The 57,179-nt window shown below is 66.4% G+C and carries 49 protein-coding genes (2 of these 49 cut by a window edge); 19 read left to right on the top strand and 30 right to left on the bottom strand.

Annotation, left to right across the window (positions count from 1 at the left end; translation table 11 throughout):
* The 7 genes from LRX77_RS04815 to LRX77_RS04785 form a co-directional block, all read right to left on the bottom strand.
* A protein-coding gene (locus LRX77_RS04815) for a metal ABC transporter permease (protein WP_231831796.1) crosses the window boundary here: on the bottom strand, positions 1 to 578 show its 5' portion. Its footprint begins 289 nt before the window's first position; 578 of the gene's 867 nt are visible here — the first part of the coding sequence; it begins with the start codon at positions 576 to 578; the stop codon falls past the left edge of the window.
* The gene (locus LRX77_RS04810) at positions 575 to 1,420 is read right to left on the bottom strand and encodes a metal ABC transporter ATP-binding protein (protein ID WP_231831795.1); all 846 of its coding nucleotides are present in this window, start codon (positions 1,418 to 1,420) and stop codon (positions 575 to 577) included. The genes LRX77_RS04815 and LRX77_RS04810 overlap by 4 nt, the downstream gene beginning before the upstream one ends.
* A gap of 124 nt (positions 1,421 to 1,544) precedes the next feature.
* Positions 1,545 to 2,534, bottom strand: a complete 990-nt coding sequence (locus LRX77_RS04805; RefSeq protein WP_231831794.1) for a metal ABC transporter substrate-binding protein — start codon at positions 2,532 to 2,534, stop codon at positions 1,545 to 1,547.
* 113 nt (positions 2,535 to 2,647) lie between these two features.
* Positions 2,648 to 3,901 carry a YdgA family protein gene (locus tag LRX77_RS04800; protein ID WP_231831793.1) on the bottom strand — a complete coding sequence of 418 codons (1,254 nt, stop codon included), beginning with the start codon at positions 3,899 to 3,901 and terminating at the stop codon, positions 2,648 to 2,650.
* Positions 3,882 to 4,631 carry a TIGR03943 family putative permease subunit gene (locus LRX77_RS04795; RefSeq protein ID WP_231831792.1) on the bottom strand — a complete coding sequence of 250 codons (750 nt, stop codon included), beginning with the start codon at positions 4,629 to 4,631 and terminating at the stop codon, positions 3,882 to 3,884. The genes LRX77_RS04800 and LRX77_RS04795 overlap by 20 nt, the downstream gene beginning before the upstream one ends.
* 25 nt (positions 4,632 to 4,656) lie before the next feature.
* Positions 4,657 to 5,847, bottom strand: a complete 1,191-nt coding sequence (locus tag LRX77_RS04790) for a permease (RefSeq protein ID WP_231831791.1) — start codon at positions 5,845 to 5,847, stop codon at positions 4,657 to 4,659.
* Between the two features lie 81 nt (positions 5,848 to 5,928).
* Entirely contained in the window at positions 5,929 to 6,570 is a 642-nt protein-coding gene (locus tag LRX77_RS04785) for an ECF transporter S component (protein ID WP_231831790.1), read from the bottom strand.
* A 192-nt stretch (positions 6,571 to 6,762) separates the two neighbouring features.
* Here LRX77_RS04785 and ykgO point away from each other — a divergent pair, with 192 nt between their 5' ends.
* Together ykgO and LRX77_RS04775 are read left to right on the top strand one after the other, a co-directional pair.
* Positions 6,763 to 6,885 (top strand): type B 50S ribosomal protein L36, encoded by a 123-nt coding sequence (gene ykgO / locus LRX77_RS04780; RefSeq protein ID WP_028245785.1) that lies wholly within the window; start codon positions 6,763 to 6,765, stop codon positions 6,883 to 6,885.
* 146 nt (positions 6,886 to 7,031) lie between these two features.
* On the top strand, positions 7,032 to 7,838 hold the full coding sequence (locus LRX77_RS04775; protein ID WP_231831789.1) for a hypothetical protein: 807 nt from the start codon (positions 7,032 to 7,034) through the stop codon (positions 7,836 to 7,838).
* A 46-nt stretch (positions 7,839 to 7,884) separates the two neighbouring features.
* On the opposite strand, the gene LRX77_RS04770 is transcribed toward LRX77_RS04775, so the two are convergent.
* From LRX77_RS04770 to LRX77_RS04735, 8 genes are all read right to left on the bottom strand, one after another.
* Positions 7,885 to 8,742, bottom strand: coding sequence for an amino acid ABC transporter permease (locus tag LRX77_RS04770; RefSeq protein ID WP_231831788.1), 858 nt, complete (start codon positions 8,740 to 8,742; stop codon positions 7,885 to 7,887).
* Entirely contained in the window at positions 8,739 to 9,440 is a 702-nt protein-coding gene (locus LRX77_RS04765; RefSeq protein WP_231831787.1) for an amino acid ABC transporter permease, read from the bottom strand. The genes LRX77_RS04770 and LRX77_RS04765 overlap by 4 nt, the downstream gene beginning before the upstream one ends.
* A 91-nt stretch (positions 9,441 to 9,531) precedes the next feature.
* A complete protein-coding gene (locus tag LRX77_RS04760) occupies positions 9,532 to 10,371 on the bottom strand; it encodes a glutamate ABC transporter substrate-binding protein (RefSeq protein WP_231831786.1) in 840 nt (279 codons plus the stop codon).
* Positions 10,372 to 10,433: 62 nt separating this feature from the next.
* Complete coding sequence (locus LRX77_RS04755; protein ID WP_442961606.1) at positions 10,434 to 11,192, bottom strand: amino acid ABC transporter ATP-binding protein; 759 nt, start codon at positions 11,190 to 11,192, stop codon at positions 10,434 to 10,436.
* Between the two features lie 159 nt (positions 11,193 to 11,351).
* The gene (locus LRX77_RS04750; RefSeq protein ID WP_231831785.1) at positions 11,352 to 12,806 is read right to left on the bottom strand and encodes a dihydrolipoamide acetyltransferase family protein; all 1,455 of its coding nucleotides are present in this window, start codon (positions 12,804 to 12,806) and stop codon (positions 11,352 to 11,354) included.
* Between the two features lie 58 nt (positions 12,807 to 12,864).
* On the bottom strand, positions 12,865 to 13,869 hold the full coding sequence (locus tag LRX77_RS04745) for an alpha-ketoacid dehydrogenase subunit beta (RefSeq protein WP_231831784.1): 1,005 nt from the start codon (positions 13,867 to 13,869) through the stop codon (positions 12,865 to 12,867).
* On the bottom strand, positions 13,866 to 15,059 hold the full coding sequence (locus LRX77_RS04740) for a thiamine pyrophosphate-dependent enzyme (protein ID WP_231831783.1): 1,194 nt from the start codon (positions 15,057 to 15,059) through the stop codon (positions 13,866 to 13,868). Before LRX77_RS04740 ends, LRX77_RS04745 begins: the two co-directional genes overlap by 4 nt.
* A 29-nt stretch (positions 15,060 to 15,088) precedes the next feature.
* Positions 15,089 to 16,189: a histidinol-phosphate transaminase gene (locus LRX77_RS04735; protein ID WP_231831782.1), complete on the bottom strand. Its 1,101-nt coding sequence runs from the start codon at positions 16,187 to 16,189 to the stop codon at positions 15,089 to 15,091.
* Positions 16,190 to 16,363: 174 nt separating this feature from the next.
* Between LRX77_RS04735 and LRX77_RS04730 the strand changes: the two genes are divergently transcribed.
* Positions 16,364 to 17,578, top strand: coding sequence for an MFS transporter (locus tag LRX77_RS04730; RefSeq protein ID WP_231831781.1), 1,215 nt, complete (start codon positions 16,364 to 16,366; stop codon positions 17,576 to 17,578).
* Positions 17,579 to 17,624: 46 nt separating this feature from the next.
* On the opposite strand, the gene LRX77_RS04725 is transcribed toward LRX77_RS04730, so the two are convergent.
* The 4 genes from LRX77_RS04725 to LRX77_RS04710 all read right to left on the bottom strand — a co-directional run bounded on the left by LRX77_RS04725 (position 17,625) and on the right by LRX77_RS04710 (position 21,446).
* Positions 17,625 to 18,074 (bottom strand): Lrp/AsnC family transcriptional regulator, encoded by a 450-nt coding sequence (locus LRX77_RS04725; protein WP_231831780.1) that lies wholly within the window; start codon positions 18,072 to 18,074, stop codon positions 17,625 to 17,627.
* 26 nt (positions 18,075 to 18,100) lie between these two features.
* Positions 18,101 to 19,273, bottom strand: coding sequence for a pyridoxal phosphate-dependent aminotransferase (locus tag LRX77_RS04720; protein WP_231831779.1), 1,173 nt, complete (start codon positions 19,271 to 19,273; stop codon positions 18,101 to 18,103).
* 200 nt (positions 19,274 to 19,473) lie between these two features.
* Positions 19,474 to 19,941: an Lrp/AsnC family transcriptional regulator gene (locus tag LRX77_RS04715; RefSeq protein WP_231831778.1), complete on the bottom strand. Its 468-nt coding sequence runs from the start codon at positions 19,939 to 19,941 to the stop codon at positions 19,474 to 19,476.
* A 122-nt stretch (positions 19,942 to 20,063) separates the two neighbouring features.
* The gene (locus tag LRX77_RS04710; protein ID WP_231831777.1) at positions 20,064 to 21,446 is read right to left on the bottom strand and encodes an NAD-dependent succinate-semialdehyde dehydrogenase; all 1,383 of its coding nucleotides are present in this window, start codon (positions 21,444 to 21,446) and stop codon (positions 20,064 to 20,066) included.
* Between the two features lie 259 nt (positions 21,447 to 21,705).
* Between LRX77_RS04710 and LRX77_RS04705 the strand changes: the two genes are divergently transcribed.
* Together LRX77_RS04705 and LRX77_RS04700 are read left to right on the top strand one after the other, a co-directional pair.
* On the top strand, positions 21,706 to 23,079 hold the full coding sequence (locus tag LRX77_RS04705) for an aspartate aminotransferase family protein (RefSeq protein ID WP_231831776.1): 1,374 nt from the start codon (positions 21,706 to 21,708) through the stop codon (positions 23,077 to 23,079).
* Between the two features lie 208 nt (positions 23,080 to 23,287).
* Positions 23,288 to 24,388 (top strand): NAD(P)-dependent alcohol dehydrogenase, encoded by a 1,101-nt coding sequence (locus LRX77_RS04700; protein ID WP_231831775.1) that lies wholly within the window; start codon positions 23,288 to 23,290, stop codon positions 24,386 to 24,388.
* Positions 24,389 to 24,597: 209 nt separating this feature from the next.
* Here the strand turns inward: LRX77_RS04700 and LRX77_RS04695 are convergent, their stop codons facing one another.
* From LRX77_RS04695 to LRX77_RS04685, 3 genes are read right to left on the bottom strand one after another with little or no spacing between them, the layout of a single operon-like run.
* Positions 24,598 to 26,175 carry an APC family permease gene (locus LRX77_RS04695; protein ID WP_231831774.1) on the bottom strand — a complete coding sequence of 526 codons (1,578 nt, stop codon included), beginning with the start codon at positions 26,173 to 26,175 and terminating at the stop codon, positions 24,598 to 24,600.
* Positions 26,175 to 27,080 (bottom strand): universal stress protein, encoded by a 906-nt coding sequence (locus tag LRX77_RS04690; protein WP_231831773.1) that lies wholly within the window; start codon positions 27,078 to 27,080, stop codon positions 26,175 to 26,177. The genes LRX77_RS04695 and LRX77_RS04690 overlap by 1 nt, the downstream gene beginning before the upstream one ends.
* 38 nt (positions 27,081 to 27,118) lie before the next feature.
* Positions 27,119 to 28,492, bottom strand: a complete 1,374-nt coding sequence (locus LRX77_RS04685) for a flavin monoamine oxidase family protein (RefSeq protein WP_231831772.1) — start codon at positions 28,490 to 28,492, stop codon at positions 27,119 to 27,121.
* A gap of 340 nt (positions 28,493 to 28,832) precedes the next feature.
* On the opposite strand from LRX77_RS04685, the gene purB reads away from it, so the two are divergent.
* A complete protein-coding gene (gene purB / locus LRX77_RS04680; RefSeq protein ID WP_231831771.1) occupies positions 28,833 to 30,212 on the top strand; it encodes an adenylosuccinate lyase in 1,380 nt (459 codons plus the stop codon).
* Position 30,213: 1 nt separating this feature from the next.
* Here purB and LRX77_RS04675 read toward each other — a convergent pair whose 3' ends face one another.
* Positions 30,214 to 30,876 (bottom strand): GntR family transcriptional regulator, encoded by a 663-nt coding sequence (locus tag LRX77_RS04675; protein WP_231831770.1) that lies wholly within the window; start codon positions 30,874 to 30,876, stop codon positions 30,214 to 30,216.
* 198 nt (positions 30,877 to 31,074) lie between these two features.
* Here LRX77_RS04675 and LRX77_RS04670 point away from each other — a divergent pair, with 198 nt between their 5' ends.
* From LRX77_RS04670 to LRX77_RS04650, 5 genes are all read left to right on the top strand, one after another.
* Positions 31,075 to 32,388, top strand: coding sequence for an NRAMP family divalent metal transporter (locus tag LRX77_RS04670; RefSeq protein WP_231831769.1), 1,314 nt, complete (start codon positions 31,075 to 31,077; stop codon positions 32,386 to 32,388).
* Between the two features lie 156 nt (positions 32,389 to 32,544).
* Positions 32,545 to 33,321: a LamB/YcsF family protein gene (locus LRX77_RS04665; RefSeq protein ID WP_231831768.1), complete on the top strand. Its 777-nt coding sequence runs from the start codon at positions 32,545 to 32,547 to the stop codon at positions 33,319 to 33,321.
* The gene (locus LRX77_RS04660; protein WP_231831767.1) at positions 33,318 to 34,115 is read left to right on the top strand and encodes a putative hydro-lyase; all 798 of its coding nucleotides are present in this window, start codon (positions 33,318 to 33,320) and stop codon (positions 34,113 to 34,115) included. Before LRX77_RS04665 ends, LRX77_RS04660 begins: the two co-directional genes overlap by 4 nt.
* A gap of 1 nt (position 34,116) precedes the next feature.
* Positions 34,117 to 35,787, top strand: coding sequence for a carboxyltransferase domain-containing protein (locus LRX77_RS04655; RefSeq protein ID WP_231831766.1), 1,671 nt, complete (start codon positions 34,117 to 34,119; stop codon positions 35,785 to 35,787).
* A gap of 2 nt (positions 35,788 to 35,789) precedes the next feature.
* Complete coding sequence (locus tag LRX77_RS04650; RefSeq protein ID WP_231831765.1) at positions 35,790 to 37,583, top strand: ATP-binding protein; 1,794 nt, start codon at positions 35,790 to 35,792, stop codon at positions 37,581 to 37,583.
* 239 nt (positions 37,584 to 37,822) lie between these two features.
* Here the strand turns inward: LRX77_RS04650 and LRX77_RS04645 are convergent, their stop codons facing one another.
* The 3 genes from LRX77_RS04645 to LRX77_RS04635 all read right to left on the bottom strand — a co-directional run bounded on the left by LRX77_RS04645 (position 37,823) and on the right by LRX77_RS04635 (position 41,692).
* Positions 37,823 to 38,962 carry a tyramine oxidase subunit B gene (locus tag LRX77_RS04645; RefSeq protein ID WP_231831764.1) on the bottom strand — a complete coding sequence of 380 codons (1,140 nt, stop codon included), beginning with the start codon at positions 38,960 to 38,962 and terminating at the stop codon, positions 37,823 to 37,825.
* A 281-nt stretch (positions 38,963 to 39,243) separates the two neighbouring features.
* A complete protein-coding gene (locus LRX77_RS04640) occupies positions 39,244 to 40,479 on the bottom strand; it encodes an allantoate amidohydrolase (RefSeq protein WP_231831763.1) in 1,236 nt (411 codons plus the stop codon).
* A 49-nt stretch (positions 40,480 to 40,528) separates the two neighbouring features.
* Entirely contained in the window at positions 40,529 to 41,692 is a 1,164-nt protein-coding gene (locus tag LRX77_RS04635) for an FAD-dependent oxidoreductase (RefSeq protein WP_231831762.1), read from the bottom strand.
* 134 nt (positions 41,693 to 41,826) lie between these two features.
* On the opposite strand from LRX77_RS04635, the gene LRX77_RS04630 reads away from it, so the two are divergent.
* Positions 41,827 to 42,747 (top strand): LysR family transcriptional regulator, encoded by a 921-nt coding sequence (locus LRX77_RS04630; protein WP_231831761.1) that lies wholly within the window; start codon positions 41,827 to 41,829, stop codon positions 42,745 to 42,747.
* Positions 42,748 to 42,777: 30 nt separating this feature from the next.
* Here LRX77_RS04630 and LRX77_RS04625 read toward each other — a convergent pair whose 3' ends face one another.
* A complete protein-coding gene (locus tag LRX77_RS04625; RefSeq protein ID WP_231831760.1) occupies positions 42,778 to 44,469 on the bottom strand; it encodes a helix-turn-helix domain-containing protein in 1,692 nt (563 codons plus the stop codon).
* A gap of 257 nt (positions 44,470 to 44,726) precedes the next feature.
* On the opposite strand from LRX77_RS04625, the gene LRX77_RS04620 reads away from it, so the two are divergent.
* The 4 genes from LRX77_RS04620 (at position 44,727) to LRX77_RS04605 (ending at position 50,027) form a co-directional block, all read left to right on the top strand.
* A complete protein-coding gene (locus tag LRX77_RS04620) occupies positions 44,727 to 44,960 on the top strand; it encodes a hypothetical protein (RefSeq protein ID WP_231831759.1) in 234 nt (77 codons plus the stop codon).
* Positions 44,957 to 46,429: a sodium:solute symporter family protein gene (locus tag LRX77_RS04615; protein ID WP_231831758.1), complete on the top strand. Its 1,473-nt coding sequence runs from the start codon at positions 44,957 to 44,959 to the stop codon at positions 46,427 to 46,429. The genes LRX77_RS04620 and LRX77_RS04615 overlap by 4 nt, the downstream gene beginning before the upstream one ends.
* Positions 46,430 to 46,434: 5 nt before the next feature.
* Positions 46,435 to 47,916: an amidase gene (locus LRX77_RS04610; RefSeq protein WP_231831757.1), complete on the top strand. Its 1,482-nt coding sequence runs from the start codon at positions 46,435 to 46,437 to the stop codon at positions 47,914 to 47,916.
* 110 nt (positions 47,917 to 48,026) lie between these two features.
* Positions 48,027 to 50,027 carry an amidase gene (locus LRX77_RS04605; RefSeq protein ID WP_269453694.1) on the top strand — a complete coding sequence of 667 codons (2,001 nt, stop codon included), beginning with the start codon at positions 48,027 to 48,029 and terminating at the stop codon, positions 50,025 to 50,027.
* Here the strand turns inward: LRX77_RS04605 and LRX77_RS04600 are convergent.
* On the bottom strand, positions 49,979 to 51,718 hold the full coding sequence (locus LRX77_RS04600; RefSeq protein WP_231831756.1) for a PucR family transcriptional regulator: 1,740 nt from the start codon (positions 51,716 to 51,718) through the stop codon (positions 49,979 to 49,981). The two genes, LRX77_RS04605 and LRX77_RS04600, sit on opposite strands and share 49 nt — an antisense overlap.
* Positions 51,719 to 52,008: 290 nt before the next feature.
* Between LRX77_RS04600 and LRX77_RS04595 the strand changes: the two genes are divergently transcribed.
* From LRX77_RS04595 to LRX77_RS04585, 3 genes are all read left to right on the top strand, one after another.
* Positions 52,009 to 53,355, top strand: coding sequence for an aminotransferase class III-fold pyridoxal phosphate-dependent enzyme (locus tag LRX77_RS04595; RefSeq protein ID WP_231831755.1), 1,347 nt, complete (start codon positions 52,009 to 52,011; stop codon positions 53,353 to 53,355).
* A 143-nt stretch (positions 53,356 to 53,498) separates the two neighbouring features.
* Positions 53,499 to 53,903 (top strand): tautomerase family protein, encoded by a 405-nt coding sequence (locus LRX77_RS04590; protein ID WP_231831754.1) that lies wholly within the window; start codon positions 53,499 to 53,501, stop codon positions 53,901 to 53,903.
* A 234-nt stretch (positions 53,904 to 54,137) separates the two neighbouring features.
* A complete protein-coding gene (locus LRX77_RS04585; protein ID WP_231831753.1) occupies positions 54,138 to 55,406 on the top strand; it encodes an MFS transporter in 1,269 nt (422 codons plus the stop codon).
* A gap of 19 nt (positions 55,407 to 55,425) precedes the next feature.
* Here the strand turns inward: LRX77_RS04585 and LRX77_RS04580 are convergent, their stop codons facing one another.
* Positions 55,426 to 56,349, bottom strand: a complete 924-nt coding sequence (locus tag LRX77_RS04580; protein WP_231831752.1) for a universal stress protein — start codon at positions 56,347 to 56,349, stop codon at positions 55,426 to 55,428.
* A gap of 2 nt (positions 56,350 to 56,351) precedes the next feature.
* Positions 56,352 to 57,179, bottom strand: the 3' end of a protein-coding gene (locus LRX77_RS04575) for an amidase family protein (protein ID WP_231831751.1). It continues 1,134 nt past the right edge of the window; the window shows 828 of its 1,962 coding nt (coding positions 1,135–1,962); its start codon lies beyond the right edge, outside the window; its stop codon occupies positions 56,352 to 56,354.

Raw genomic sequence — 57,179 nt, 5'->3', positions numbered from 1 at the left:
TGCGACCCGGCGACGACCGCCACGGCCAGCGACATGTTCAGCACGAGGTCTGTGACGATCGGTCGAAAGCCCGCGGCACGAGCGCCGGCCGGGTCGAACGCCCGATACAGCTGCCCGCGTCGAGTCACGAGCATGGCGATCACCGCGACCGAGGCGACGACGGCGATCGACCAGATCTGCGCCGGACGAATCGCGAACATCTGGCCGAAGAGCAGCAGCTCGAGCTGCCCGGGAAAGCCGCTCGCCGAGACCGCGATCACGCCGATGCTGAACGCCGTGGTCAGCACCACGGCGACCGGCGCATCCGCCTGCCTGATGCGGGTCGCCGTCAGCGTGAGCACGGCGGCTGCGAGCGCCCCGGCGACGATCGCGCCGGCGAGCGCCCCGTCACGGCCGAAGGCGAGCGCCCCGATCGCCAACCCCGGAAACACCGCGTGCACCAGGCCGTCTGAGACGAACTCGAGGTCGCGCAGAGCGACGAACGGACCGATCGCCGCGGCCAGCACGGCCAGCACGACGAACGCGAACAGCGCGCGCATCATGAAGTCGTACTGCAGAAACGGGGCGATCAGGCTCATCGGTGGTCTCCGAGCGCCGAGGCGTGCGAATCGGGCCCGGTGTCATGCGTGCCCGACTCGGGATGGTGCGGTCGCCAGCTCGAGGCGAAGGCCTCGGCGATATCGCTGCCGCCGCTGTACGCCTCTTCGATGACTGCGGGGGTGAGCACCTCGTCGATCGGGCCGAAGGCGATCTGCCGCCCGGCGAGCACCGCGACGTGCGAGCACACCACCCGGGCGAGGCCGATGTCGTGCGTCGAGAGCACGACCGAGAGCCCGTCTGCGAGCAGTGTCTCGAGAATGCGCTCGAGTGCGGATCGGTTGGTCTCGTCGAGGCCGTTGAACGGCTCGTCGAGCAGCAGGATGCGCGGGTCGCCCGCCAGAGCACGCGCCAGCAGCACGCGCTGCTGCTGGCCACCGCTCAGCTGGCCGAAGCGGCGACTCGCCAGCCCGGTGAGCCCGACCCGGTCGAGGCTGCGGTCGATGGCCGCACGGTCGTCGGCGCTCGCACGACGCAGCCAGCCGAATCGACGACCGGTCTGTCTGCGGTAGCGCCCCATCGACACCACCTGTCGCACCGTCACCGGAAACGTCGCGTCGATGTCGGTGGCCTGGGGCAGATAGCCGACGTCGTCTCGGGCATCTGCCGGGCGTCGCCCGAGCACGGTGATCGAGCCGTGCTGCACGCGCAGCAGGCCGAGAACGCCCTTCAGCAACGTCGACTTGCCCGACCCGTTCGGGCCGATCAGCGCGAGCGCCTGCCCCTCGCAGAGCGTGCCGTCAACGCCGGTGAGTGCTGGGGTGATGCCGTCATACCCGAGATCGACTTGGGAGAAGTGCAGGGTCGGCTTGGGCTCGTGCATGGTGTTCACTGTATCTGCACTCGGTTCTGGTCTGCAGCGAGGACGGGCGCGGCACGTCGCCGTGATGGTGCCGCTCCGGGCACCAGAGCCGGGCTCAGCCCTGAGTCAGAGATCCTGATGCCGGTCAGAGCCCCTCAGGCGCCTTGGGGTCGAGCCCCCATGACTGCCCGATGAGCGTGACGTTGTGCACGGTCGCCTTCAGGTACGTCTCGCCCTCTGAGCCTGCTTCACCGAGCGAGTCGCCGTAGAGCGCGTCGTCACCCGAGTAGAGCTTGACACCCGACTCGTCGGCGATGCGCTGCACGATCTTCGGGTCGACCGAGGCCTCGGCGAAGACGGCCTTGACCCCGGTGCCCTTGATCTTGGTCACCAAAGCCTGCAGCTCGGCCTCACTGGGCTCGGCATGGTCGTCGAGGCTGTTCAGCACCGAGTCGTCCTGGGTGATGTCGAAGGCCTTCACGAAGTAGGCGAAGGCGTCGTGCGTCGACACGAACTTACGGGCATCGGGTTGCACCGGGGCGAAGGTGTCTGTGATCCACTTGTCGACGTCGTCGAGCTTCGACTCGTAGGCCGAGGCGTTGCTCTTGTAGGCGTCAGCGTGGTCAGGGTCGGCCTTCGCCAGCCCGTCAGCGATGTTCTGCACCTGGATCTTCGCGTTCGCCGGGTCGGTCCAGATGTGCGGGTCGTTGACGAGCTCGGCATGGCTGTGTCCCTCTTCGGCCTCTTCCTTCTCGTCATCTGTTGCGGGAATCGGGGTGACGCCCGTGCTGGTGTCGATGACCTTGTCTGCCGGTGCCGCGTCGGTGACGACTTGGTCGAGACCGAAGCCGTTGACGATGACCGCCCCGGAGTCGGCGATCGCGGCCGAGGTGGCCGCGGTGAGCTCGAGGTCGTGAGGGCTCTGGTTCGGAGCGACGATCTCGGTGACCTGGGCACCGGTGTCACCGACGACCTGTTTGGTGAAGTCCGCAAGCTGCGTGGTCGAGACCGTGACTTTGAGGTCGCTCTTCGTCTGTGCCGCCGACGTGCTGCTGCTCTGGCTGCTGCAGCCGGCGAGCAGCAGGACGCTCGCGGCGGCGACACCGATGACTGATGCGGTGCGGGTGTGCTTCATCGAGACTTCTCTCTAAAAATGCTGATGTGAATGCGCGGTGTCGTGAACCGCACGCCTACTCTAAGCGCTAATGTGAATCGATGTCAATTAGAGACGTGCGGCGATGTCCGAGTTCAGTACAGCCCCGCGAGCACTCGCTGATACCCCTGACACCAGCTCGGGCGAAGCCCCGGCAGAGTGCCGATCGACACCGGCTGGTCGGCGGCGAAGACCTCGGTCTGCGCCCCGGTCACGTTCGGCATCATCACATAGCCGTCGTCCGAGGCGTCGGCGGGTGCCGTCGTGACGGCGATGAATCTTCCCGAGGGCGATGCGCACACGCCCGAGACCGACCCGCGCCCCTCTGACGTGGCAATGCGACGCGCGCCGTCTCGCGTCAGCGAATACACCGTGTCGATGGTCTGGTCACCGGCGCTCTTCTCATACACCGCCACCGCACCGAACGGTGCAGGCGCGAGCTGCACGAGCCGTGAACCGCCGTCGACGTCCTTCGGCAACGACGTGTCCAGGCGCTGGCGCCCGCCGTTGACCGGGTCGACCAGGGCGAACGTTCCGTTCTGATCCGACACGAGCAGCCGCTGCTGCGCCGCCGAGCCGAGCACCTCGGTATAGCTGCCGAGCGGCAGCGGGGCCCGTTCGGCGTCGTCGTACTGCTGATCGGTGCGCACGGCAGACAACGCGACCCGCAGCATGGTGTTGTCCCACTGCCGCACGACCGCGAACCGACCGTCTTCGGTGAGCACGACCTGGTTGCCCTGCACCAGTTCGCCGTCGGGCGTGTGCACCGGAGCACCCGACACCGACCCCTCGCCCCCGACCAGGCTCCAGGCGATGACCTGGCCGCCCGGCTGGCTGTAATCGAGCGGGTTGATCGTCGCCGAGACTGTGTCGCCGGCGAGCGCCAGACCGATGACGGTCGCTTCGATCGGCAGCACAAGTTCACGGGCGTCCTTCGACGTCGCATCGGCGGCCTGGCGATCGAGCAGCTCCAGCTTCGTGGCAGCCGTTCTGCGATCGGCCACAGCGACCACGATCCAGCGGTCGTCCACCACAAAGGTCTGAATGCGCGGCGCCGTGAACACCGTCTGCATACCGGCATCTGCCATGTCGGAGCGCACGATGCGGTCGTCACCACGCAGCGCACCGTCGTCTTGGTAGCCTCCGCCGCGCCGCAGCGAGAGCACCGGGGTCTCGTCGGCGACGGCCGCCGCATTGGCGTCGGTCAGCACGGTGGTCTCGCGCTGCCCGTACCATTGGGCACCGACGAACACCACGACGAGCAGCACGATCGTGGCGATGACTCCCGCCCGCCAGGGCCACCGGGCACGACGCGGCTCAGCAGAGCGGTCAGTTGAGATACGGGTCACCGGGCTCCTCGATGCTGTGCAGGTCGGTCGGCGCGAAGACGACGGCGTACGGGCTCGACCGGCTCGCGTTCACCGCGAAGCCGCCGCTGCCTTCGACCCACGACTGCGCCGGGTAGGTCGTCTGCCAGCCGGGGCGGTAGACGGGAATCGACACCGGCTGCGCGTCGAGCGTGCAGCAGGTGACCATGAACCGGGTCACGAGCATGACGTTGTCGGGATCCTGCCGATCTGGCGTCACGAACCCCGAGAACGTCGCGCTGTGCCCGTCATAGAACGAGAGATCGCCGCGCAGCTGCATCGTCGACGCCCAGTCAGACATCGTGAACGACTCAGGTCCGGCACCGACCGTCGCAATGTCTCCGGTCATCGTCTGCGCCAGCGTGGTGCCGCCCGAAGCCTCGCCACGCGTCACCGCCTGCGAGGCGCTGAGCGTCGTGGGCTGCGCGGCGGCGAGCATGGCCACGACGGCGAGGGTACCGATGCCGCTGACCATCGGCCAGCGTCGGATGCGTCGCGTGGGATGCCGCGCGCCGTCGTCATGCCGGTGGCCGTCATAGTCGTCGTCGTGGTCGTGGCCGAGATCGGGCAGCACCACCGAGACCACGCCCAGCAGCAGCGCGACCGCGGCCATGACCACGGCGAACCAGATGTATCGCGGATTCACATAGAGGTCGAGATGGTGCTGCGCCGCCAGCCACAGGATGAAGGCAGAGAGAACCACGGCGATCACGACACCGTGCCAACGCCGAAAGTGCTCAGGCCAGTGCATTCATCCCCGATCCGAGTACCAGCACGAACAGCGCCACGATCGACGTCAGCCAGACCAGCGTGCGGGTCGAGAAGGTCGTGCGCAGCAGTGCCAGCATTTTGATGTCGATGATCGCGCCGAACACGAGGAACCCGACCAGTGCCCCCGGCAGAAACGTCGAGCCCAGCGCGAGAATGAAGAACGCGTCGACATTCGAGCAGATCGAGACGACGAACGCCAGCAGCATCAGGGCGACGACGCCCCAGACCGGATCGGCGCCAAGATCGACCAGCACATGTCGTGGCACGAAGACCTGTATGGCTCCGGCGACGAACGCGCCGCCGACCAGAGCGACCAGCATGGCCTGCGTTTCGCTGCGGAAGACCCCGCCGCTGCGTCGCAGCCGCCCGACGAATCCGCCTCCCGCATGCTCATGCACGTCGAATCGACAGGCTGCGTCGAAGGCCGGGGTCAGCAGACGACGCTGCTCGGGATAGAGGCTGAACAGCCAGCCGATCAGATTGGCCAGCACCAAGGCGCCGATGACACGGCCGACAAGCACGCCGTTCTGCCAGCCGAACGCCTGATAGGTCGTGATGATCGTCACCGGGTTCACGATCGGGGCAGCCACCAGAAACGTCAATGCATCGCCAATGCTCATGCCGCGGCTCAGAAACCCTCGGGTCACTGGAACGTTGCCGCACTCGCACACCGGCAGCAGGATGCCGAACAGCGAGATGATGATTCGGCGGGTGAAGCCGCTGCGCGGCAGGTGATCGAGCAACAGCCCCTGCGGCAGCCAGAAGCGCAGGGCGATGGCGATGATGATGCCGAGCACCACGAAGGGCGTCGATTCGACGAGCACGCTGAGCGACAGCGTGATCCAGTCGCTCAGGGCATCGCCCCACGTGACATCCTGCAGCGGGCTCGCAATGCGAACGACGACGAACACGACCAAGGCGAGCAGCCCGATCAGCGACCAGAGCATCCGCCCCCGGCGAGGGCGCGCACCCTCGTGGCCCGACGGCGACGACTCGCCCACCGATTCGGTCGCCGGGCGCTCGGCAGCGGCGCGAAGCAGCTCTGCGCGCTCGGCGGCCGTCTGCAGATCGACCTCGATCGGAGGCTCTCGAAGAGCCGTGCGGTCACGGCGCAGAGCGGCACGAGAGCTGCTCGCACTATCGGATGCGGCTGACACGGCGCTCATTATCTCACGGGATCCTGTGCACAGCCCGCCGAGCCCAGCACCGGTCGAGGCGCGGACGGCCTGCGCCCGGCGTCACGGCTGACGCGTGCGCGCCGACCGGATCGGCGCGACCAGACCGGCGCGACGCAGAGCTCCAGCGAGCCAGACACCGATCTCAGCCCAGAGCAGCTGCCCGATCAGCAACGAGAGCCCGGTGCCGACCTGCACCCAGAGCGGAGTGCGGGCCAGGTGCCAGACGAACCAGTGAATGCTGAACAGGAACACCGCGTTGATCAGCGCCGCGACCATGCAGCTGAGCAGGCCGAAGCGCCGGTACCGGCCGAGGAGCATGGCCAGTTCGACCGCGAACGCGACCACGAGCGCCGCGACCATGTTGCGCGGGTTGAAGCCACCGAACGGTGTCACCACCACTGCGGCGACGAAGCCGGCCACGAGCGCCGCGCCGGGCCGGCGAATGAGGCTGGCGGCCAAGACGCCCACGAACAGGGCGGTGCCGGTCATCGGGGCGGCGATCATGGGCGAGACCGCATAGAGCGCAACCGCCGCGACCTTCGTCGCCGCGGTGATGACGGCTCCGAATGCCCCGATCACCGCGGCGACGAGCAGTTCACGCGTCGACCAGTGCCAGACGCTGCGCACAAAGCCTGGATCGGCCTCCGTGGCACCGGCGACGTGCTGCGTTTGAGAAGCGAGAGAAGCTCTATTGCGAATCATATTCATTAGTATAGGGGCGGAGTCAAATCGCGACGGCCGGTTGCCGGGCACACCGTACATCCGGTGCGTGAGACACATCGTGCGTCCAGTGCGTTAATGGGCTATGCTTGAGCGTCGGGTTGCATACCCACACAGCTTTGACGTATTTGCCGCCTCGGTAAATGTCGTACAACCGAGAAGAGAGGAGTGACCATGAAGGTTCGCGCATCGCTCAAGTCACTGAAGAACAAGCCGGGCTCGAAGATCGTTCGCCGCCGCGGCCACACCTACGTGATCAACAAGAAGAACCCGCGCTGGAACGGCCGCCAGGGCTGATCCTCACGAGGCTCGTTGACCGGTCTTGCCGGTAATAGACTGAAACCCCCGATCTTGATGATCGGGGGTTTCAGTGTCTCCCCCCCCTGTCAACGCCGGTGGGTGCGGGAGCAGAGTGCATCACACCGTCGATTGGAGCCGTTCACATGTCATCCGTTCCACCCAACATGCCGCCCCGTGTTCCGTCATCTTCGAACGCTGGCGGTCAGGCCCGCCCCGAGGCCGTGCTCGAACAGCAGCTCAAGAGCGATCCCAAACGCTTCGGCGACGTCGTCGAGCTGAGTTCGAAGTGGAGTCTCGTGGTCGGCATCGGTGTCGTCGCAGGCCTGGTGCTGCTGGTGCGCAACATCATCTCGGCGTTCATCTCGCTCGGCAACGCCAAGAACAAGGCGGCCAGCGCCACCTTCTTCGACCTCTTCGCCTCGACCACCGGACGCGACGGCACCTTCTCACCGGGCCTGTGGCTCTTGGTCTGGGGGCCGCTGATTCTCTTCGCCATCGCGATCATCGCTGCACTGATCGACAAGGCCACTTCTGCCGGCCGCCTGCAGCGCGCCCAGCAGGCCTTCGTGCAGAGCGGGTTCGTCGCCGACCCGATCGTGATTCCGGTGCAGCTGACCCGCACCAACGATGCAGCAGTCACTCCCCTGCTGCTCGTCGGCCACACCGCCTCGCCGCAGCACGCGCAGGCCTGGGCCGCAGCCTTCTCCGACCGGCTGCAGACTTCGCCCGACGAATTCGCGGCCTTCTCGAAAGCGGCGTTCTCGGCGCTCGGATCCAGTGTGAAGAGCGGAGACTGCGAGAAGGCCGTCGCTGCCGACACGCTCGTGCCAGATGCGCCGGCGGGCACATTCTTCAAGATCAGCCGAGACAACGGCCTGAAGATCGGCCGTTACGTTGCGATCTGGGCCCCGAAGCCCAGCGCGCTGCGGGCCGTGCACATCGCCGCCTGACGTCATCGTGGCACGGTCGCGGCGTACCGCGACCGTGCCACGATGCTCAGACGATCTGGCCGGCAGCCGCTTCCACCTTCTCAGGCGAGCCGGCGGTGCGACGCTCCAGACGCTTCGCGATGATCTCGGCCAGACGCCCGAGAGAATAGTTGACCGCGACGAACAGCGCAGCCACCACGATCAGCGTGGGAATCAGGTTGCCGTTCGCCGTACCGACCAGGCGCGCCTGCCGCAGCAGCTCGGGATATGTCACGATGTAGCCGAGCGCCGTGTCTTTCATGATCACGACCAGCTGTGCGACCAGTGCCGGCATCATCACCACCAGAGCCTGCGGGAGCTCGATCAGCCGCAGCGCCTGTCGGGGAGTCATGCCGATGGCGAGGCCGGCTTCACGCTGCCCTTTCGGCAGGTTCTCGACGCTGGCGCGAACCACCTCGGCGATGACTGAGCCGTTGTAGAGGGTGAGCCCCACGACGACGGCGAAGAAGGGGGAGCTGCCGGCGTCGACGATCTTGCCGAACGAGAGAAAGTACCAGAAGAAGATCATCAGGATCAGTACCGGCACTGATCGGAAGAACTCGACGACGATGCCCGATGCGATGCGCAGCGGAGCGAATCTGGCGAGTCTGCCGACGCCGAACAGCAGACCGAAGGCGATCGAGCAGAGGATGGCCGCACCGGCAGCCTTCACCGTGCTCAGCAGACCGGGAAGAAGATAGGCCGTCCACGTGGGAGCAGACACCAGGGGCGACCACTTGTCTGCAGTGAGCTGGCCCTTCTGCTGCAGGGCGATGAGCACGTAGACGAGAACGCCCAGGATCACGACCCAGCTGATGACATTGATGATTCGAGCACGGCGGCGGCCCTTCGGCCCCGGCACGTCGAAGAGGACGTTCTCACTCATCTGGCGACTCCCAACCGCTTTGACAGGAATGTGGAGATCAGACCGATCGGCAGCACGATGATCACCCAGCCGATGGCGACGATGGTGAAGACCGCGAAGATCATGTTGCCGTTCTGATCGATGCCCGTGATCATGAATGACGCAGCCTGCACCACCCCGGCGGCCTGCACCACGGTGGTGTTCTTCGCCAGTGCGATGAGCGTGTTGCCCAACGGCACAATCGAGCCGCGAATGGCCTGGGGCAGGATCACCAGACGCATCGTCTGCCCGAAGGTGAGCCCGATGGCTCGAGCGGCCTCTGCCTGGCCGACGGGAACGGTGTTGAACCCGGCACGCAGCGACTCGGCCATGAAGCAGGCGGTGTAGGCGGTCAGGCCGAGAACGGCGAGGCGAAAGCCGTTCTGGGCGAGAAAGTCGGGTGAGTCTTTGGCGGCCAGTTCGATGCCGAGCTGACCCCACAGCCCCAGAGAACAGGCGAGGATGATCACGGTCAACGGGATGTTTCGCACGATGTTGATATACGTCGCGGCGCCCCTGCTGAGACTCGGCACCGGAGAGACGCGCATCGACACGAGGATCAGCCCGAACAGGAACGAGAGCACACCGGCCCACAGGGTCAGCTGCACGTTCACCCAGAACGCACCGACCACATCGTACTTTCCCAGGAGGTAGCCGATGTCAGAGAACAGATTCCCCATCTTCACTCATTCCCTTCTAGTAGCGGGGGCTGCCGCAGGCGCACTCTGCGCATGCCGGCGGCAGCCCGCCTGATGAGTCATGACCGTCTGGTCAGATGTTCTTGTCGCAGCCGCGCGGTGTGGGCGGGTTCTTCGTGGGATCAGGCGTGTAGCTGTCGCCGAAGTTCGACTTCACGAAGTTCTCCCACGTGCCATCCGAGATGATGTCGCTGATCGCCGTGTTGATCGCCTCGCACTTGTCTGAGCCCTGGGGGATGCCAACGCCGTAGGGCTCCTCGGAGAACGGCTTTCCGACCAGCTGGAACTTGCCCTTGTACTGATCCTGCGCGGCGAAACCGGCCAGAATGACATCGTCGGTCGACACCGCGTCGACATTGCCTGACGACAGCAGCTCGATGCACTCGGAGTAGGTCTGCGCCGGGTACAGCTGGGCATCCTGCGCGTACTGGTCGCGAAGACGCTCGGTCGAGTTCGACCCCTCGACCGCGCACAGCACCTTGCCGTTGAGGTCGCCGGGGCCATTGATGTTCTTCGGATTCTCGCTGGTGACCAGGATGTCCTGGCCGGCGTTCAGGTACGGGCCTGCCCAGTCGATGACCTGATCGCGCTTCTCGTTGATCGTGTAGGTCGCGAGGATCATGTCGACCGTGCCGTTCTGCAGCAGAGTCTCACGCTGCGATGACACCGACTCGACGAATTTGACCTCTTTGCCCATCCGCTTTGCGATCTCTCGTGCCATGTCGGCGTCGAACCCGGTGATCTCACCGTTCTCGTTCAGGCCCATGCCCGGCTGGTCGTACTTCACACCGACGGTGATGGTGTCTTCGCTGCCCGAGCCACTGCCGCCTGACGAACAGGCGGTGGTCGTGAGAGCCAGCCCCACGGCTGCGGCGAGAGCACCGGCCACGCTCAGTTTCCGTCTCATGTTCATGGTTTTCCTCTCGTTGGGGTCGGTGGTCACCGACCTGATCTAACAGGCTGATTGGCCCCGCCTCAGTGGGTCAGGATCTTCGACAGAAAGCTCTTCGCACGCTCCGACTTGGGGTTCGTGAAGAACTCCTCGGGAGTGGCCTGTTCGACGATCTCACCGTCGGCCATGAAGACCACTCGGTCGGCGGCGCGCCGGGCGAACCCCATTTCGTGCGTGACCACGATCATGGTGCTGCCGTGTTTGGCGAGATCGGTCATCACATCGAGCACTTCATTGATCATCTCTGGGTCCAGAGCGCTCGTCGGCTCGTCGAAGAGCAGCACCTTCGGATCCATCGCCAGGGCACGAGCGATCGCAACGCGCTGCTGCTGACCGCCAGAGAGCTGTGCCGGGCGTTTACCGGCCTGGTTGGCCACCCCGACGCGCTGCAGAAGGTCCATGCCCAGCTTCTTGGCGGCCGAGGTCTTCACTCCCTTGACCTTGATGGGGCCCATGGTCACGTTGTCCAGAATCGTCTTGTGCCCGAACAGGTTGAACGACTGAAACACCATGCCCACTTCTGCACGCAGCGCCGCAAGCTGCTTGCCCTCTTCGGGCAGCGTCTTGCCGTCGATCAGAATCGTGCCGTCGTCAATGGCCTCAAGCCGATTGATCGTGCGGCAGAGAGTCGACTTTCCCGATCCTGAGGGGCCGATGACCACAACGACCTCACCTTGGTTCACGGTCAGGTTGATGTCTTTCAGCACATGCAGATCGCCATAGTGCTTGTTCACAGCCGTGAGCTGCACCAATGGGCGGGGGCCTTCGGTGTTGGTCGTCATCTCGTTACTCCTCTCAGGCGAAGCAGCAGCGAGGGCCAGAAGAGCCTCACTCATCGCACTTTCAAATCTTACGGAACAGATGTTTCGTGCAGATTAATCATCGAGTCTGCGGTCATCATCCGCAAACCCGTATATACGATGTGTATATTCCGACGCAGGTCAGATATCGAGCAGCAGCGCGGGCTCTTCGAGTACCGAGGCGACGTCGGCGGTGAAGCGGCTGGCGACATCCCCGTCGACGCAGCGGTGGTCGAACGAGGCCGACACCGTGGTCACGAAACGCGGCCGCACCTCGCCGTCGACGACCCACGGCTTCTGCCGGATCGCTCCCATCGCGGTGATCGCGACCTCGCCCGGATTCAGGATCGGGGTGCCCGCGTCGACGCCGAAGACGCCGATGTTCGTGATGGTGATCGTGCCGTGCTGCATCGCCTCGGGAGGCGTTCGTCCGGCGCGCGCCGTCGCCGTCAGGTCGCCGAGCGCCTGGGCCAGTTCGCGCAGGCTCAGCGACTGGGCCTCTTTGATGTTCGGCACCAGCAGCCCGCGCGGGGTCGCCGCGGCGATGCCCAGGTTCACGTAGTGGTGAATGGTGATGCGCTCGTCGTCGAAGCTCGAGTTCACCTCGGGGTTGCGCTGAGCGGCCCAGATCACGGCCTTGGCCATGATCAGCAGCGGCGAGACCTTGACACCGGCGAATGCCGGCGAGTTCTTCAGCCGACGCACGTACTCCATGGTGCGCGTCGCATCGACGTCGACGAACACGGTCACGTGCGGCGCCGTGAACGCAGACGACACCATCGCCTTGGCGATCGACCGACGCACGCCGTGCACCTTGACCACCTCGTCGCGGTCGCCGGCCGGCACGACCTGCTCGCGCCCGGCCGGCCATTCCGGCGTCTCGATGTTGCGGAACACGCTCATCTGCTGCGCGTGCGCGACGACGTCCTGTCGAGTGATCTCGCCGCCGTGCCCGGTGCCGGTGATCTCTGAGAGCTTGACGTCCAGGTCTTTGGCGAGCTTGCGGATCGGCGGTCGGGCCATGGCGGGCAGGCTCGGACTGCCCGTTCGCGGATGCGGTGCCTGTGCCCCGGCGGCCGACGAACGGGAGACTGCGGCACCGTTGTGCGGCGAGCCGCCCGTGTGCGCGTCGGTCTGGGTGTGCTGCGAGGTGCTGTGGGCCGCGTGGCGCCGCGTGCGCCGCGACTTCGGTCGCTTGCTCGCGCCGTAGCCGACCAGGTTCGCCCCGCCCTCTTCGGCGTCGGCCGAACGGCTGGCCGAGGGAGCCGCGGGTGCGGCCGCCGGCTGCGGTGCGGACGCGGCAGCGGGTGCCTGCACTGGCTCGGTCGCCTGTGGCGCGGGTGTCGACGGCGCTGCAGCCGCGACCGCGACGGTGACCAGCGGTTCGCCGACCTCGACGATGTCTCCGACGTCGGCGTGCAGCTGTTCGACCGTGCCGGCGAACGGCACCGGCAGCTCGACGACCGACTTCGCCGTCTCGATCTCGACCACGGTCTGATTCATCGTGACGGAGTCACCGGGCTTGACCAGCCAGCTGACGATCTCGGCCTCGGTGAGGCCCTCGCCCACGTCGGGGAGTGTGAAGGTCTCACTCATGCGTCATTCCTCAATTCTGCTCTGCTGCCGGTCGATGTCGTCTCGCTGCGCACGCCGATCAGTACTCCAGCACGCGATCGACGGCGTCGAGCACGCGATCGGCGTCGGGCACCTGGTAGTGCTCGAGCTTCGCCGGCGGGAACGGCACGTCGAAACCGGTGACTCGGGCGACCGGCGCCTCGAGCGAGTAGAACGCCCGCTCGCCGAGCTGTGCGGCGATCTCGCTGGCCACCGACACCGACCCCTGCGCCTCGGCCACGACCACGGCGTGTCCGGTGCGCTCGATCGACTCCACCAGCGGGCCGTAGTCGATCGGCGAGACGGAGCGCACGTCGATCACCTCAAGGCCGATGCCCTCTTTCGCGGCGATCTCCGCGGCGTCCAGCAGCACGGGCAGCATCGCACCGTATCCGATCACGGTCGCCCGGTCGCCCGAGCGCACGATGCGCGAGCGATGCAGCTCACCGGGGGCGGCGTCCAGCGAGACCGGCCCCTTCTGCCAGTAGCGGCGCTTGGGCTCGAAGAAGAGCACCGGGTCGTCGCTGGCGATCGCCTGCTGAATCATCCAGTAGGCGTCGTTCGCGTTCGACGGTGCGACCACGCGCAGTCCCGGGGTGTGCGCGAAGTACGCCTCGGGGCTCTCCTGATGATGCTCGATCGCACCGACCCCGCCGCCGTACGGCACGCGGATCACTACGGGCATCGACATGGTGCCCTCATGGCGGTTCGTCTGCTTCGCCAGCTGGCTGGTGATCTGGTCGAAGGCGGGGAAGATGAACCCGTCGAACTGGATCTCGACCACCGGCCGATAGCCGCGCATGGCCAGCCCGATCGCCGTGCCCACGATGCCGGCCTCAGAGAGCGGCGAGTCGTAGACGCGGCTCACGCCGAACTCCTGCTGCAGTCCGCTGGTGACAGTGAACACGCCGCCGAGCGCGGCGACGTCCTCGCCGTAGAGCAGCACGCGGTCGTCATTCGCGAGCGCCTCGCGCAGCCCGGCGTTGATCGCCTTGGCCATCGGCAGTTCACGCACACGCTTCTGCGTCACGGTCTGGGCGCTCATGCCTGTTCCTCCTCGTCGGCGAAGCCCGCCTCGTAATCGGCCAGCCAGGCGGCCTGCGCCTGCATCACCGGGTGCGGTTCGCTGTAGACGTGGGCGAACATGCTCGCCGGTTCGGGGTCGGGCAGGTGCAGCACGCCTTCGCGCACGCGCGCGGCCTCGTCGTCTGCCTGCTGCGCGACCTCGTCGAAGAACGACTGCGGCACGTCGCGTTCGCTGCGCAGCCATGTCTCGTAGCGGGTGATGGGGTCGCGGTCGGCCCAGCATGCCTCGAGCTCTCGGGTGCGATATTTCGTGGGGTCGTCGGATGTCGTGTGCGGCCCGCGACGGAAGGTCACCGCCTCGATGAACCCGGGCCCCCTGCCGGCGCGCGCGTCGTCGAGCAGGCTGCGAGCGACGGCGTAGCTCGCGAGCACGTCGTTGCCGTCGATGCGCACCGCGTTGAGACCGAAGCCCGCCGCACGGTCGGCGAGAGGCCGTACGGCCTGGATGCCCACCGGCACCGAGATGGCCCACTGGTTGTTCTGACAGAGAAAGACCTCTGGCACGTGCAGGCTCTCGGCGAAGATCATGGCCTCTGAGACATCGCCCTCGCTGGTCGCACCGTCGCCGAAGCAGGTGAGCACCGCCGTGTCCCGGTCGAGGTCGCCGGTGCCGACCAGTCCGTCGAGCGCCACGCCCTGTGCGAAGCCCGTGCCATGCAGCGACTGCGTGCCGATCACGAGCGTGTACAGGTGAAAGTGCGTGCTCTGCCAGTCCCAACCGCCGTGGGTGTTGCCGCGCAGCATGTCGAGCAGATCGACGAAGTCGACGCCGCGGATCATGCCGATCACGTGCTCTCGGTACGACGGCATGACCCAGTCCTGCGGGCGAGTCGCGCGACCGGCGCCGACTTGGGCGGCCTCCTGCCCGACCGACGGCACCCACAGTGCGAGCTGGCCCTGGCGCTGCAGTGCGGTGCCCTCGGCATCAAGGCGGCGCATGATCGCCATGTCGCGGTAGAACTGCTGCAGCTCGCCGAGCGCCAGCCCCTCGACGAGCGCCTGATAGGGCTCGTTGCGGTCGTTGTGCTGCCGGGCCCCCGAAGGGTCGAGCAGCTGCACTCCGGTCGTTGAATCGAATGGTGCGTCTGACGTCGCAGTGTGCTCGGCCTCAGCCGGGCGAAGCGTCGAAGCGGGCGAAGTCGAAGTCATGCTCCCCAATCTAGGCGTGCGCTTCTGTGTTAATTCTCCAGACCACGCACAATTTCGGCGGTGGCGCTTAGGAGGGGTTCTATAGACTGCCGTTCTCCGACCGTCACGCGGATGCCCTCGGGAAAGACTCGCGCGATGATGCCGTGCCTTTCGAGAATCTCGGCGGCGCGCTCGGTCTGATCGCCGGTCGGCAGCCAGACGAAGTTGCCCTGCGACTCGTGCACGTGCCAGCCCTGGTCGATGAGCCCGGCTTCGATCTGGTTGCGCCGGCTGACCAGGATGTCAAGCCGTTCGTCGAGCTCTTCACGGGCGTCGAGCGCAGCCTTCGCCGCTTCGATCGTGGCGGTCGTGAGCTCGAAGGGCAGCCCCGAGGCCCGCACCGCGGCGATCACCACGGGGTCGCCCACGACGTAGCCGACGCGCAGCCCGGCCAGCCCATACGCCTTGGACAGCGTGCGCAGGGTGACCACGTTGCGGTGGTCGGCGATGATCGCCAGCCCGTTGACGGCATCCTCAGCACGCACGAACTCGGTGTATGCCTCATCGACGACGATCAGCACGTCGCGCGGGGCAGACGCCACGAAACGTTCGACGTCATCATGCGTCAGCGTGGTGCCGGTCGGGTTGTTCGGGCTGCACAGCAGCACAGCGCGTGTGCGCTCGGTGATCGCGTCGAGCATCGCGTCGAGATCGTGACGGCCGTCGTCGGTGAGCGGCACCTGCACCGAGGTGGCGCCATTGAGGGTCACCACCGCGGGGTAGCCCTCGAACGACCGCCAGGCATAGACGATCTCGTCGCCGGGCACGGCCACCGCGGTGATCAGCTGACGCAGCACCGAGATCGAGCCTGGCCCCACCGCGATCTGGTCGTCGGCGACGTGGTTCAGCGCGGCCAGCCGGCGCACCAGATCAGCGGCTGACGAGTCGGGATAGCGGTTGATCGACTCTGCGGCGCCTTCGATCGCCGCCACCACAGAGGGCAGCGGGGGAAAAGGCACCTCGTTCGAGCTGAGCTTGAAGCCGCCGGCCGGAGCAGGGCGCCCCTGGCGGTACGCGGCTGCGCTGGCGATCTCGGGTCGAATCTTCACTGGAGCCGTCTCGACGGACGGCTGTTGTCGCGGGTCATCCATTCCCTCAGTGTATGCCGTCTGCACGCGATTCGCCGGGCTCACACGCCCTCGAGGCTCTCGGATCTGTGCGACAATCGAGACCGTCATGCCGTTCTGCGCTGCGCACGCCTCGGCTTGAGCTCCCCTTCCACCTGAGTGATCTGTGATTCACGCTGTCGTGTCTGCGAGGTTTTGATGGCTTCTCTCGGCGAGGTCGCGCGCATCGACGGCCTGGCGCGTCTGATGGGCTCGCAGCTGATCGCCCGCATGCCGCAGGGCATGCTGAGCATCGCCCTGCTCATTCACGTCGAGCACGTCTTGGGGCGGTATACGGATGCCGGACTCACCGTGGCCGCGTTCTCAGTCGGTGCAGCGGTGTCCGGCCCGCTGATGGGGCGCTGGCTGATCGTGCTGGGCGCCCGTCGCCTGCTGGGCGCCACGCTGCTGCTCAACGCCGCGGCCATGACGGCCATCGCCTTCGGGCCGCATCTGCTGTGGGTGTTCATGGCGTTGGCAGTCGTGCTCGGCTTCTGCACCCCGCCGATTCTGCCGATCACGCGCAGCCTCTATCCGGTGCTCGTGCCGACGCGCCTCAGCGCCCAGGTCTATTCGCTCGACTCGATCACGCAGGAGCTGATCTGGGTGGTGGGCCCGGTACTGGTCACCGCAGTGGCACCGCTGGCCGGCAGCAGCGTCGCACTGCTGCTGGTCGCCGTACTCGGCTTCGCCGGCGGCGTGCTGCTGCTGACGGCCCCGGCGATTCGGCTCGCGACGTTTCCCCTCAGCGGCAAGAGACTCGGCGGCGTGCTGCTCAAGTGGCCGGTGCTCATCGCAATCGTGGCGTGCGCACTGCAGAACGCCAGCTACGGCGCGGTCGAGGCGGCGTCGGTCGCCATGTTCGACGGGCAGCAGTTCACCGTGGGCGTCGTCATCGCGGTGTTCGCGGTGGGCTCGATCGTCGGGGGCGTCATGATGTCGCGCGCGCCCATGCGACCGTGGTCGATGGCCACCCGGCAGATCACGCTGGCGGTGGGCACACTGGCCGCGGCGCTGTCGCCGAACCCGTGGTGGGTCGGGGCTGCACTCTTCGTGGCCGGACTCGGCACCGCGCCCTCGCTTGCGGTGATGTACAACGTCGTCTCGTCGAGCCTGCGCAGCGGCGATGCCGCCGAGGCCTTCGGCTGGATGTCGAGCGGGCTGCTCGCCGGCATCGCACTGGGCAGCGCCGGTTCAGGCGTGCTGGTCGATCACATCGGGGCGCAGTCGGCGATGCTCTTCGGCGCCGGACTCGCCGTGCTGGCCGTGCTGCTGCCGGCGCTCGGAGCATCGAAGCTGCCAGATCTCACGGTGCGCTCCGGGCCGCTGCTCGACACCAGTGCCGTGCCGGTGATTCGCATCGGCGAGCGCTGATCGCACGCCGGCCTCGCCAGACGAGCAGGAGCGATCGCCGCCGACGTCAGATCGCGGGGAGATGCTCGGGTTCGCCCTCGAAGTACGTGCGCAGCACCACCATGGTGCGCGTGCTGACGTTCGCCGCACTGCGAATCTGCTGCAGCAGCTCTTCGAGCACGCTCGGAGCCGCTACGCGAACCAGCAGCAGATAGCTCGCATCCCCAGCGATCGAGTAGCAGGCCTCGATGCCCGAGACGCCGCGCAGACGTTCCGGGGCGTCGTCGGGGGCGGCCGGGTCGAAGGGCGTGATCTCGATGAACGCCGTCAGCGGACGCCCCACGGCCTCATGGTCGATCACGGCACGGTAGCCGCGAATCGTGCCGTCGCGCTCGAGACGCTGCACGCGCGACTGCACGGCTGAGGTGGAGAGCCCGGAGACCTCGGCGAGGCGGGCGAGCGTCGAGCGCCCGTCGGTCGACAGTGCGGTGACGATGACCTGGTCGATGCTGTCCATGGCATCGAGTCTACGGCTCGCGCCCGTCAGCGCAGTCGGCCGGCGAACCGCACCAGTCGCCGCATGCCCTCGACGATCTCGTCGAGGTCGCCCGCATACGAGATGCGCACGAACCCCTGACCGCACGCGCCGAACGCCTCACCCGGCACGACGGCGACGTGCTCCTGCTGCAGCAGGCGACTGCTGAACTCGGCCGAGTCGAGCCCGCTGTCACGCACGTCGACGAAGACGTAGAAGGCACCGTCGGGTGCGACCGCGCGGAGGTTCGGGGCGCTCTGCAGCGCAGAGAGCACCGCGTCACGGCGCACGGCATAGGCGTCGCGCATGCGGGCGATGTCGGCGTCAAGCCCGTTCAGCGCTGCCACGCCGGCGAACTGTGCAGGAGTGTTGTTCGATGAGTGAATGAGCTCGGCGATCTTCGCCGTCTCTTCGACCAGAGCGCTCGGGCCGAGCAGGTAGCCGATGCGCCAGCCGGTCATCGCATAGGTCTTCGACAGACTGTCGACGATGACCGTCTGATCGCGCATGCCCCGGCACGCGGCGATCGACGGAGCGATCGGGGCGTCGCCGTAGACGAAGGCGTGGTAGACCTCGTCCGAGATCACCCACAGACCGTGCCGCTGACAGACCTGGGCGATGCGCTCCAGCTCATCTGCCGAGGTCACCGCACCGGTGGGGTTGCCGGGTGAGTTCACGATCACGACTTTGCTGCGTGGCGTGACGGCTCGCTCGATGTCGTCGGCCTTGAGCCGCATGCCGTTCTCTGGCCGAAGCGGCACGGTCACCGGGCGGCCTTCGCAGAGCATCACCTGGGCGTCGTACGAGGTGAAGTGCGGCGAGGGAATGATCACTTCGTCACCGGGGTTCAACAGCGCCCGCAGCGCGAGATACAGGCCGAAAGTCGCCCCCGGCACGGCCTGCGCCTCAGTCTCGGCGTCGTAGTCGAGACCCTTTGCACGGTGCGTGTAGGCGACCGCGGCGGCGCGGAACTCGGGCACGCCGAGCACGTTGGTGTAGTGGGTGTCCCCTCTGGCGATCGCCTCGCATGCGGCCTTCGCCGCCCGATCAGGCACCGACTCGGCCGGCTCGCCGACGGCGAAGGTGATGACGTCGGGAATCAGCTCGCAGTCGTCGAAGACGTCACGAATTCCCGAGCGCGGCGTGCTCTGCGCGATGAGTGAGAGATCTCCCGGAGCCATGTGCGTCCTCCTCAACCTGCGAATGAATAAACAACCACACTCACATTACGGTGGATTTCCGGTCAATACAACTATCCACCGGATAACTTCCTGCACATTGCAAGTTCAGCCAGAATTGCAGGCATCCCTCTCCGGTGTTCCCCCCTGGGCGACCTTCGCAGGCCGAGCCGGGAACGATCAGGAATCGATGCCCGGCCGGCTCACCGCGTGCCCCACTTGTAGCTCTGTTTGACCAGTTTCAAGTACATGAAGGTCTCGGTCGCCCGAACGCCCGGCACTTTGCGGATGCGCTGATTCAGCAGCGTGAAGAACTCCTCGTCATCAGCCGTGACCGTCTCTACGAGCAGGTCGAATCTGCCGGTCGTCAACAGCACGTAGTCGACTTCGTCAATGCCGGCCAGCCCCGCCGCAACCGCTTCGAGATCGCCCTCGGCGTGAATGCCGATCATCGCCTGCCGCGCGAACCCCAGCTGCAGCGGGTCAGTGACCGCCGTGATCTGAATGACACCGCCCTCGACAAGCCGCTGCACGCGCTGCCTCACGGCCGCCTCGCTCAGGCCGATCTGCCGCCCGATCTCGCTGTAGGAACGCCTGCCGTCCTCCTGCAGATGCTCGATGATCCTCTTGGCCGTGTCGTCCAGGCGCAACGCGCCGCCCTCGTCACTCATTCTGACTCTTCTCTCTTGCCTGTCGCGACGCCAGCCCCATGCTCGACGACGGATCTCGTCGCACCGGTCGCCAGATCGGTCAGTTCGCCGCACGAGCTGACCGGCCTGCTCTGGCGAATGACTCAGCCGAGCAGATCGGTGTCTCCTGAGCGGATCAGCTTCTTGTTGACGAACTCCTGGATGCCCAGTGCACCGAGCTCACGGCCGCTGCCGGAGTTCTTCACCCCGCCGAACGGCAGTTCGGCTGAGTCAGCATCGACCTCGTTAATGTAGACCATGCCTGCTTCGAGCCGGTCAGCGATGCGCACCGCCTGCGCCCGATCGGTGGTGAAGACGTACGACCCCAGGCCGAATGGCGTGTCGTTGGCGATGCGAACGGCCTCGTCTTCATCGGCGACACGATAGACCTGTGCCACCGGGCCGAAGAACTCTTCTCGGTAGGCGTCGTTGTCCGGCGTGATGTCGGTCAGCACGGTCGGCTCGAAATACGCTCCGTGGTGCTCTGCACCGCCGAGTGCCACGGTGGCGCCCTGCTCGACCGCCCGCCACACCTGCTCGCTGAGGCGTTCTGCCGCGAGCTCCGAGCTGAGAGGGCCGAGTGCGATGTCTGGGGCGGCATCCGTGTTCTGCGCGTGAACCGCAGCGAGCGCCTCGGTGAAACGGCGCAGGAACTCGTCGTAGAGACCATCGACGACGAGAAAGCGCTTGGCCGCGTTGCAGGCCTGCCCGTTGTTGCCCATGCGCGCATCGAATGCGGCCGCGACCGTGGACTCCATATCGTCGGTGCTCAACAGGATGAACGGGTCAGACCCGCCCAGTTCGAGAACGACTTTCTTCAGGTGCTGACCGGCTTGCGCGGCAACGGCGGCGCCGGCGCGCTCGCTGCCGGTCAGCGAGATTCCGCGCACTCGAGGATCGGCGATGACCGTGCTGATCTGTTCGTTCGTGGCGAAGATGTTCACATAGGCGCCTTCGACGCCGGCGTCGATGAAGATGCGTTCGATGGCCAGCGCCGACTCCGGGCACTGCGGTGCGTGCTTCAGCAGCACCGTATTGCCGATGATCAGGTTCGGCCCAGCGAAGCGAGCCACCTGATAGTACGGAAAATTCCACGGCATGATGCCGAGCAGCGGACCATACGAGCTCTTACGGATCAGTGCGGTGCCGGGTTTGGCCGGCACGATGTGCTCATCGGCCAGAAACTCCTCAGCATGGTCGGCATAGTACTCAAAGATGTCTGCAGAGAAATCGACCTCGCCGAGCGACTGGTCGAGAGACTTGCCCATCTCACGCGTGGCGATCGCCGCGAGGTCGTCGCGACGCTCGCGGTGCAGCTGTGCCACGCGACGGATGCGCTCGGCGCGCTCGGCGACCGGAAGCCCGCTCCAAGTGCGGTGCGTCTGCGCGACTTGGTCGATCGCTGCGGCGATCTGTTCGTCTGTGGCGGTGGGATATTCGGCGACGGTCTCGCCGGTCGATGGGTTCACGACAGCATAGTGCGACATTGAGCTGCTCCAGACATCTGCGGGATTGACAAGCGGTTAGGCAGAAGAATAACGAAAATCGTCGTTGGATGACATATTTCTTGCGGTATCGTAAATCTTGTGCCTGCTCAGTGTGTGATCAAGCATTCAGCCAGACACCCTCTGAGCAGACAGTCGCAGCGTCGCATCATTCGACGCGCACGCTCGAACGCCAGGCCGGTCGAGCGGCTTTCATCGTGACCAACCGGTGCCAGGCCGACCGGTTCGAGAGGGAAAGACCATGGCCGTCAATATCGATGCCGATCGCATCGCCGAACTCACCGCAGTCGAATCTGCGAAGCTGAATGCGCGCACACAGGGCTCGAAAGCGATGTTCTCTGAAGCCAGCCGTCATCTCAGCGGCGGCGTCGCGTCGTCCTATCAGCTGCGCGACCCCTGGCCCATCTATATCGAGCGAGGCTCCGGACCGAAGATCTGGGACGTCGACGGAAACGAGATGTGGGACTTCCACAACGGCTTCGGATCGATGGTTCAGGGGCACGGCCATCCCGCCATCGGCCGTGCCATCGCCGAGCGCTACCCCAAGGGCACGCATTTCGGGTGCGCCACTGAAGACGACATCGTCGTCGCAGACGCACTCTCGTCACGCTGGGGTCTGCCGAAATGGCGCTTCACCAACTCTGGGTCCGAAGCCACGATGGACGCCATCCGCATCGCCCGCGCCTCGACCGGGCGTGACACCGTGGTCAAGATCTTCGGGTCGTATCACGGGCACCACGACACCGTCATGGTGTCGATCGGCGTCGACTACGACGAGATCGGCGATCACGACGACTTGGCGTCGCTGCCGTACGGCGCTGGCATTCCAGATGCGACGGTGCAGATGACCGTCCCCGTGCCTTTCAATGACGCCGTCGCAATGGAACGCCGCATCGAACGACTGATCGCAGAGGACCGCAAGCCGGCCTGCGTGATCATGGAGGCCGCCATGATGAACCTCGGCGTCGTGCTCCCCGAGCCCGGTTATCTTGAGGCCGTACGCGAGATCACACACCGGCACGGCATCGTGCTGATCTTCGACGAGGTGAAGACCGGTCTGTGCATCGCTCCGGGTGGCGCGACCGAGAAGTTCGGCGTCACCCCCGACTTGGTCACACTCGCCAAGGCGCTCGGCGGCGGCCTGCCGTCGGGAGCGATCGGCGGCACCGAAGAGATCATGAAGGTCGTCGAAGACGGCACGGTGTATCAAGTCGGCACGTATTCGGGCAATCCCCTGTCGATGGCGGCAGCGCGTGCCTCGCTCGAAGAGGTGCTCACTCCCGACGCCTATGCTCACCTGGCCCACTTGAACGACCGTATCGTACGCGGCTGCGAAGCGGTGATCGCACGATACGACCTGCCCGGCTATGTCGTCGGCATCGGGTCGAAGGGCTGTGTGACCTTCTCAGATCAGAGAGTCGTCGACTACGAGACGTACAAGGCCAGCCAGCGCGGCGACCTCGCCGACCTCGCCTGGCTGTACAACCTCAACCGCGGCATCTTCATGACACCGGGCAGAGAAGAGGAGTGGACACTCTCGGTCACGCACACCGACGAGGCCATCGACGCCTATGTCTCGGCGTTCGACGACCTCGCGCACGACCTCACGGCCTGACCCGTTCTCCCGGTTGAAGGCAATGCCGGAGAACACCATCCGCGCATCTCACCGGCTGCCCGGGAATACCCATGCGGAGCAGCAGCCGGCACCAAGCAGAATCTGTGAGTTGCTGACAATTCGTATTCAACCGGCACCAGAGGTTGTCGCATGAAGTATGTTGTCAGCGGCAGGAAGATCTGCCACACAGTTTCATAAGGAGTCTGGAATGCAAGTAACCGCAGCAGTCGTTCCTGCACAGGGAGCACCGTTCGAGATCGAAGAGATCGAACTTGACGAGCTTCGCCACAATGAGGTTCGCGTGCGCATGGTCGCTACCGGGATCTGCCACACCGACGCGCTCGTGCGCGACGCCATCTACCCCACGCCTCTGCCAGCCGTGCTGGGCCACGAAGGCGCCGGCATCGTCGAGGCGATCGGAGACTCGGTGACTTCGGTGCAGCCCGGCGATCATGTCGTGCTCGCAGCCGCCTACTGCGGCCACTGCAAGCGCTGCAGGCAGGGGCAGATGGCCTACTGCGAGAACCTTTTCGCGGCCGACTTCGGAGGCCGCCGCAATGACGGCACCACTGCATTCTCGAAGGACGGCAAGCCGATCTCCTCGCACTTCTTCGGCCAGTCGTCCTTCGCCACACACACCAACGTCGTCGAAGAGTCGGTGATCAAGGTCGACGCCGATCTGCCGTTGGAGCACCTCGGCCCTCTCGGCTGCGGCCTCAACACCGGTGCGGGCACCGTCCTCAACGAGCTGCAGCCCGAGATCGGGTCGTCCCTCGTCGTGTTCGGCACAGGAGCGGTCGGTGATGCCGCCGTCATGGCGGCGAAGGTCGCTGACTGCGCGATCATAGTCGCCGTCGACATTCACGACTCGCGACTCGAGCTCGCCCGTGAACTCGGAGCCACCCACACGATCAACTCGCTGACAGAGAACGTCGGTGAGCGGCTGTCCGAGATCACCAACGGAGCCGGCGTCGACTACGTCGTGGATACCACCGGTCGCCCGGAGCTGCTGCGGCAGGCCGCGGATTCACTCGGCGTCCGCGGCACCGTGGCGCTGGTCGGCGCTGCGAAGCCAGGCACTGAGGCGACCTTCGAGGTCGGCGCCTCCCTGGTGAAGGGATGGACGTTCAAGACGGTCGTGCAGGGCAGCTCTGTGCCTCAGGTCTTCATTCCGCAGCTGATTCAGCTGTGGCGCGAGGGAAGATTCCCCATGGAGAAGCTCATGCGCGACTACTCCCTTGCCGATATCAACAAGGGGTTCGCCGACTCTGCATCAGGTGAGACGATCAAGCCGGTCATCGTCTTCTGAACCTGGTCGCGCACTGACGCGGTCTTCGTTCTGCGCAGTGCATGCTGTTCCAGCGAGGCGCATCGAGGGCATCACGTTCTCATGTGCCTGTCGTGCAGATGCACGCATCGGGGCCTGGGCCAGACATCCATTGTCTGGCCCAGGCCCCGATGCGTCTGCGCAGCTGCATTGTGTGAACTGGAGCGGAAGGGCACTCTCAGGGGGTTGACCTACCCCTGCAGCTCGGCCTCCGCAGCGTCGCCGGGCAGCCCGGCTTTCAGCGTCGAGCCTCGGAAGAACGCCGGGTCTTTCACGTATCGCCAGATCATCACGACGACGCCCGACAGAATGAGCACGAGTCCGAGGATGAACACCAGTCCGATGCCCCCGATGCTCGATCCGGAGCCGTACTCGGGGTCCATGCTGTCGATCAGTGTCACGAAGAACAGCACCACCAGCACGACGCCGCCGATCAGCGGGAACAGAAACTGCTGGAAGAAGTTGTGCACGCTGGCGAACCACTGTCTGCGGAAGTACCAGACGCACGACAGCGCCGTGAGCCCATAGTAGAAGCAGATCATCATGCCCAGTGTCGTGATGGTGTCCCACAGCACGGCCTCCGAGAGAAAACGCATCACCGTGTAGAACACAGCTGCAACGACACCCGAGACGATCGTCGCGAAGCCCGGTGTCATGTACTTGGGGTGCACCTTCGCGAATCGCTTCGGCAGCGCTCCATAGTGACCCATCGAGAGCAGCGTGCGTGCAGGACCGACCGCAGTCGACTGCAGCGACGCAGCCGACGAGGTCAGCACCGCCAGCGAGACCAGAATCGCCAACGGCCCGAGCACGGGCCCGGCGAGAGCGAAGAACACGTTCTCCTGGCTCTCAGGATTGTTCAGCCCGTACCCCTCTTCGCCAATGCCCGCATAGCTGATCAGCGAGATCGCCAGGAAGAGATAGAGCACGATGATGAAGACGATCGTGATGGTCGCGGCACGCCCCGGAGTCCTCGACGAATCCTTCGTCTCTTCGTTCATCGTGAGGATGACATCCCAGCCCCAGAAGATGAAGAGCGACAGCGAGATGCCGCCTGCGAAGGCCGAGAACGACTCCACGCCGAACGGGTTGAACGAGTCGAGAGTGATCGGCGTCGCGTCGAATGCCGTGCCCGTGAAGAAGTGCCAGAACGCCATGCCGCCGAAGAGCAGCATCACGAGCAGCTGGAACCCGACGAGCAGGTACTGAAAGCGCTGCGTCGTCTGCATGTCTCGGTACGAGATGCCCATGGCGATCGCGATGAACACCAGACACGTGATCACGTTGATCACCGGGTTGCGCGTCAGATCGGCGATCTCCGGATTGCTCACGATCTGAGACAGGGCCAGATAGAAGAAGTCGACGGCGATGCCCGCGAGGTTCGAGAGCACCACGACCGTCGCGACGATCAGTCCCCAGCCGGCCATCCACCCGACCCACGGCCCGAAAGCCCTGGTGGCCCAGGTGAATGAGGTTCCGCTGTCCGGCATGTGCCGGTTCAGCTCTTTGTAGCCGAACGCGGTGAGCAGCATCGGCAAGAAGCCGACGATGAACACGGCAGGGAGGTGTGTGCCGACGACCGAGACCGTCGGGCCGAGGGCTCCGGTGAGGGTGTAGGCGGGGGCGATGCACGAGATGCCGATCACCATGGCCCCGAGCAGCCCGACGGTGCCCTTGCCGAGTCCTTTGCGAGACCGGCGGCGCGCGCTGATCTCACCGGTGTCGGTCGATGCGGCGGATGCGGTGGATGCTGGCTTGTTGAAAGTCATCAGACACCTGCTCTCGGTGCGCTATCGGTGCGGTGCTGCTCATCCCGTGGCACGACGATCATCGGCACGGTCAGCGACCGGACGAGTTTGGCGGCAGTCGACCCGAGGAAGGTCGTCGGAGCCTGAGCGATGCGGCTCGAACCGATCAGCACGATCTCGTTCGGATCCCACTCGACTTGTTCGACCGCCTGATCGATGCGCGCGGCGACCTCGACATGCGTCGTCACGTCGATGCCTTGGGGCAGCTGCTGCAGAGCTGCCGTGTCGAGCACGCTGATCGACGACGTTCGCACGCGCTCTTCCTCTTCTCTGCCCCGCCGTCGGTCGACGGCCGCCAGAGTGAGCAGACGCACCGGAACATCGCGTTCGGTCGCGAGGTAGGCGGCGGTGGCGAACATCCGCCGGTTGCCGCCCAGATCGCCGATCGCCACAGAGATGCGACTGATCGGTTCGTCTGCGGAGACTTCGCGCGTGTTGTCGGGGGCCAGCGCGACCGCGACGTCAGAGCTGTGCAGCAGCACGTTGCTCACGCTGCCGAGCGTGAACCGGCCCAACAGCCCACCGGTCGCCGTGCCGATCACGATCAGCTTCGCGCCCAGGCGGTGCGTGGCGTCGAGGAGCCCCTGGGCCTCTGAGTCGTTGACCTCGATGTGCGTATGCGCCTCGACGTCTTTCGGCACCAGCTCTCTGGCTGCTTCCAGCCATTCCTGAGTCTGGTCGAACAGGTAGCGGTCGTAGGCTGCCGAGCGTGGGGCGAGCGTGCCCCGCTGCGCCTCTTCCGGCGTGACGGCGACGATGTGCATGGCACCACCGCCGGTCGCGGCGATGCGCGACCCCAGCCGCAGAGCATCGCGGCCGGCCGAGGTGTTTCTATATGCGACGACGATTGACAAGGGATTCCTCATTTCAGATCATTCGAGCTCTCGAAGTGGATGTGTCTGGCTCAACGGCGTTCGCGGCTCAACGCCTCGATGACGCGGGCCGCCGCCGCACGGCCGCTGCGCAGTGCTCCGTCGACGTGTTGGAACCCCTCGCCGGCGATATCGCTGCAGGCCCATTCGATCGCTTCGACGGCCTCGGTCTGCATGCGGCCGTAACGCGTGCGGCCGCCCACGTCGTAGCTCGCCGCATACGCGCCGCGGGTCCACTCCTCGGCTCCCCAATCGCTGAGATAGAAGACCTCGGGCTCCAGCGTCTGCTGACCGTAGTAGTGCGACATCGATTCGAGAATGCGCGCCCGCCGCTCGCCCTCGTCGAGCCGGAACAGCTCGTCTGCCCTCTCGTCGCTCACGAAGCCCACCAGCGTGCCGCGTGAATCGTCATAGTTCGTGTTGTCATACGCTTCGTGGCACAGCTCGTAGGGGCTGAAAGCAGTTCCCGAGAGCCCTTGCTCGCGCCAGAACGGGCGCTCGTAGACCGCGTGCACTTTGATGACGAGCCCCAGCGAAAGGTGCTGGTGCTGCTGCTGCCGCAGTCGTGGCAACGGCGGCTGAAAGTCGATGCGTGTGTAGAGATTCGGCGGGATCGCGATGATCGCCCGCCGCGCACGCACCGTGATGCCGTCGGCATGCGCGACGACGGCATCCGCCGAATAATCGAGGCGGCGCACCGGGCTGCTCAGATGCACGCTGTCGCCGAGGCGGTCGGCCAGTCGTTTCGAGACCTCCTGCATGCCCCCGATCACACGACGGTCGAGAATGAAGTCGGCTTCGACCAGGTTGGCGAACGATCCTGCGGATGCCGCCATCTGGAACGCCTCAAGCGCTGAGAACGCGTGAGCGGGCTTCGTCAGCATGGCCTCTGCGATGTACAAGGAGATGTTGTCTCTCGCCTCGACGTCGTCGCTGTTGCGTTCGAGCCACTCGCGCCAGGTGATCGTGTCGAATTCTCGGGCCCGGGGGCTCTCCCATGCCCGCAGCGGATCGATGTCGGCGACGATCTCGTCGATGACCGAGATCAGCCGCTCGATCTCGGCCTGCGTCTCGGCCGATGCCGGGAAGATGTCGCCCGTGAACCGACGCGGCGTGCCATCCCGACCGATGTACACGCTCTCGCCTTCGCGGTAGCGCTCATAGGTGTCGAGGCCGAGGTCGTCGAGCGTGGCCAGCAGCTCGGTCTGATCGGGCGAGACCCACTGCCCGCCGATCTCGAGCACGGCGCCGTCGATAGTATCCGTCCATGTGCGACCGCCGACACGGTCACGGGCCTCGAGCACAGCGACGGCATGGCCGGCTTCGTGCAGCAGTGTGGCCGCGCGCAGTCCTGCCGGGCCGGCTCCGATCACGACAGCGTCGACATCAAGGTTCTGGGGGGTCATGGCACCTCTCCTTCTGTTTGCGCAAGCGTCATTGCTTCGAGACTGAGAGCACAATTTCGTGGCCCCAATGCGCACTTGAGTTTGATTATGCACGTTGAATGGCATTCGACCAACCAATTCCGCAGAAATATACGAGGTGGAAACATGCGTTTCGCACATCACACCTGCGCCGACGCCGGATGCACGGTCGGCACTACACTGAGAGAACCGCGCCTGTCATGCTGCTCACGGCTGGGATGCCGACTCCGACACCGCTCAGACCATGGTCTGCCGCGAGATCAGCCAGCAGCCGACGCGCGCGGTGCAGCAGACCAGCCATCGCATCCACAGGAGCCACCTCTTGAGCACTCTCGACCACCAGCCACTCAGCCCTCTCGACGGCCGCTACCAGAAGGCCGTCAGCGGTCTCGGCGAGTACCTCAGCGAGGCGGGCCTGAACCGTGCGCGCGTGCACATCGAGGTCGAGTGGCTGATCTTTCTGACCGAGAACGGCCTGTTCGGCACCAGCCCCCTGACCGCCGATCAGCAGGCAGGTCTGCGCGCGCTGGTCACCGACTTCGACCAGACCAGCATCGACGAGCTCGCCAAGCTCGAAGCCGTCAAGAAGCACGATGTGAAGAGCGTCGAGGTGTTCATCCGCCAGCATCTGCCCGCCCTGGGCCTGGCCGATCGCGCCGAGCTCGTGCACATCGCGTGCACCAGCGAAGACGTCAACAACCTGTCCTACGCCGTGATCGTGCGCGACGCGGTGCGCGAGGTGTGGCTGCCGAAGGCGGATGCCGTGGTCGCCCAGATCGCCGACCTCGCCGAGCGCTACGGCGACGTGCCGCTGCTCGCGCACACGCACGGGCAGCCGGCGACGCCCACCACGATGGGCAAAGAGCTGGCAGTGTTCACGCACCGGCTGCGTCGCCAGCTGGGGCACGTGCGCGAGCAGCAGTATCTGGGCAAGTTCAACGGCGCGACGGGCACCTATGCGGCGCACGTGGTGGCCGACCCGAGCGCCGACTGGCCCGACGTCTCACGCGACTTCGTCGAGGGCCTCGGCCTCACCTGGAACCCGCTGACCACACAGATCGAGTCGCACGACTGGCAGGCCGAGCTCTACTCGACGATCGCGCACTTCAACGGCATCCTGCACAACCTGGCCACCGATTTCTGGACGTACATCTCGCTGGGCTATTTTCACCAGATTCCCGTCGCCGGCGAGGTCGGCTCGTCGACCATGCCGCACAAGGTCAACCCGATTCGCTTCGAGAACGCCGAGGCCAACCTCGAGCTCTCGAACGCTCTGCTCGCCTCGCTCGCGCAGACGCTGATCACCAGCCGCATGCAGCGAGACCTCACCGATTCGACGACGCAGCGCAACATCGGCGTGGCGTTCGGGCACTCGCTGCTCGCGCTCGACAACGTCTCGAAGGGGCTGAACACCGTCGAGCTGGCCGAGCCGGCACTGCTCGACGACCTCGACCACAACTGGGAGGTGCTCGCTGAGGCCATTCAGACGGTGATTCGCGCCGAGGTCGCCGCCGGTCGCTCGAAGATCGACGACCCGTACACCCTGCTCAAGGGGCTCACCCGCGGGCACCGCATCGGCCAGGCCGACCTCGAGCAGTTCGTGCGCGGGCTCGACATCGGCGACGAGGCCAAGCAGCGGCTGCTCGCCCTGCGCCCCGAGACCTACGTCGGGCTCGCGACGCAGCTCGCGCAGGTGAACTGACTCAGGCCGAGGCGACTCGGCCCGAGACGTAGGCGTTGACGATCTGCTCTTGAGCGTCGTGCAGATATGCGCGCATCTCTGCCGCGGCGTCTGCAGTGTCGCCTGCCTGGATCAGATCGACGATTCGCGCATTGCGGCCGATGTACTGCTCGTGCATGTAGCGCGGGCTGCCGATGAGCCCGAACATCAGTCGCAGCTGCGCTGAGAGGGAACGGTAGAGGTCAGCGAGAATCGGACTGTCGGCAAGCGCCACCACGGCCTCGTGAAAGGTCACGTCGGCCGTGCCGACGGCCCTCCAGTCGTCTGCCGACGCCGCCGTGCGCGCACGCTGCACACATTCGCGCATGCGCTCGACTGCCGGATGCCCCGGGGTCGACCCTGCGACCGCGTCGACCTCGACCAGCAGACGAACGCGAAACACGTCGACGACTTCGGGCAGCCCCGGCCGGCTGACGAACACCCCGCGATTCGGCACGTGATCGACCAGGCGCTCGCGCGCCAGCAGCCGGAACACTTCGCGCAACGAGTTTCGTGAAACGCCCAGGCGATCAGCCAGCTCAGCTTCAGGCAGCTTGTCTCCGGGTGAGACCTCACCGTCTGTGATCATCAGATGCAGCGTCTGCGCTGCCTTCTCGGGCACAGAGAGCGGGAGCTGTCGATTCACAAGTCGATTCTACCGAGGCCTCGGCCGCCACCCGTGCGCGCAGCAGATCGCCTGCCATCTGTTCACGTGATCTGTTCGTAACATGAACGAAACCGGGATCATATTTCAATCCTTCATGCTTTTTGTTGAACAACCTGTACGATATCGCACAGTCGATGATGACCGCGGGCAAATACCCGCCTGTTCGAATGGAGCACCATGAGCGCAGAGAACTCTTCCGGGGCGGCAGCCCGCGAGCACACCTCCTCATCTGCGAGCGGCAGCCCCTCGCCGTCGAAGAACGGCCAGACGGCCCAGTTTCTCAAAGAGCGCCGAAGTTCGCTGATCGGCGCCGTCTTTCTCATGGCCATGTCGGCCGTCGGCCCCGGCTTCATCACGCAGACGACGACCTTCACAGTTCAGCTGGGCGCGGCCTTCGGGTTCGGCATCCTGCTGTCGATCGTGATCGACTTCATCGTGCAGCTGAACGTCTGGCGCATCATCGGCCTCTCGGGCAAGACTGCCGGAGAACTCGCGAATGCCGCCATACCGGGCACCGGCTACGTGCTCGCCGTCTTGGTCATCTTCGGCGGGCTCGTGTTCAACATCGGCAACATCGCCGGCATCGGCCTCGGCCTCAACGCCGCGATCGGCCTCGACCCGAAGATCGGCGGTCTGATCGGCGCACTGCTGGCCATCGGCATCTTCCTCTACAAGCGCGCCGGCAAGGTCATGGACCGCGTCGTGATCGGTCTCGCCGCCGTCAAGGTGGCCATCGTGGTGGTCGTGCTCTTCGTCGTGCAGCCGCCGGTCGGGCATGCACTCACTGAGACGGTCATGCCCGACAACGTCAACCTCGCCGCGCTGACCACCATCGTGGGCGGCACCATCGGCGGCTACATCACCTATGCCGGTGCACATCGTCTGCTCGACGCGAAGATCACGGGCAGCCAGAACATCAAGGCGATCAGCACGGCGTCGTTCTGGGGCGTCACCATCACCGGAGTCATCCGCTACCTGCTGTTCCTCGCCATTCTCGGCGTCGCAGCGAGCGGAGTCACGATCGATCTCGCCAGCCACACCGCCAACCCCGCCGCGCAGGCCTTCCAGGTCGCGCTCGGCGAATGGGGGTTCCGCATCTTCGGCGTGATCTTCTGGGCGGCCGGCACCACCTCGACCATCGGGGCCGCGTACACCTCGGTGTCGTTCTTCAACGTCTTCAGCCCGAAGTTTCTCGAGCCGCGTCTGCGCAACGTCACGACGATCATCTTCATCGCCGTCTCGCTGGTCGTCTACCTGCTGCTCGGCACGGCTCCCGCGGCGCTGCTGGTCTTCGCCGGCGGCTTCAACGGTCTGATTCTGCCGATCGGCCTCACGCTGATGATCTACATCGGCTTCGCCCGACGCGACCTGCTCGGCAACTACCGCTACCCGATCTGGCTGCTCATTCTCGGAGCACTCGTCTGCGTCTTCACCTGGTGGATGGGCATCTCGTCGATTCAGCCGATCTTCGCTCTGCTGGGCCTCTCGTAGACCCTCGACACAGCCTCTCAGACTGGGTCTGGCAGGTGCTCTCCCCTCCCCCGGAGCATCTGCCAGACCCGCACCATCCTCACGGCGGCTTGCGCAGAGCCTCACCGCAGCACCGCACACGCGTCGCCCAGACGTCGGACACAGAATTGGAGCATCATGACAGCAATCGATCTCAACAGCGACATGGGCGAGAGCTTCGGCCGGTGGGCCCTCGGTGACGACGACGCCATGCTCGACATCGTCACCAGTGCGAACATCGCCTGCGGCTTTCACGCCGGCGACCCGATCGGCCTCGTGCGCACGGCGAAGTCGGCCGTCAGCCGAGGCGTCGTCATCGGCGCGCATCCGGCCTATCGAGATCTCGCCGGCTTCGGGCGTCGTGCGATGGACGTCGCGTCACCCGAGCTGACCGCCGACGTGCTCTATCAGATCGCCGCCCTCGACGGCATCGCTCGGGCGGCCGGCGGGCGCATGCGTTACGTCAAGCCGCACGGCGGGCTCTACAACCGCATCGCCGTCGATCCGGTACAGGCGGCCGCTGTGGTCGAGGCGATCCGCGAGTACGACGCCGACCTGGCCGTGATGGCCCTGGCCGGCTCGGTCTTCGCTCGCGTCGCCGACGAGGCCGGCCTCCGCGTGATCGCCGAGGCATTCGCCGATCGCGGCTACCAGCCCGACGGCACGCTCGTCTCACGTCGTGAGCCCGGTGCGGTGCTGAGCGACGCGAATGCCGTGGCCGATCGCATCGTTCGTCTCGCCGAGACCGGCACCCTGAACGCCGTCGACGGCAGCGCGCTGCACCTCGACGCCGACTCCGTCTGCGTGCACAGCGATTCACCCGGCGCCCTCGACATGGCCCGAGCCATTCGCGACCGTCTGAAGAGCGACGGCGTCACCATTCGCTCCGCGCTCGACCGCGGGGAGGACGCATGACCTCCGCCATCGCATCCGCTCAGCTGCAGGCCAAAGCCGCTCGCGAGCGCTACCGCGCCGGAGAGTGCCTGCCGACCGCCGGGGTCGCCCCGGGCATGGCGCAGGCGAACCTGCTGGCCGTGCCGCGCGAGTACGCCTACGACTTTCTGCTCTATGCACAGCGCAACCCGAAGCCCTGCCCGGTGCTCGATGTGAGCGATCCGGGCTCGCCCCGCACCGCGCTGGCGCCGCAGGCGGATCTGCGCACCGATCTGCCCAAGTATCGCGTGTGGCGCGACGGCGAGCTCGTCGACGAGCCGACCGATGCGACGGATGCCTGGGCTGAGCACCCTGATCTGGTCGCCTTTCTGATCGGCTGCAGCTTCACCTTCGAGACGCCGCTGCAGCGCGCCGGCATCGAGGTTCGACACATCGCTGCCGGAACGAACGTGCCGATGTACCGCACGAACCGACAGTGCCGGCCCGCGGGCGCGTTCCACGGCGAGATGGTCGTGTCGATGCGGCCGATCCCGGCTGATCGCGTCGCCGAGGCCGCCATGATCTCAGGGCGCTACCCGGCGGTGCACGGCGCGCCCGTGCACGTCGGCGACCCGGCCGGTCTGGGCATCACAGATCTGTCTCGGCCGGACTTCGGCGACGCGGTGCCCGTGCACGACGGCGAGGTGCCGGTGTTCTGGGCGTGTGGCGTCACACCCCAGGCTGCGGTCATGGCGTCGCGGATTCCGTTCGCGATCACGCATGCCCCGGGCTATATGTTCGTCTCCGACGTCTCCGACACGACATACGAGGTCTGAGATGCGTGTACTGCCGGTCAACACCGATGTGCTCTTGGTCGAGCTGGACGAGCTCTCGCAGGCGGTGGCGCTCAACCAGTCTCTGCTGGACGACCCGATCGCCGGGGTGCACGAGCTCGTACCCGCGGCGCGCACCGTGCTGGTGCGGTTTCACCCCACACGCATCGACGCCGCAGAGCTCACCCGGCTGCTGCTGCAGCGAGACGTGAGCGCCCCGCTCGGCGCAGACGGCGAGATCGTGCAGGTGCCGGTCAGCTATGACGGGGACGACCTCGTCGAGGTGGCCGGCCTGCTCGGGGTCACACCCGCCGAGGTGATCGCCATGCACACCGCGTCGACCTATACCGTCGCGTTCACCGGCTTCGCCCCCGGCTTCAGCTACCTGGTCGGCGGCGACCCGAGGCTCGACGTGCCGCGACGCAGCGTGCCGCGCACGGCCATTCCGGCCGGTGCCGTCGGTCTGGCCGGCACCTACAGCGGGGTCTACCCGCGCGTCAGCCCCGGCGGCTGGCAGATCATCGGCACCACCGAGCTGCCGATGTTCGATCTGCGACGCGACCCGCCGGCGACGCTGCGCCCCGGAATGCGCGTGCGCTTCGTCGACGTGACCGGCAAGCCCGATCCGCACGCCGCAGCGCCGCTGACGTCTGCCGCGACAGGCGCCGAGAGCGGTTCGCGGCATGCCCTCGAAGTCGTCGCATCCGGTCTCGGCTCGACCCTGCAGGATCTGGGCCGGCCCGGGCACGCCGATCTCGGCGTCTCACGATCTGGCGCGCTCGACCATGACAGCGCACGGCTGGCCGCGCGTCTGGTCGGCAACTCCTCTGACGCCGCGAGCATCGAGACGCACGGTGGTCTGCGGCTGCGGGCGATCGGCGAGCAGGTGCTCGCCGTCACAGGCGCCCGGGTGTCGGCGACCATCCGGCCGGCTCCGCCCTCTGAGACAGCAGCGCCCGCACTCCCGCACCGTGAGCAGGGCATCCGACCGGTTCCCGATCTGCAGGCCTTCGCCCTGCGCGACGGCGAGACGCTCGAACTCGGCTTTCCCACACACGGCAGCGTGGCGTATGTCGGCGTCCGAGGCGGGTTCGCGGTCACGCCGACGCTCGACAGCCTCTCGACCGACGTGCTCTCGGGTCTGGGGCCGGCTGCGCTGAGCGCTGGCGACGTGCTGCCCGTGCGTCGCGCCTCGGTCGGCGCGGTCGCACAGGTCTGGGGCGCAGATTCGACCGCAGGCGCTCCGCACCGCAGTCTGCCCGCCCCGGGCGACGTGGTCACGCTCGATGTGGTGCTCGGGCCGCGCACCGAGATGTTCACCGACGACGCCGTGCAGACGCTTTTCGCACAGCAGTGGGATGTCACGGCACAGTCGAACCGCGTCGGGCTGCGTTTGCACGGCCCGACGCCGTTGGAGCGTCGCGACCACCGAGAACTCGAGTCGGAGGGAACCGCGTCGGGTGCGCTGCAGGTGCCGCCCAACGGGCAGCCTGTGCTGTTCATGGCCGATCACCCGCTGACCGGGGGATACCCCGTCATCGGTTCGGTCGCCTCATACCACCTCAACCTCGCCGGGCAGGTGCCGATCGGGGCCAGCATCCGCTTTCGGACGGTCACCGACCCGCCGCAGCCGGCATCCGCCGTCGACGACGCCTCTTTCACGAAGGAGAACTGAACATGATCAGCAGAGTGCTCATCGCCAACCGCGGCGAGATCGCCGTGCGCATCGCTCGAGGATGCGCCGCCTACGGTGTGACCTCGATCGCGGTGTACTCCGACCCCGATGCCGACGCGCTGCACACCCGCGTCGCCGACGAGGCCTACGCCCTGCCCGGCGCGACCGCAGCCGAGACGTATCTCGACATCGCCGCGCTCATCGACGTCGCTCGGCGGACGCATGCCGACGCCGTGCACCCCGGTTACGGCTTTCTGTCTGAGAACGCCGATTTCGCACAGGCCGTCATCGACGCCGGCCTCGTCTGGATCGGCCCCAAGCCGCAGACGATCCGCTCGCTCGGAGACAAAGTGACCGCCCGCCAGCTGGCCGCCACGGTCGGCGCTCCGCTCGTCGAGGGCACTCCGGGGCCGGTCGCCGACGGTGCCGAGGCTCTGGCATTCGCCCAGCAGCACGGCCTGCCCATCGCGATCAAAGCCGCCTTCGGAGGTGGTGGGCGCGGCCTCAAAGTGGCCTGGCGCCTCGACGAGGTGGTCGATCAGTTCGAGTCGGCCGAGCGCGAGGCAGTCGCGGCATTCGGCCGCGGCGAGTGCTTCATCGAGCAGTACGTGCCGCATCCACGACACGTCGAGGCACAGGTGATCGGCGATGCCGACGGCCACGTCGTGGTGGTCGGCACTCGTGACTGCTCACTGCAGCGACGCAACCAGAAGGTCGTCGAAGAGGCGCCTGCCCCGTTTCTCACCGACGAGCAGCGCGATGCGATCGAGTCGGCGGCGAAGCGCATCTGCGAAGCCGCCCAGTACGTCAGCGCCGGAACCGTCGAGTTTCTGGTCGGGGCGAACGGCACCATCTCGTTTCTGGAGGTGAACACCCGTCTGCAGGTCGAGCATCCGATCACCGAGCTGACCAGCGGCGTCGATCTGGTGCGGCAGCAGCTGCGCGTCGCAGACGGGCTGCCGCTCGAGCTCGATCAGACGCCGGAGCCACGTGGCCATGCATTTGAGTTCCGTGTCAACGCCGAAGACGCCGGGCGCGGGTTTCTGCCGGCACCAGGCCGCATCACCCGCTTCGACGCACCCGGCGGCGAGGGCGTTCGCCTCGACTCGGGCGTCGTCGCCGGAAGCACGGTCAGCGGGCTCTACGACTCGCTGCTGGCCAAGCTCGTGGTCTGGGGCGCAGACCGCGACGAGGCTCTGCGCAAGGCGCGGCAGGCGCTGCGCGAGTTCGCCGTCGAAGGCGTGCCGACGCTGCTCGACTTCGACCGGCGCATCGTCGACGATCCGGCATTCGCCGCCGCTGACGCAGACAGTTTCGCGGTGCACACGCGATGGATCGAGACCGAGTGCTCCTGGCTCGACGAACTGCACCAGCCGTTCTCCGACCCGATGCCGCACGAGCCGCTGACACGCACCTGGATCGAGTTCGACGGCCGCCGCGTCGAACTCGGGCTGCCGGCGCAGCTGGTCGGCTCATTGGCCGGCGGAGTCTCGGCGGCGGCCGCACTCCAGACCGGCGTGAGCGGCGATCCGGGCACGACCGGCGCGTCCGTCGCGGATGCCGCCTCTGCCGATTCGACCGAGCCCGGTGCGGTGCGCGCGCCGATCACCGGGACGCTCGTCGCGTGGAAGGCGGAGGACGGCGCCTCGGTCGCCGAGGGCGAGGCGGTCGCCGTGATGGAGGCGATGAAGATGGAGACGCAGGTGCTCGCACCATGTGCCGGAGTGCTCACGCATGAGCTCGACGTCGATGCCACCCTGCTCGCCGGGGGCGCCCGGATCGGCTTCGTGCGCTGAGCGCAATGCTCGACGCAGACGGGCAATGCGCGACTCACACGCGTCAGGGTGCCGCCGAGGTCGATCAGACTCCCCATACGGCACCCCGGTCTCGGCGCGGCTCCGGCGTTGAGATGATCAGCCCACGGCTGCGTCGCCCGTCTCACCGGTGCGCACGCGAACGACGTCGAGCACGACCACTGCGTCCAGCTCGCCGGGGTCGAGGGCCGCTCGCCGAAGCGGATCACGCCATCTGCTGATCAGGCAAGCGCCGGGGTGTTCCAGAGGTTCAGCTTGGTGCCGATGCCCTTCGCGATCGCGTGCTCGTAGATGGTCTTGCCCCAGGCGACGTCTTCGACGCCCATGCCGCCGACGCTGAAGAGCACCGGCTGCTCTGCAAACTCGCGCCCCTCGGCCGCGCCGTCGATGATGTCACCGATATTGACGACTCGGTCAGGGGCGAGCTCGCCCGCCTCGATGAGATCCTGCCAGTACAGCCCGATCATGCCGAAGGCCGTCTCGTGGCAGGGCGAGGGGTATTCCTCTGCCCACGACTCGTAGATCTTCTTGGCGTCGGCGACCAGACGCGCCCGGCCGCTGAGCGTGTACTCCTTGTCCATGCGCAGGTTGGCCGGCAGGCTCAGGAAGGCACCGGGCTTGATCCATTCGCCGTCGATGTAGGGGTAGTTCTGCGACCCGACCAGGCCGGTGACAGCCTCGCTCACGATGTCCATGTCGCGCACCGCCTCCTCGGCGGTGTCGACGATCGTGACATCGGTGAACTGCGGGAAGCTCTCTCGCACGAACTCCGCATAGGCCTCTGAGGTCGAACGCCGACGACCGTTGATGCGAATCGTGTCGAGCGTGGGGCGAGCGCTGACCAGAGAGGCCAGAGCACTCTTGTTCATGGCACCGGGGCCGATGATGCCGATGCTCCTGCTGTCGGCGGGGGCGAGACGGCGTGCAGCCGCACCCGGCACCGCAGCGGTGCGGTAGGCGCTCTCGAGGTTGCCCGACATGATGGCGAAGGGGGCCCCGGTCTGTTTGTCGTTGAGGATGATGGTGTGGATCGAGCGGGGCAGCCCCTGCTCACGGTTGTCGATGTTCGAGCCGTACCATTTCACGCCGGCGACGTCGAAGCGTCCGCCGAGGTAGGCGGGCATCGCCATGAAGCGGCGGTCTGCCGCGTCTGTGGGCATCTCGGGGAACGGCGATGACTCGGGAAAGGTCACCATGGCGCCGTGCGAGTTCGCCGTCTGGCCCGCCATGCGGTAGTCCCCTTTGGCCACCAGCACGAGCACCTCCTCCATGATGTCGATGCATTCGGCGATGTCGGTGACGCCAGCCTCGATCATCTCGGGCTCGCTGAGGTACAAGAGGTCGATCTTCGTATCGGACATAGTCTCTGCTCTCCAATGCTCGGTCGGCACAACGTCGAAGGGCATTCGTCGACATTGTGTTCAGAACTCATTATGAAAGCAATTGTGTTTCATCCATGTATCATGGCCATATCAGTCGGTTAAAGTATCTTGCTTGAAGAGCGCGCGAGACGACAGACAGAGGTCACCTTTCAAGACCCAACACTCACAGACGAATAACGCGATCATTGACGCACCGCATTCGCACTGAGACAGCACTGAACGATGACTATCATCGCCTCATTGAGCTGTGAAATTCGATGCTATCGGGCCTCTTTCTGCACGAGGTCTTGCAGTACATCTGCCAGAGCAACCGCGCCAGCATCGGCGTCGGCGTCGGCACAATGCTCCAACGGCGAGTGCGAAGTGCCCGTCATATTCCTCACATAGAGCATTGCAGACGGCAGCATCGTCGACAGCACTCCGGCGTCGTGACCTGCACCGGTATCGAGCACCGGGGCGTCAGGCAGCACACGTTCAATACGGTGACGAAGTGTCTCGTCAAAATGAACGGTCGGACTGAACGACTCCTGGGTGATCGAAAATGAACATGACTCGCGTTCGGCAGACACTGCAGCCGCGTCGCTGATCGCCTTGACAATGGCTCTCGTCTGCTCGTCATCGAAGTGGCGAACGTCGAGCCACATCTCGACTCTCGAGGCGATCACGTTCGTGCCGCCCGGCACCGCACGAATGCGCCCGACCGTTCCCCGCGCCTCGTCGACGTCGAGCACCGCGCGTCGCACGATGCCGATGACTTCGCCGGCGACCACCATCGGGTCCTGTCGATCGGCCATGCGCGTCGTCCCGGCATGATCCCCGCGCCCCTCGATCACGATGCGCCAGCGCCCGTGCCCCAGAATCGACCGACCGATCGCAACCGGCTGGTCGAGGTCGGCCAGGCCCTTTCCCTGCTCGACGTGCAGCTCGACGAACTCACGAAGCCGGCCGACTCCCGCGGGGTCAGGGCCGATGAGATCAGGGTCGACGCCCACCGCGCGACTGGCCTCGGCATAGGTCATGCCGTCAGCATCCTTCAGCCGCCGCACACGCACGGGGTCGGCGAGCCCCGAGGCCAGGCGGGAGCCGAGACAGGCAAGCCCGAAGCGAGAGCCTTCCTCCTCGGGAAACACCATGACGACAAGCGGACGAACAGGCTGCACGCCTCGCGCACGCAGGTGGTCGACGGCGCTCAGCGCCGACATGACGCCGAGCGGCCCGTCATAGGCGCCCCCACCGGGAACGGAGTCGAGATGGCTGCCGGTTCCCACCGCATCCGCTCGCACGCCGCCGGGCGCATCCCACCAGGCCCAGACGATGCCGTTGCCGTCGACCTCGACACTCAGGTCGCGAGCCTCGGCCTGCCTGACGAACCACTCGGTGAGCTCGCGCTCTGGTCGCGAGAAGACCGGCCGCGTGTAGCCGCCCCGATCGGGGTCTCGTCCGATCTCGCTGATCTGTGCAAGCAACCGGCTCGGTGTGGCGACCTCGTCGTTCATGGTCGGCTCTCTTTCGGTCGTGATCGGCGGTGCGGGTGAGGCGCAGACGTCAGAATCGCTGGCCGCGAGCGCGGAACTGCTCTGGAACGGTCACGGCACCGGTCACCATGCCTGAGATGAAGTCGCCGAGCAGCGGGGTGAACTTCGCTCCCTGGCCCGAGCAGGGCGACACGACGGTGATGCCGTCGGCCTTGTCGATGAGGATGTCCTCGCCGGGCACATTCGTGAACAGGCAGGTGGTCTCGGCGTAGGGCTCGGGCACGAGGCCCGGTGCGAAGCGCTTGACGAAGTCGATGACGCGTTCGCGATTCACCGGATCGATCTGGCCGTCTTGGTCACGGGCCGAGGGCAGCATCTTGCCGCCGTTGTACTCGGCGACCTTCTGCCCGCGAAAGCCCGCGTCACGACCGCCCGGCAGCCCGTAGGTCTTGATCTCTGCACCCTTGTAGATGAAGGTCGGCCATGTGGTCGCCTCGCCGGCAGGAGTCTCTCCGGCGGCTGCGACGTCGCGGTAGGGAAAGTGATAGGCGTTCTCCTGCCGCACCTGCAGGTCGGGAATGCGAGCGAGAAACGCCGAGGGCAGCCCGAGGTCGCCGAGCAGTGCGGGCAGCCAGCCGCCGGCAGTTACGACGACCTGCTCGGCGTCGGCCACCTCACCGGTGCTCGAGGTGATGCGGTAGCCGGTCGCGGTCTTGGCGACGCTCGCGACCTCCCAGTTGCGCACGACTCTGGCGCCGAGCTCTTCGGCGAGACGGATCAGCGTGTTGACGGTGCTCTCAGCGTCGATGACGCCAGCACCGGGGTGCCAGAGCACCTCGGTGTCGAAGGCGAACTGCGGCCAGCGCGCGCTCGCCTCATCGGTGCTCAGCAGCTCGTGCTCGACGCCTTCGGCCTCGAGCACCGCGGCCAGCTGACGTGGGTTGCGCACCGCACCCGAGTCGAGCGACCCGCTCGGCGTGATGAGCCGTCGCCCGCCCGCGGCCTCGAGCTCGTTCCACCCGCGACGTGCCTCGACCACGAGGTGCGTGTAGAACCGGTCGACGTACGGGTAGCGGAAGATGCGGGCTGAACCGTGCGAGCTGCCCTGCACGTTGGCCGGGGCGGTGCGCTCGAGCACAAGCACCTGCTCACCCTGCTGCGCCAGCCGCCAGGCTGCAGCGGCTCCGGCCAGACCGGCTCCGACGATGACCACCTTGGCTGACTCGCTGTTCATGCTGTCTCCTGTCTGGGCGCCTCACAGCGCGACGGCTGATCCCAGTAGACCCGAGAGACTCATTCGTGTCCAATACCTATTCAGAGGTCATTATGATTGACTCGGTATCAATATCTCCGAAAGGCGGCACCTTCGTGGAGCTGAGACAGCTGCGCTACTTCGCCACGGTGGCCGAAGAGCTGCACTTCGGGCGGGCGGCGGCACGTCTGCACATCTCTCAGCCGCCGCTGAGCGTGCAGATCAAGCGCCTCGAAGACGAGCTCGGCGTCACGCTGCTGCACCGCTCGACACGACACGTGGAGCTGACCGCCGCCGGAGCCGAACTGGCCGCCCGCCTGCGCACCGCTCTGCCCGAACTCGACGCCAGCTTCGTCGATCTGCAAGAGATGCAGGCCGGCCAGCGCGGCCGCCTCACCGTCGGCTTCGTCAGCTCGGCGAACTACACGATGCTGCCCGCCGCCGTGCGCCTCTTTCGCGAACGCCGCCCCCACGTGCGCCTCGACCTGCAGCCGCTGACCAGCGCCGAGCAGCTGGATGCCCTGCTGAGCGGCTCGATCGACCTCGGCATCGTGCGTGACGCCGCCCCCACCGACACGTTCGACTTTCGCGATCTGCTCGCCGAGCGGCTCGTCGCCTGTGTCCCCTCCGGCCACCCGATCGCCGCGCAGAGCTCGGTGCGGCCCGCCGAGCTGGCCCGGCTGCCGATGATCACTTTTCCGCGCAGCCTCATGCCCGGGTACGTCGACCAGATCAGGTCCCTGCTCGGCGAGTCGGCCCATCATCTGCACATCACGCAGCAGGTGATTCATCAAGAGACGGCGCTGAGCTTCGTCGCCGCCGGTGTCGGCTTCACCGTGCTGCCAGAATCGGTGACGCGATTGCAGCCAGGCTCGATCACCGCTGTCGCCATCGCTGGATCGCCTCAGACGCGCCTGAGCACCGTCACCGTACCCGGGCGCGACGCCCCGGCCGCCGCAGCTTTTCTCGCCTGTCTCGACGAGACGCTGCAGCCTGAGACCGAGCGCCCGCAGGAGCCTCCAGAAGCACAGGTCTGAGCCGATGAAGCTCTCGAAGCGCCCCTCTTCTCACTGCTGATCGGTCTCAGCCACCGTCTGCAGCGCCAGCCAGACCTCTTGGCGCACCCGCGGGTCGCGCAGATCGACCTGCAGCACCCGTGCGCAGCGCTCGATGCGTGAGCGCAGCGTGTGGCGATGCACCTGAAGCCGCGCTGCCGCGGCCTCCCACTGCCCACCAGCATCGAGCCAGGCCCGCAGCGTGACGACCAGGTCGTCTGCACGGCCGCCATCGCGGTCGAGCAGCGGTTCGAGCAGGCGCCGGGCGAGGCCGTCAAGCCCGGGCACCCGCTGAATGGCGTCGACCATGCTGTCGGCGACCACCGGCTGATAGCGCACCTGCGCGTCGTCACCGGCGACCGCCTGGCGCAGGGCCGCCATCGCCTGTTCGAACCCCTGCTGCACGGATTCGTAGAGGACGGCCTGTGAGACGCCCATGCGCAGCTCGTCTGGGGCTGGTGCGGCCTGGGCGAAATCGTGGTGCGCGATGATCATGACGGCGGTGCCTTCGTTCACCGCCGTCAGCGATCGCACCCCACGATGGGCGCGCTCGAGCGAGCTCACCACCTGGTCGCTCGAGAGGGAGTCTGCGCAGGCCGCCACCACGATGATCGGAGCGTCAGGCAGCGGCGCGAACGGCGCCGCCGTGCGGTGAGCCGCCCCGACGGCACCGCTGAGCAGCAGCCGCAGCACCGCCGTGCTCAGCCCCGCCTCGGCTCGACGCACCTCCTGCGTGCGCACGAGAGACAGCGAGAGCAGCGCCGTAGCCCGAGCCAGCAGCTGGCGCTGCGCATCGGCGCTCAGCGGCTTTCGCCCGATGCCCATCGCGACGGCTCCGAGCAGCCCGTGCGATGGCCCCAGAGTCTGGAGTCGGGCGTGCACGTCATCGGCGTCGATGCTCATGGCTCCGCGGAGTCCCGCGTCGAGCACCCGCACGGCTGAGGCGCGCAGCACCTGCATCTGCGCGGGCCGCAGGGCATCGGTCTGAGTCGACCCGTACACCGGCCGAGCCAAGTCGTCGAAGCACACCACCCAGGCCCCGATCTCGTGCGCCAGCTGTGCGACGACTGCGGCCGGGCCCTCATCGGTCAGAGCGGCGTCGGTGATGCGCTGCTGGGCGTCAGCCAGCCACGCCGCTGTGACCTCCTGCTCACGCCGAATGATGCCGCCGAGTTCACGCACGAACTCGATGAAGACGAGACGATCGCTCCACAGCAACGGCATGCGCAACTGCTCACAGGCGCCGATGAGCGGCGCCCAGCGACTCTCGACGGCCTTCCTGCCTGCCGTGACGGCTGCCGCGGTCGCATCTCCGGCATCCTCCGGGTGCACCGGGCCGAGCAGGATTCCCGCCGCCCCCGCGTCGCGCAGCCCTCTGACATATCTTTCGGCTGCATCGGCGTCGAGGGCGGCCAGGGGCTCGTGCGCGCTGTCGCCATCGTTCGAGGACGCGTCGGAGTGCCCGTCTGCGACCTTCGGCGTCGCTGCTGCCCGGGGCACCCCGGTCGGCGCCGTGACGATCGGACCGGTCGTGAGCACGAGTTCTCCTCCGCGCAGATATGGCGACGGATCGGCCAGGTTCGTATAGGCCGGCCAGCTGATCGACGCCTCGAGGGCTTCATGCCAGCTGCCGTCGTCGACGCCGGCGAGCAGCTGCAGGCTGTCACCGAAGTGGGCGATCACATCGTTCAGAGAGATGCTCATGGCGCTACACAGTACAGTCCGCGCGTGTTTCGGCGGTGTAACTCTCCAGTAACACCTGCCTCGACCGGCCGGCCGACGGCCCGTGCAAAACCGCGCCAATCCGCCGTGACGCTCTCGTGCAGCATCGGTGCGATGGACATTCTGGTGTTACAGATCGGTGAACTGCGCCATTGTGTCCTGCATCGGGGCCGGAACAGGTCATAGGTTCAACAGCACACCACGCAGCACTGAAGACGAGAAAGTCGAGGCACTCAGTCATGCATCTCACGAAAGCCCACCTGGCGCTGATCCTGCCGATCGCCGCGCTGATCCTCACCCCACTCCTCCCATTCGTCAACACGACGACGAGTGTGCTCGGCCTGCCCCCGATACTCTTCTGGGTCGGCGGATGGGCGATCGCCACCACATTCATCCTCTCGATGCTCTATCGCAGAGAGCCCGAGCTCGACGACACCCTCGTCGATGCAGACGAGCAGGAGGCCCGCGCATGATCATCGCAACCGTCATCGGCCTCGCACTCATCGCGACGCTGGGCTTTCTCGGTCGGCGCCAGACGCTGAACACCAACACCGGCTGGTCGATCGGCGACCGCGGGATGAGCTCGCTGACCACCTTCTTTCTGCAGGCCGGCGCCATCTTCACCAGCTTCACCTTCTTGGGCATGTCCGGGCTCACCGTGCTCGGCGGCGTCTCGGCCGCATACATGCCCGCCTACCTCGTGATCGGCTACATCGGCATGTTCCTGCTGGGGCCGATCGTCTGGAAGCTCGGCAAGGTGTTCAACTATCACACCAACGCCGACCTGGTGGGTCACCAGTTCTCCAGTCCGTTTCTCGGTCGCCTGGTGGCGGTCATCGCCGTGCTGTTCTTCATGCCGATCGTGCAGGTGCAGATCGTCGGCCTGGGCACCATGGTCTCTTTCGGCACCGGTTACAAGCAGGCGGGCACGTTCAGCATGATCGTCGCCACCGTGCTCATCCTGCTGTTCGTCTCATGGGCCGGTCTGCGCGGCGTCGCCCTCACCGCCTACTTCAAAGACGTCGCCATGGTGGTCGCCCTGGTCATCATCCTCATCGGCGCCCTGGTCACCTACCACGCCGGCGACGTGATGGCCGATGTGATGACCAACGCCCAGAAGCTGCTCTTCGTCGCACCGGGCACGCAGACCTACGGCCTCGTGTGGTTCGTCTCGAGCGTCATCATCAGCGGCATCGGCCTCGGCGCGATGACCCTGCCCGAGAGCTGGCCCGCGGTGCTCGCGGCGAACAAGTCGCGAGCGGTGTCGAAGAATCACGTCATGCTGCCCCTGTACACTCTCGCCACCTTCATACCGATCGTGCTCGGCTTCTTCGCCGTCAGCCACCTGCAGATCAACAAGGGCGAAGAGAACTCCGCGATTCTGAGCCTCGCCTCGTCGGCGCTGCCCGAATGGCTGATGGGCCTGATCATCATCTCGGGTCTCGCCTGTGCCATCGTGCCGGCCGCTCACTGCGTGCTCGCGATCGCGACTCTGGTGTCATCGAATCTGACCCCCTCGGGCATCACCGACAAGCGCAAGCTGCTGGTCGGCCGAGTCTCATCGGGCGTGATCCTGCTGCTCTCGCTCGGTCTCGCTCTGTCCCGCCCCGATCTGATGGCCAACCTCTATCTGCTGACCTATGCCGGTCTCGCCCAGCTCGCGCCGTCGAACGTGCTCGCCGTCACGCGCCAGACGTTCGTCAACGCCAAGGGGCTCATCACCGGCCTGATCGTCTCAGAGCTGGTCGTCATCGTATGCACCTTCGGCAAGATCAGCGTGTTCGGTCTGAACATCGGCGTCGTCGCGCTGGTGGTCAACATCATCGTGCTGCTCATCGTCTCGGCTGCCACCGGCCCCGCCGACCGCCCCGACTGGCCGCGAACGCGAACCCAGCACCGCCCTGAGACCGCCCCAGTGGCGATCGCCGATCTGGGAGCCTGATCGACATGGCCGACACGACGCAGCTCGACGGCTCTGCAGATCCCAACGACCTGGCCTGGGCCGGGGCCGGTGAGCTGGTGCAGGCGTACAGCGCTCGTCGGCTCCGACCATCGACGGTGGTCGAAGCCCTGCTGAGCCGAATCGACCGGCTCGAGCCGAGGCTCAACGCCGTCACTGAGACGCTGGCAGACTCGGCCCGGGCACGGGCGGCTGAGGCCGACCTGCAGTACGCGCAGGCGGTGGATGCGGGAGTCGCCCCCGCCGAGCTGCTCGCCGAGCGCCCGCTGCTGGGTGTGCCGGTCGTGCTCAAAGAGAAGCACGATCTCTCTGGGCACACCGTCACCCAAGGCGTCGTCGAGCTGGCCGAGGAGTCGACTGCGAACCACCCGATCGTCGAGCGACTGCTCGCGGCCGGCGCCGTTCCGATCGTTCGGTCGACGGTGCCGGAGTTCTGCGCCGCGACCGTCACCGAATCGCTGCAGTGGGGGGTGACGTGCAACCCGTGGAACACCGAGTGCAGCCCGGGCGGCTCGTCAGGCGGCTCGGGTGCGGCGCTGGCCGCAGGCTACGCCCCGCTGGCCACCGGCTCGGACATCGGCGGCTCGACACGCATTCCCGCCTGTTACTGCGGAGTCGTCGGCTACAAGGCTCCCTACGCGGTCGTGCCCGGTCAACTGCCCTCGAGCATGGACTGGTATCGCGGCGACAGCGCCATGGGCCGCACTGTCGACGACGTGCGCGTCATGCACAACGTCATCGCCGGCCAGCACGTCGACGACCAGCTCTCCATACCGTCTGCCCCGATCAACGCACAGCCGCGATCGCTCGACCTGCTGCGCGAGCGGCTTGCCGGCAGCCGCGTGGTGCTCAGCACGGCGCTGGGAGACTACCCGGTCGAGCCAGACACCGTGCGCGCCCTGCAGGCGAGCGCCCAGGCGCTCACCGAGCTCGGCGTCGAGATCGTCGAGCGGGAGCCCGACTGGCATGCCGATGAACTCATGCAGACCGCCTTCGCCCACTACGGTCACATCCTCGCTCCGTCGATGGCCGACGCGATCGAACGAGCCCAGGCAGCCGTGTCGCCCTACATCACGCAGTTCGTCGAGCATGCGCTCGCAACCGCCTCACGCATCCCCCTGCACGAGACGTTTCGCCGCGAGACGATCATTCGCGACCAGCTCAGCACCGTCATGCACGGCGCCATCGCGCTGCTGGCGCCGGTCACCGCACGCACCGCGCTGCCGGCCCGTGCCCCGGCTCTGTCGATCGACGGGCACGGGCGTCACTACTGGCAGCAGCAGATGGCCGTTCCCTTCAACATCAACAACCGCTGCCCCGTGCTGGCCGTGCCCAGCGGCATCGGCGGCGAGGGGGTGCCCACCGGTCTGCAGATCGTCGGGCGGCCGTATGCTCAAGACGATGTGTTCCTCGTCGGCTCTGCGCTCGAGGCTCTGCGCCCCTGGCACGAGCGACACCCGTCGCTCTGACCCGAGCTCCGGCCCCACGCACCGTTTTCCGGCTTCACGACGCGATCCCGTGATGCCCCACCCACGCTGTTCACCCGTGCACAGCTCACCAGTCATGAAAGGCCTGACAGATGAATCGCTTCGACGTCGTCGAGAAGAGCATCTCTGAATTGCTCACCGCGCTTGAGAACGGGGAGGTGACCAGCGTCGACATCGTGTGCGCCTATCTCAACCGCATCGCCTACTACGATCGCACGGGCATCTGCCTGCACGCCGTGCCGGTGATCAATCCCGATTGCCTGCGCGAAGCGGCAGCATCAGACCGACGTCGCCGGGCGGGTGACGCCGGGCCGCTCGAAGGCGTTCCCTTCACGATCAAAGACAGCTACAAGGCGCGCGGTCTCACGGTGGCCTCTGGCAGCCCGGCTCTGGCAGACCTCGTCGCGACTGAGGATGCCGCCTCGGTCGCGCAGCTGCGGGCGGCGGGTGCGGTGCTGCTCGGCAAGACCAACATGCCGCCGATGGCCGCGGGCGGTGTGCAGCCCGGCGTGTACGACTACGCGCGAAGCCCGTATCACCCCGAGTACCTGACCGCCGCATACGGTTCAGGGTCGTCGAACGGTTCGGGCACGGCGACCGGCGCGAGCATGTGCGCCTTCGGCATGGGCGAAGAGACGGTCTCATCGGGTCGTTCCCCCGCGTCGAACAACGCGCTGGTCGCCTACACGCCGTCGCGCGGGGTGCTCTCGCTGCGCGGCAACTGGCCGCTGCGCCCGACCTGCGACGTGGTCGTGCCGCACACCCGCTCAGTGCACGATCTCACCCTGCTGCTCGACGTGCTGGCGGTCAAAGACCCTGAGACGGTCGGCGACTTCTGGCGCGAACAGCACGTCGTCGAGCTGCCCGCTCCTGAAGACGTTCTGCACCACCCGGTCTCACGCGACCGCCCGACCGGCCTCGACGGTCAACGCATCGGCGTGCCGAAGATGTACATCGGCGAAGACTCGATCAACCCCGACGCTCCAGCCATTCGCGCTTCGGTGCGCGAGCTCTGGGACCGCGCGGCCGACGACCTGCGCGCACTCGGTGCCGAGGTCGTCGAAGTGGACTTTCCCGTCGTCTCGAACTATGAAGAAGACCGCCCCGGCGCCCAGGGGCTGCCGGCCCGCGGCCTCGTGCCCGACACCTGGCGCGCCATCGAGGGAGACACGCTCACCGCGATGGCTCTCGACTCGTTTCTGCGCGTGAACGGCGACCCGAATCTCAGCTCGTGGGCCGATGTCGACGGCGACTCGGTCTTTCCGCTCGAAGACGAGCCCGTGCCGCTGTGGGTGACGCGCACTCGCGGCGGGTTCGACTGGCAGCGCCTGGCAGAGTTCGTCAAGCAGGGGCTGCCGGCTGCCTATGACGACGTTCCAGGCATCACGCAGCTGCTGACCGGCCTCGAACAGGCGCGGCGAGACGACCTCGAGCAGTGGATGGCCGATGAGCACCTCGATCTGATCGTCTTTCCCGCTGCCGGCGACGTCGGTCGCGACGATCTGTTCCAGCGCCCCGAGAGCCTGGCAGCCGCCTCGCGCAATGGCGTCGCCTACTCGAACGGCAACCGCGTGCTGCGCCACCTCGGCATTCCGACGGTCACGGTGCCGATGGGGGTGATGTCCGACATCCGCATGCCCGTCGGCCTCACCTTCGCCGGCCCCGCCTACAGCGACGACCGTCTGCTCGACGCCGCGGCGGCCTACGAGCAGGCCACGCAGCGCCGTGAACCCGCCTTTCTGACCCCCACCGTGACCGGCAATCAGATCGAGACGATGGCCGCAGCCGACATCGCCGAGCCCCCCGTTCGCCTCGAGCACTCGGTGTTGATCGAGCACGACGACCGCTTCTGGATCGTCGAGGTCGTCGTCAGCGCCTTCGACGCTCATGGTGCGCCCGTGCCGGCCCGGGCGGCCGGCGCCGAAGTCTGGGCCGACGGCCATCGGCTGCGTGCGGTGCCGGGGCAGTCAGGCGTGTTCCGCGATCAGATCTCGCTGCGCCGCGATCGTCTCGACGAGACCATGCTGATTCTGGTCAAAGACGGTCACAGTGCGGCGTCGTTCGACATCGCCCCACTGCCCGCCGACTGCTGAAGCGGCTCGAGGGCCAGGGCGAGACGCACCAGTCGTGCGACTGCGGCGTCGTACTCCAGGTCGCGCCCCAGGGCTTCGGCCAGAGCACGCACGCGTCGCACGACCGTGTTGCGGTGCACGCCCAGTCGTTGCGCGGCCTGCTGCCAGCTGTGCGAGCTGTCGCACCAGACCACGAAGGTGCGGGCCAGATCGGCCTCTCGAGCGTCGGTGTCGGCCGCGTGCACCGCGGTGCTGATGTCGCGCAGCACGGCGGCGGCGGCCGGTTCTTCTGCGAGCGCCCGCAGCACGGCCATCTGGTCGGTGTCGATGCGCTCGATCATCGGCTCGCCCGGCACCGCAGAGCTGACCGGCGCAGCCGTCTTCCACCGCCACAGCACCACCGAAAGTGCACCTGACAGCGAGTCGGCCCGCTCTTCGCCGAGCGATTCTGCCGAGACTCCGGCAGCTGCCGCAGACAGCCGAGGCAGGTCGATCGCGACCGCTCGTCGGTTCGCCGCCTCTCGACGCGAAGCGCCCGAATGCCCGGCACCGGCCCCCTCTGAGACCGCCGAGCCGTGCAGCAGACGCCGCACCATCGCATCCTGATCGTCACCGGGCACGACAGCGGCCAGCGTGACCCAGACGCCGCGCTCGGCCAGACGCGTGCTCACCGCTGGCTCGCCGTGCACGCTCGGCGCCTCTGCCGAGCACAGCAGCTGCCAGCGCGACTGATCGCTCGCCTCGCCGAGCAGCGAGCGCTGCAACAGGGCCCAGCCGGTGGCCGCATCGTCGTTCAGCAGAGCGCGCAGTCCGAACTCGGCAACCTCGTCGTGTTCGAGGGCACCGGCCGGGCGGGCAGTCAGGGCCAGCTGCAGCATGGCCACTGCACTGTTCACGATCATGCGGTCGTCGCGCTCGTCTCGCTGCGCACCTCGCGCCGACAGCCCTGTGCGTCTGCGCGCGGCGGGCCGCAGCAGGGTCAGCGCGCCGAGCGCGGCTGTCGGCCCGGCAGTGGTCAGCAGATGGATGGCCAGATCCTGCCCGTCGTGCACCTCGCGCCCGGCTTGCCGACGCCGCTGCCCAGCGCGCAGCCGCTCACGCACGACCGCGCCGACCCATTCCGCTGGATCTTCAACGGGGGCGGCGCCGAGCACCCGCGCATCAGCGCCCCAAAGCCACACCGTGCAGTCGAGCAGCAGCGACAGCTCTCGCACCAGCGCCTGCGCGGGCACGCGCTCGAGTGCTGCGAGGGTGAGCGCGTGCTGAGCGTGCAGCACTCGGCGCATGCCTTCACGTTCGGGGTCGCTGCGCCCGCTGCTGATCGCCTCGCTGATGCCGATGAAGGGCGTCGAGAACGGCGCCTCGAGCAGCGGCATGCCGAACTCGACGCACGAGCGCCGCAGCATCGCCTCCCACCGGCCGTTCGGCTGTTCGAGGGTGTAGACCAGCCCGGCGGCTCCGCCTTGCGCGATGCGCGCGACGTAGTCGTGCGTGATCTGCGCCACGTCGCCAGAAGCCGCCCAGAGCTGCTGCCCGGTGGTGAGAATCAGCTCCCGGCCACGCAGAAACGGGGTGGGGTCGAGCAGGTCTGTGCTGTACCCCCAGCGCAGCGGACGATCGAGTGACGCCGAGCTGTCGGCGCTGACCGCGCTCACCAGCTGCAGCGACAGATCGTCGCGCTGCAACAGGCCGCGCAGAGTGATCGCGTTCATGATGTCGTGTCGTGCCCTTTCGTCGGAGGCAATGGTTCGGCCCGTCTGTAACGTCGCCTTCACATTCCGGTCGCAGCGAGCACACCGGCCGTCTGACCGGGCAGGACGTCGCCTCAGCAGCAAACCCGCGTTACTCATGCAGCATATCGCTGCGTTCCATGTCTGTACATGCACTGATTCGTGAGCTTTCGGTGTGGAGTCGTTCCGTACCGTTGAGACCAATCGGCAGGCATCTGCTTCTTGCCTCTGCCACGGACACCGCGATCTCATTCGCACAGAAAGGTCTCGACATGACTGAACTCGACGCAGCGACCGTCGTCGACGAGGATGCACGCTATGTGCTGCACTCCTGGTCGGCCCAGAAGAAGATTCACCCGATTCCGGTCAAGACCGGCCACGGCGTCTACTTCAGCGACTACGAGGGCAACGAATACCTCGACTTCGCCTCACAGCTGGTGAACCTGAACCTCGGCCATCAGCACCCCGATCTGGTGCAGGCGATCATCGACCAGGCGCAGACGCTGGCCACCATCGCCCCCGGCTTCGCCAACGACAAGCGCAGCGAACTCGCTCGCCTCATCGTCGAGAACGGCCCGATCAACGACGGCAAGGTGTTCTTCACCAACGCCGGCGCAGACGCCAATGAGAACGCCGTGCGCCTGGCGCGCGAATTCACCGGCCGCAGCAAGGTGCTCGCCAGCTACCGCAGCTACCACGGCGCGACCGGCACCGCCATCGCGCTCACCGGCGAGGGCCGCCGCACCATGCAGCCTGTCGTGCCCGACCCCTCGGTCGTGCACTTCTGGGGCCCGTTCGCCTACCGCTCCGCGTTCTACGCCGAGACGCCCGAGCAGGAGACCGAGCGTTCGCTCGCCCACCTCGAGCAGACCATTCTCTCCGAGGGCCCCGACACCGTCGCGGCGATCATCCTCGAGACCGTCGTCGGCACCAACGGCGTGCTCGTGCCGCCGCCCGGCTACCTGCAGGGCGTGCGCGAGATCGCCACGAAGTACGGCATTCAGTACATCGCCGACGAGGTCATGGTCGGCTTCGGTCGCACCGGCCACCTCTTCGCCGTGCAGGGGTTCGAAGTGACCCCCGACCTGCTGACCTTCGCCAAGGGCGTCAACTCGGGATACTCCCCGCTCGGCGGCGTGATCATGAACGCTGCCATCGCGGCGACCTTCGACGAGCGCAAGTACTCGGGCGGGCTGACCTACTCAGGTCATCCGCTGGGCTCGGCGATCGGCGTCAAGACCTTCGAGGTGCTCAAGCGTGACCGCATTCTCGAGCATGTGCGCGAGCTCGAGAGCACCGTGCTGGTGCCGTGGCTCGAGCAGATGCAGGCCAAGCACCCGTCGATCGGCGAGTTCCGCGTCAAGGGTCTGTTCGCCGCGATCGAGCTGGTGAGCGACCGCGAGACCCGTGCAGCACTGCCCGCCGTCGAGGCCGGCGGCGAGGGCAACCCGCTCGTCGCCATCGAGAAGGCCGCCATCGCCAAGGGCCTGTGGCCGGTCGTGCACGGCAACCGCGTGCACATCGCGCCTCCTCTGATCATCACCGCCGACGAGCTCAAGAAGGGTCTCGACATCATCGACGAGACCCTGTCGATCGCTGACGAGGCCGCGCAGGCCTGAGCACGACTCGTGCGTGTGGCCGACGATTCGTCACACCACCCAAGTCGCGGCCCGCAGGCGCACCTCCCCCCTGACGTCTGCGGGCCGCACACCATTCACGCATTTCCGCATCCACCCGAACACAGAGAAAGAGAATCCCGAACATGCCACTCGTCAGAATCGACGTGAACAAGACCCGCGACGACGCCAGCGTGCGCGCCATCGCCGACAGCATCCACAGCGCCATCGTCGACGTGTACAAGATTCCGGTGCGCGATCGCTTTCAGATCATCACCAAGCACGAGCCGGGCGAGATCATCGCCGAGGATGCCGGGCTGGGCTTCGAGCGCACCGACGGCGTCGTGATGATTCACATCTTCACGCAGGGCGGCCGCACTCCTGAGGCGAAGCAGGCGCTGTACGCGAAGATCGCCGAGAACCTCGGCGAGGTCGGTGTGGCCGGCGAGGACATCTTCCTCGGTTACTTCGAGAACACGCCGAACGACTGGACCTTCGGATTCGGTCGCGCGCAGTACGTCACCGGCGAGCTGGGCGTGCCGAAGCGCTGACGCACCGCGGCACAGGCAGCAGAGATACCGCCAGCTCGCTGAAATCGCTGCCGGCATCACCACGATGTCTGGCCGCATTTCACGAGACTGGCGGTATCTCTGCTTGGCGACAGGCAGCATGCGGCGCACCGCCGTCACTCGTCACACCGCAGAAACACGACGGCAGTATGATCGTGCCGGTTCGCGAATCAGGATGTCTGCGTGCGGGCCGCGCACTCTCACACAGGAGTTTTCATGCCCGCCACATCGCGGCCCGACGCGACCGACGCGCTGTTCCACCGCATCGTCTTCGCGCTGTTCGCAGCCGGCTTCGCCACCTTTGCACAGCTCTACAGCGTGCAGTCGGTGCTGCCCGAGATCTCGGCCGACTTCGGCGTCGATCCTTCCCAGGCCGCGCTCACGATCTCAATGGCCACCACGGGCATTGCGATCGGGGTGCTGCCGTGGGCCTTTGCCGCCGATCGCTGGGGGCGCGTGCGGGTGATGAAGGTGTCTGCCGTCTCGGCGGCCGTGATCGGGCTGATCACACCGTTCCTGCACTCGCTGCCGCTGATTCTCGGATCTCGCCTGATCGAAGGCCTCGCCCTCGCCGCCATCCCGGCGATCGCCGTCACCTACATCGCCGACGAGCTGCCGGCTGGTCGCGTCACCGCCGCAGCAGGCGCGTTCGTGTCGGGCAACAGCATCGGCGGCCTGCTCGGCCGTCTCATCGCAGGCCTCGTGGCCGAGCACTTCGGCTGGCAGCTCGGGCTGATGACAGTCGCCGTGCTGTGCGTCATCGCCTGCACCGTCTTTGTCATCGCTGTTCCGGCCCCGCACGGATACCTGCCTTCGCGACTTCGCACGAAAGATGCCCCACGCTCCTCTGCCGTGCAGCGTCTGCCCGCTGCGACAGCGGCTGTTCCCTCGCTCTCAGCGTGGCGACGGTTCGCAATGGCCCTGACCACACCGGCGCTCTGGGGCGCCTATGCGCAGCCGTTTCTGCTCATGGGGTCGTTTCTCTCGCTGTTCAGCTTTCTCGGCTATCATCTGCAGGCCGCACCATACGGTCTGAGCACCGCCGTCACGAGCATGGTCTTCACCGTCTATCTCGTCGGCACGTTCACCGCCCGGTGGTCAGGCTCGGTTGCCGGACGCTTCGGGCATCGCCGTCTGCTCTATACCGGCATCGGCATGATGATCGGTGGTGCCGCGCTCACACTGACCGCGCCGTTGGCCGTCATCGTGCTGGGCGTCGCGCTCTTCACCGCGGGATACTTCGTGACCAGCCCGGTCACCTCAGCCATGACATCGCTGATCGCCGGGCCGTGTCGATCACAGGCGACAGCGGTCTACCAGCTCGTCTTCTACATCGGCAACAGCGTGTTCGGGTGGATGCTGGGGCGCGTCTTCGAGAAGTTCGACTGGGCCGGGGTGGCCCTGGGCATCGTCTCGCTGTGTCTGCTGGCGGCGCTGATCGCCGCGATGCTGCTGCCGGCGCGGCCGGCGCGACCTCGCGGTTGAGGCGCAGAACGAAACTTCCTCAGCCCTGACGAATCTGACCGTCACGCGGCACGATAATCATGGGAATCGGCAAGGTGCGCACGAGCTTTCCCGCAGTGCTGCCCAAGAACGTGCGCCGCGTCTGGGCCAAACGCGATGAACCGATCAAAGCGATCTCTCCTGGATCCCAGTCCACCTGATCGACTGCACGGTCGACCTGGCCAGCAACCTCCACCTGTGTGGTCACGCGAAGGTGCTCTGGCAACCGCTCGATCGCCGCAGTATCGAGCGTGTGCCGAGCTCGCTGCAGGGCATCCTCGCCAAGGGTGGGCACTGTTTTAAACGTCAGCAGACGAACCGGCGTATCTTGCGGCTGCGCCAACAGCGTCGCGGTATCAAACATCGAGCGGTTGCCTCCAAGATCACCGACGGCGACCGTGACACGTACCAGCGGAGCAGCAGGACCGATCTCACGGGCATTGTCAGGAGCCAGCGCCAGCGCCACATCGGCGCTGTGCAGCAGCACGTTGCTCACACTGCCGAGCGAGAATCGGCTGAGCAAGCTGTTGCGTGCCGTGCCGATGACGATGACGCGAGCGTCAAGATCGTGAGCCGCAGTCAACAGCCCAGCGGGCACCGACGGGTCAACAACAAGGTGCACCCGCACACTTGGGCCTCCGGGTACTAACGCGCCGACGTCGTCGAGAGCGTCTTGAGTCTTCTGGCGACGGGCTTCGAAACCCGCAGCCCCTTTGGCATCCTCGGCCGGAGCGATGACGCTCACGACGTGCAGTTCATCTGCGGTGATGGATGCCAGGCGTGCACCGAGCATCAGGGCATCCCGTCCTGATGTGGAATCGCGATATGCGACGACAATCGACATGTGTTCCTCCTGCTGAGTTCGCTGGTGCGGGCAGGCCCGTTCCAGCAGTGAATGGTTGGTAAGCGAGAGCTTTATCAGCATGCTCATAAGGCACCTCTGCCTCGTGCACGCTGTCGGTCGCAGATGGTTGCCGCTGCCCCAATGGCATCGCCGGCCGCGGCGACAACCACGATGCCAAGAACGCGCTCATCAAGGTGGTCTGCAACCGAGACCGTTCCCGTGGTTTCTTGGGCACCAAGTTCAACCTTCAGATCGCCATTGACGAACACTCTGGCCCGGTCAACGGGCTGGTCGCTGACGATCTCGTAACTCAGGGCCTGCTCGTTCTGCGAGAGTTGCGCAGTCACAGAAATCGGCAGCCCGCCCACAGCCCCGGCCCCAACCAGTCGCGGCAGGGCCGGCAGCTGCGGGGTTCGGCGCGGTGCACACCTGCGCTGTGATGAACGTTCGTACTCGGCGGCGACCTGCAGCAAAGTCCCATCTGCTCCAGAGACCCCGGCAAAGGTGATATCGACGGGCATGTCCGTGTCGGGCATGATGCCCATACACACTGAGACCGTTGGAATGCCGAGATGTCGAATCATGCGATTGCCGTTGGAGAATCCCGTGCCATCTTGCCGTGCGACGACATCTTCAACCACGCTGACGTCAGTGTTTGCTGCGCCAATATCTGAGTTCGCCGGAAAGACGACAACATCGAGGCCTTGGTCTTGCATCCACTTCTCCAGCCAGATGCGACGAATCTGCTCGAGCCCTTGTACCCCCGCGGCAAGCCCGGGCACGTCAGCGAGCTCATGCACGGATTGCTCAGCGAGACGCGGGATGACTTCACGATAGAAACCATACTGACGCCCCGACTTGCGGTCGACCGAATCAGGCCGCGTCGGAAAGATGGTCTCGGAATCGATGTT

Origin of the sequence: Pseudoclavibacter sp. 13-3 (assembly GCF_021168475.1) — a bacterium.
Lineage (GTDB): Bacteria > Actinomycetota > Actinomycetes > Actinomycetales > Microbacteriaceae > Pseudoclavibacter_A.
This window is presented reverse-complemented; position numbering and strand designations above follow the sequence as displayed.

What these genes read in the sequence shown, in the direction of transcription:
- LRX77_RS04810 (WP_231831795.1), bottom strand. Translation starts at nt 1,420, where the DNA reads ATGCACGAGCCCAAGCCGACCCTGCACTTCTCCCAAGTCGATCTCGGG.
- LRX77_RS04805 (WP_231831794.1), bottom strand. Translation starts at nt 2,534, where the DNA reads ATGAAGCACACCCGCACCGCATCAGTCATCGGTGTCGCCGCCGCGAGC.
- LRX77_RS04785 (WP_231831790.1), bottom strand. Translation starts at nt 6,570, where the DNA reads ATGATTCGCAATAGAGCTTCTCTCGCTTCTCAAACGCAGCACGTCGCC.
- ykgO (WP_028245785.1), top strand. Translation starts at nt 6,763, where the DNA reads ATGAAGGTTCGCGCATCGCTCAAGTCACTGAAGAACAAGCCGGGCTCG.
- LRX77_RS04775 (WP_231831789.1), top strand. Translation starts at nt 7,032, where the DNA reads ATGTCATCCGTTCCACCCAACATGCCGCCCCGTGTTCCGTCATCTTCG.
- LRX77_RS04770 (WP_231831788.1), bottom strand. Translation starts at nt 8,742, where the DNA reads ATGAGTGAGAACGTCCTCTTCGACGTGCCGGGGCCGAAGGGCCGCCGC.
- LRX77_RS04765 (WP_231831787.1), bottom strand. Translation starts at nt 9,440, where the DNA reads ATGGGGAATCTGTTCTCTGACATCGGCTACCTCCTGGGAAAGTACGAT.
- LRX77_RS04760 (WP_231831786.1), bottom strand. Translation starts at nt 10,371, where the DNA reads ATGAACATGAGACGGAAACTGAGCGTGGCCGGTGCTCTCGCCGCAGCC.
- LRX77_RS04755 (WP_442961606.1), bottom strand. Translation starts at nt 11,192, where the DNA reads ATGACGACCAACACCGAAGGCCCCCGCCCATTGGTGCAGCTCACGGCT.
- LRX77_RS04750 (WP_231831785.1), bottom strand. Translation starts at nt 12,806, where the DNA reads ATGAGTGAGACCTTCACACTCCCCGACGTGGGCGAGGGCCTCACCGAG.
- LRX77_RS04745 (WP_231831784.1), bottom strand. Translation starts at nt 13,869, where the DNA reads ATGAGCGCCCAGACCGTGACGCAGAAGCGTGTGCGTGAACTGCCGATG.
- LRX77_RS04740 (WP_231831783.1), bottom strand. Translation starts at nt 15,059, where the DNA reads ATGACTTCGACTTCGCCCGCTTCGACGCTTCGCCCGGCTGAGGCCGAG.
- LRX77_RS04735 (WP_231831782.1), bottom strand. Translation starts at nt 16,189, where the DNA reads ATGGATGACCCGCGACAACAGCCGTCCGTCGAGACGGCTCCAGTGAAG.
- LRX77_RS04730 (WP_231831781.1), top strand. Translation starts at nt 16,364, where the DNA reads ATGGCTTCTCTCGGCGAGGTCGCGCGCATCGACGGCCTGGCGCGTCTG.
- LRX77_RS04725 (WP_231831780.1), bottom strand. Translation starts at nt 18,074, where the DNA reads ATGGACAGCATCGACCAGGTCATCGTCACCGCACTGTCGACCGACGGG.
- LRX77_RS04720 (WP_231831779.1), bottom strand. Translation starts at nt 19,273, where the DNA reads ATGGCTCCGGGAGATCTCTCACTCATCGCGCAGAGCACGCCGCGCTCG.
- LRX77_RS04715 (WP_231831778.1), bottom strand. Translation starts at nt 19,941, where the DNA reads ATGAGTGACGAGGGCGGCGCGTTGCGCCTGGACGACACGGCCAAGAGG.
- LRX77_RS04710 (WP_231831777.1), bottom strand. Translation starts at nt 21,446, where the DNA reads ATGTCGCACTATGCTGTCGTGAACCCATCGACCGGCGAGACCGTCGCC.
- LRX77_RS04705 (WP_231831776.1), top strand. Translation starts at nt 21,706, where the DNA reads ATGGCCGTCAATATCGATGCCGATCGCATCGCCGAACTCACCGCAGTC.
- LRX77_RS04700 (WP_231831775.1), top strand. Translation starts at nt 23,288, where the DNA reads ATGCAAGTAACCGCAGCAGTCGTTCCTGCACAGGGAGCACCGTTCGAG.
- LRX77_RS04695 (WP_231831774.1), bottom strand. Translation starts at nt 26,175, where the DNA reads ATGACTTTCAACAAGCCAGCATCCACCGCATCCGCCGCATCGACCGAC.
- LRX77_RS04690 (WP_231831773.1), bottom strand. Translation starts at nt 27,080, where the DNA reads ATGAGGAATCCCTTGTCAATCGTCGTCGCATATAGAAACACCTCGGCC.
- LRX77_RS04685 (WP_231831772.1), bottom strand. Translation starts at nt 28,492, where the DNA reads ATGACCCCCCAGAACCTTGATGTCGACGCTGTCGTGATCGGAGCCGGC.
- LRX77_RS04670 (WP_231831769.1), top strand. Translation starts at nt 31,075, where the DNA reads ATGAGCGCAGAGAACTCTTCCGGGGCGGCAGCCCGCGAGCACACCTCC.
- LRX77_RS04665 (WP_231831768.1), top strand. Translation starts at nt 32,545, where the DNA reads ATGACAGCAATCGATCTCAACAGCGACATGGGCGAGAGCTTCGGCCGG.
- LRX77_RS04660 (WP_231831767.1), top strand. Translation starts at nt 33,318, where the DNA reads ATGACCTCCGCCATCGCATCCGCTCAGCTGCAGGCCAAAGCCGCTCGC.
- LRX77_RS04655 (WP_231831766.1), top strand. Translation starts at nt 34,117, where the DNA reads ATGCGTGTACTGCCGGTCAACACCGATGTGCTCTTGGTCGAGCTGGAC.
- LRX77_RS04650 (WP_231831765.1), top strand. Translation starts at nt 35,790, where the DNA reads ATGATCAGCAGAGTGCTCATCGCCAACCGCGGCGAGATCGCCGTGCGC.
- LRX77_RS04645 (WP_231831764.1), bottom strand. Translation starts at nt 38,962, where the DNA reads ATGTCCGATACGAAGATCGACCTCTTGTACCTCAGCGAGCCCGAGATG.
- LRX77_RS04640 (WP_231831763.1), bottom strand. Translation starts at nt 40,479, where the DNA reads ATGAACGACGAGGTCGCCACACCGAGCCGGTTGCTTGCACAGATCAGC.
- LRX77_RS04635 (WP_231831762.1), bottom strand. Translation starts at nt 41,692, where the DNA reads ATGAACAGCGAGTCAGCCAAGGTGGTCATCGTCGGAGCCGGTCTGGCC.
- LRX77_RS04625 (WP_231831760.1), bottom strand. Translation starts at nt 44,469, where the DNA reads ATGAGCATCTCTCTGAACGATGTGATCGCCCACTTCGGTGACAGCCTG.
- LRX77_RS04620 (WP_231831759.1), top strand. Translation starts at nt 44,727, where the DNA reads ATGCATCTCACGAAAGCCCACCTGGCGCTGATCCTGCCGATCGCCGCG.
- LRX77_RS04615 (WP_231831758.1), top strand. Translation starts at nt 44,957, where the DNA reads ATGATCATCGCAACCGTCATCGGCCTCGCACTCATCGCGACGCTGGGC.
- LRX77_RS04610 (WP_231831757.1), top strand. Translation starts at nt 46,435, where the DNA reads ATGGCCGACACGACGCAGCTCGACGGCTCTGCAGATCCCAACGACCTG.
- LRX77_RS04605 (WP_269453694.1), top strand. Translation starts at nt 48,027, where the DNA reads ATGAATCGCTTCGACGTCGTCGAGAAGAGCATCTCTGAATTGCTCACC.
- LRX77_RS04600 (WP_231831756.1), bottom strand. Translation starts at nt 51,718, where the DNA reads ATGAACGCGATCACTCTGCGCGGCCTGTTGCAGCGCGACGATCTGTCG.
- LRX77_RS04595 (WP_231831755.1), top strand. Translation starts at nt 52,009, where the DNA reads ATGACTGAACTCGACGCAGCGACCGTCGTCGACGAGGATGCACGCTAT.
- LRX77_RS04590 (WP_231831754.1), top strand. Translation starts at nt 53,499, where the DNA reads ATGCCACTCGTCAGAATCGACGTGAACAAGACCCGCGACGACGCCAGC.
- LRX77_RS04585 (WP_231831753.1), top strand. Translation starts at nt 54,138, where the DNA reads ATGCCCGCCACATCGCGGCCCGACGCGACCGACGCGCTGTTCCACCGC.
- LRX77_RS04580 (WP_231831752.1), bottom strand. Translation starts at nt 56,349, where the DNA reads ATGCTGATAAAGCTCTCGCTTACCAACCATTCACTGCTGGAACGGGCC.